Annotated in this window: 35 protein-coding genes (2 of these 35 only partly in view); 19 read left to right on the top strand and 16 right to left on the bottom strand. The window is 39.7% G+C overall.

Translation table 11 applies throughout. The annotated features are described in order from the left end of the window. The 3 genes from DFQ12_RS25890 to DFQ12_RS25880 form a co-directional block, all read left to right on the top strand. A protein-coding gene (locus tag DFQ12_RS25890; protein ID WP_120261911.1) for a beta-N-acetylhexosaminidase crosses the window boundary here: on the top strand, positions 1-946 show its end. The gene continues 1,067 nt to the left of window position 1, outside the view; 946 of the gene's 2,013 nt are visible here — the last part of the coding sequence; its start codon lies off the left edge, out of view; the stop codon is at positions 944-946. Between the two features lie 356 nt (positions 947-1,302). Next, the gene (locus tag DFQ12_RS25885; protein ID WP_120261910.1) at positions 1,303-4,608 is read left to right on the top strand and encodes a SusC/RagA family TonB-linked outer membrane protein; all 3,306 of its coding nucleotides are present in this window, start codon (positions 1,303-1,305) and stop codon (positions 4,606-4,608) included. A 10-nt stretch (positions 4,609-4,618) separates the two neighbouring features. After that, positions 4,619-6,391, top strand: coding sequence for a RagB/SusD family nutrient uptake outer membrane protein (locus DFQ12_RS25880; RefSeq protein ID WP_244211853.1), 1,773 nt, complete (start codon positions 4,619-4,621; stop codon positions 6,389-6,391). Between the two features lie 227 nt (positions 6,392-6,618). Here DFQ12_RS25880 and DFQ12_RS25875 read toward each other — a convergent pair whose 3' ends face one another. The 3 genes from DFQ12_RS25875 to DFQ12_RS25865 form a co-directional block, all read right to left on the bottom strand. Then, a complete protein-coding gene (locus DFQ12_RS25875; RefSeq protein WP_147420479.1) occupies positions 6,619-8,958 on the bottom strand; it encodes a hypothetical protein in 2,340 nt (779 codons plus the stop codon). Between the two features lie 421 nt (positions 8,959-9,379). Next, entirely contained in the window at positions 9,380-9,658 is a 279-nt protein-coding gene (locus tag DFQ12_RS25870; protein ID WP_120261908.1) for a DUF4342 domain-containing protein, read from the bottom strand. Between the two features lie 273 nt (positions 9,659-9,931). Then, a complete protein-coding gene (locus DFQ12_RS25865) occupies positions 9,932-12,166 on the bottom strand; it encodes a glycoside hydrolase family 2 protein (RefSeq protein WP_120261907.1) in 2,235 nt (744 codons plus the stop codon). A 424-nt stretch (positions 12,167-12,590) separates the two neighbouring features. Between DFQ12_RS25865 and DFQ12_RS25860 the strand changes: the two genes are divergently transcribed. After that, positions 12,591-14,189, top strand: coding sequence for a beta-N-acetylhexosaminidase (locus tag DFQ12_RS25860; RefSeq protein WP_120261906.1), 1,599 nt, complete (start codon positions 12,591-12,593; stop codon positions 14,187-14,189). A gap of 86 nt (positions 14,190-14,275) precedes the next feature. Beyond that, positions 14,276-15,781 (top strand): alpha-L-fucosidase, encoded by a 1,506-nt coding sequence (locus DFQ12_RS25855; RefSeq protein ID WP_120261905.1) that lies wholly within the window; start codon positions 14,276-14,278, stop codon positions 15,779-15,781. A gap of 70 nt (positions 15,782-15,851) precedes the next feature. Here DFQ12_RS25855 and DFQ12_RS25850 read toward each other — a convergent pair whose 3' ends face one another. Beyond that, a complete protein-coding gene (locus DFQ12_RS25850; RefSeq protein ID WP_120261904.1) occupies positions 15,852-16,496 on the bottom strand; it encodes an HAD family hydrolase in 645 nt (214 codons plus the stop codon). Between the two features lie 239 nt (positions 16,497-16,735). Further along, a complete protein-coding gene (locus DFQ12_RS25845) occupies positions 16,736-18,235 on the bottom strand; it encodes a fimbrillin family protein (RefSeq protein WP_167457355.1) in 1,500 nt (499 codons plus the stop codon). A 485-nt stretch (positions 18,236-18,720) separates the two neighbouring features. Between DFQ12_RS25845 and DFQ12_RS25840 the strand changes: the two genes are divergently transcribed. From DFQ12_RS25840 to DFQ12_RS25800, 9 genes are all read left to right on the top strand, one after another. Then, on the top strand, positions 18,721-19,425 hold the full coding sequence (locus DFQ12_RS25840; protein WP_147420478.1) for a hypothetical protein: 705 nt from the start codon (positions 18,721-18,723) through the stop codon (positions 19,423-19,425). A 5-nt stretch (positions 19,426-19,430) separates the two neighbouring features. Next, positions 19,431-21,404 (top strand): DUF4836 family protein, encoded by a 1,974-nt coding sequence (locus DFQ12_RS25835; RefSeq protein WP_120261901.1) that lies wholly within the window; start codon positions 19,431-19,433, stop codon positions 21,402-21,404. Positions 21,405-21,588: 184 nt separating this feature from the next. Next, a complete protein-coding gene (locus DFQ12_RS25830; RefSeq protein ID WP_120261900.1) occupies positions 21,589-22,389 on the top strand; it encodes a tyrosine-protein phosphatase in 801 nt (266 codons plus the stop codon). A 213-nt stretch (positions 22,390-22,602) separates the two neighbouring features. Next, the gene (locus tag DFQ12_RS25825) at positions 22,603-24,195 is read left to right on the top strand and encodes a DUF3843 family protein (protein ID WP_167457354.1); all 1,593 of its coding nucleotides are present in this window, start codon (positions 22,603-22,605) and stop codon (positions 24,193-24,195) included. A gap of 290 nt (positions 24,196-24,485) precedes the next feature. Then, positions 24,486-25,040: an RNA polymerase sigma factor gene (locus DFQ12_RS25820; RefSeq protein WP_120261898.1), complete on the top strand. Its 555-nt coding sequence runs from the start codon at positions 24,486-24,488 to the stop codon at positions 25,038-25,040. Between the two features lie 47 nt (positions 25,041-25,087). Next, complete coding sequence (locus tag DFQ12_RS25815; RefSeq protein ID WP_120261897.1) at positions 25,088-26,053, top strand: FecR family protein; 966 nt, start codon at positions 25,088-25,090, stop codon at positions 26,051-26,053. Positions 26,054-26,056: 3 nt separating this feature from the next. Then, positions 26,057-29,410, top strand: a complete 3,354-nt coding sequence (locus tag DFQ12_RS25810; protein ID WP_120261896.1) for a SusC/RagA family TonB-linked outer membrane protein — start codon at positions 26,057-26,059, stop codon at positions 29,408-29,410. A gap of 26 nt (positions 29,411-29,436) precedes the next feature. Next, complete coding sequence (locus DFQ12_RS25805; RefSeq protein ID WP_120261895.1) at positions 29,437-30,954, top strand: SusD/RagB family nutrient-binding outer membrane lipoprotein; 1,518 nt, start codon at positions 29,437-29,439, stop codon at positions 30,952-30,954. Between the two features lie 162 nt (positions 30,955-31,116). After that, positions 31,117-33,588: a phosphocholine-specific phospholipase C gene (locus DFQ12_RS25800; RefSeq protein WP_120261894.1), complete on the top strand. Its 2,472-nt coding sequence runs from the start codon at positions 31,117-31,119 to the stop codon at positions 33,586-33,588. A gap of 119 nt (positions 33,589-33,707) precedes the next feature. Here the strand turns inward: DFQ12_RS25800 and DFQ12_RS25795 are convergent, their stop codons facing one another. From DFQ12_RS25795 to DFQ12_RS25745, 11 genes are all read right to left on the bottom strand, one after another. Further along, positions 33,708-35,051 (bottom strand): TlpA family protein disulfide reductase, encoded by a 1,344-nt coding sequence (locus DFQ12_RS25795; RefSeq protein ID WP_120261893.1) that lies wholly within the window; start codon positions 35,049-35,051, stop codon positions 33,708-33,710. A gap of 11 nt (positions 35,052-35,062) precedes the next feature. Continuing rightward, positions 35,063-36,289, bottom strand: coding sequence for a thioredoxin family protein (locus DFQ12_RS25790; protein WP_120261892.1), 1,227 nt, complete (start codon positions 36,287-36,289; stop codon positions 35,063-35,065). Positions 36,290-36,334: 45 nt separating this feature from the next. Then, positions 36,335-37,828 (bottom strand): retropepsin-like aspartic protease, encoded by a 1,494-nt coding sequence (locus DFQ12_RS25785; RefSeq protein ID WP_120261891.1) that lies wholly within the window; start codon positions 37,826-37,828, stop codon positions 36,335-36,337. Between the two features lie 39 nt (positions 37,829-37,867). After that, a complete protein-coding gene (locus tag DFQ12_RS25780; protein WP_120261890.1) occupies positions 37,868-39,040 on the bottom strand; it encodes a TlpA family protein disulfide reductase in 1,173 nt (390 codons plus the stop codon). A gap of 2 nt (positions 39,041-39,042) precedes the next feature. Then, positions 39,043-40,422: a TlpA family protein disulfide reductase gene (locus DFQ12_RS25775; RefSeq protein ID WP_120261889.1), complete on the bottom strand. Its 1,380-nt coding sequence runs from the start codon at positions 40,420-40,422 to the stop codon at positions 39,043-39,045. A gap of 20 nt (positions 40,423-40,442) precedes the next feature. Further along, positions 40,443-41,996: a PKD-like family lipoprotein gene (locus DFQ12_RS25770; protein WP_120261888.1), complete on the bottom strand. Its 1,554-nt coding sequence runs from the start codon at positions 41,994-41,996 to the stop codon at positions 40,443-40,445. A 9-nt stretch (positions 41,997-42,005) separates the two neighbouring features. Further along, complete coding sequence (locus DFQ12_RS25765; RefSeq protein ID WP_167457353.1) at positions 42,006-42,773, bottom strand: DUF4843 domain-containing protein; 768 nt, start codon at positions 42,771-42,773, stop codon at positions 42,006-42,008. A gap of 7 nt (positions 42,774-42,780) precedes the next feature. Continuing rightward, positions 42,781-44,235 carry a RagB/SusD family nutrient uptake outer membrane protein gene (locus DFQ12_RS25760; RefSeq protein WP_120261886.1) on the bottom strand — a complete coding sequence of 485 codons (1,455 nt, stop codon included), beginning with the start codon at positions 44,233-44,235 and terminating at the stop codon, positions 42,781-42,783. Between the two features lie 4 nt (positions 44,236-44,239). Then, positions 44,240-47,590 (bottom strand): SusC/RagA family TonB-linked outer membrane protein, encoded by a 3,351-nt coding sequence (locus tag DFQ12_RS25755; protein ID WP_167457352.1) that lies wholly within the window; start codon positions 47,588-47,590, stop codon positions 44,240-44,242. A gap of 304 nt (positions 47,591-47,894) precedes the next feature. Continuing rightward, a complete protein-coding gene (locus tag DFQ12_RS25750; RefSeq protein ID WP_120261884.1) occupies positions 47,895-49,022 on the bottom strand; it encodes a FecR family protein in 1,128 nt (375 codons plus the stop codon). 112 nt (positions 49,023-49,134) lie between these two features. Continuing rightward, positions 49,135-49,707, bottom strand: coding sequence for an RNA polymerase sigma factor (locus DFQ12_RS25745; RefSeq protein WP_120261883.1), 573 nt, complete (start codon positions 49,705-49,707; stop codon positions 49,135-49,137). Between the two features lie 551 nt (positions 49,708-50,258). Between DFQ12_RS25745 and DFQ12_RS25740 the strand changes: the two genes are divergently transcribed. The 5 genes from DFQ12_RS25740 to DFQ12_RS25720 all read left to right on the top strand — a co-directional run. After that, entirely contained in the window at positions 50,259-51,245 is a 987-nt protein-coding gene (locus DFQ12_RS25740) for a LacI family DNA-binding transcriptional regulator (protein WP_120261882.1), read from the top strand. A 171-nt stretch (positions 51,246-51,416) separates the two neighbouring features. Beyond that, positions 51,417-53,768, top strand: coding sequence for a GH92 family glycosyl hydrolase (locus tag DFQ12_RS25735; RefSeq protein ID WP_120261881.1), 2,352 nt, complete (start codon positions 51,417-51,419; stop codon positions 53,766-53,768). Between the two features lie 21 nt (positions 53,769-53,789). Next, a complete protein-coding gene (locus DFQ12_RS25730; protein ID WP_120261880.1) occupies positions 53,790-54,509 on the top strand; it encodes a basic secretory protein-like protein in 720 nt (239 codons plus the stop codon). 10 nt (positions 54,510-54,519) lie between these two features. Then, complete coding sequence (locus DFQ12_RS25725) at positions 54,520-56,814, top strand: GH92 family glycosyl hydrolase (protein ID WP_120261879.1); 2,295 nt, start codon at positions 54,520-54,522, stop codon at positions 56,812-56,814. 254 nt (positions 56,815-57,068) lie between these two features. Further along, positions 57,069-57,671 carry the 5' portion of a GH92 family glycosyl hydrolase gene (locus DFQ12_RS25720; protein WP_120261927.1) on the top strand. Its footprint extends 1,686 nt past the window's final position, so only the first 603 of its 2,289 coding nucleotides appear in the window; the start codon lies at positions 57,069-57,071; the stop codon falls past the right edge of the window.

Raw genomic sequence — 57,671 nt, 5'->3', positions numbered from 1 at the left:
GATTGCAGATGTCAAAGCATTGCAAAGTTATTTTGTACAACGTGTATCGGCTATCATTGTTCAGAAAGGGAAAAAACCTATTGGTTGGAATGATATTTTGGCCGATGCTAAGAATCTGCCCAAAAGTACAGCTATTATGAGCTGGCTTGGAGAGGAGGCGATTAAGGAGGCGACTAAAGATGGATTTAAAGCTGTGGCGACACCGGCCTCGCATCTGTATTTCGATATTACGCAGGCGGATCGCAATGATGGCACAATGACTGATCTGGCCTATCCACAGATTAATTCCCTAAAAAGGGTTTATGACTTCGATCCATCAAATGGATTGACCGCGGTAGAGGATCAATTGGTACTGGGGGTGCAGGGTAATATGTGGTCGGCGATTGCCCAGGATATCAAAGATATGAATGTGCAGAATTTTCCACGCTTACTTGCTGTTGCTGAAATAGGTTGGGCTTCTAAGTCAAAGAAAGATTATGCGGAGTTTTGTCGTAGACTGGATGCTAATCTTCCACGTCTGGATTCCATGCGGATTGATTACTATCATACCGGCGGTTATATCGCAGGTAGCTGGAAAAGTGATGACATCAAAGAGGAGTATAGTACACTAACCTTTGATGTCACAAAAAGGATCTACGACAATGGACGGGCACAAGCTGGTTTTTTCTTTTTAGAAGGTAAGAATTTTCTGGAGATAGATGCTGTCCAATTGCTGCAAGATGGTCGTATTATTGATGAGGACGGACATCATGCGCTTGCGGACAAATTTAGAGGAACGAATAAAATTAAACCTTTTTATTACAATTTCACCGTGAGAGATTATAATCCGAATGCGAAGTACGAAATCAAGGCCCGTGTTAGGGGTGCTGGTGGAGTAGATTCAAAAGGTAATTTTACATTTAATCTGTCACCAACTCTTCCTTTCAACAAAACGGAGAAAAGATAGTATATCCAATATACTTTTCGATTGGACAAAAGCAGCAGCCTCGGTAGCTGCTTTTGTTGTTAGAAATATCCATCTGTTGTCTAAATATCTGCTCTTTTTAGCGTGAATAGCCCCTGCTATACCCGTTGTTTTATAAAAACAATGGGTTAATTATTCTAATAACCTATATGCGAAACGTAAAAAAACAATCTGTTTTTCAGTTTCTTTTGTTCAATTTCATTTTTATTTTCAGATTCTTTTATTTAATTTCCTATTAAAATCAACTGTCTTTTGTTATTTTTTTACAAAAGACAAAATACCAATAAACCTTTTAGTAATTGTTTGTAAACTATTATCTAAACACCTCCATCTTAATTATGAAAAAGAATCATCTTTTTTACAGCAAAGCCAGACCTTTAAGTCTTTTAGGTCTAGGTCTTTTATGCTCGTCCCCTAATTTAATTGCGAGCAATTTGAAATCGAAATTGAGCTATTTTCATGTCGAACAACAGCAAATTTCGGGTAGTGTAAAGAATGAAAAAGGCGACCCACTCGCTGGCGCTACGATTACCGTGAAAGGTAGTACGATTCAAGCAGCGACTGATGCCAATGGTAGCTTTTCCATTCGCGCCAAACAGGGAGATTTTCTGGTTATCAATTATCAGGGTTATGCGCGGCAAGAGGTCGAGGTAGGTAGTGGAACGATTGCCGTGACGATGATTAGCAATACCGAGTCGTTAGAAGAGGTTGTTATCGTGGGCTATGGTAAGCAGAAAAAGGGAAATCTAACCGGGGCTGTTGCAGCAGTAAACTCTGAACAACTGAAAAATATCTCGCCATCCAATCTGTCCAATACCTTGGCGGGAAGGGCGGCCGGGGTGAATGTGACGAATACCTCAGGGATGGCCGGAGCTTCCTCTTCCTTACGTATCCGTGGAGCTGCTGTCGAACCGTTGTATGTGATTGATGGTGTGGTGCGCGACAAAGCGGCTTTTGATGCGCTGGAGGCGAATGAAGTAGATCAGATGAGTTTCTTGAAAGATGCCGGAACCGCCGCTGTGTATGGTACAAGAGCAGGTAATGGCGTTGTACTGGTGACGACAAAAAAAGGGACTGCCCAGGCACCAGTATTCAATGTGCAGAGTAATTATTCCTTCAGTGCACCTACACAGACTCTATTGGCCAATCTGACTACCGCTACGGATGAACTAATCTATCAGAATCGAGTTTCCCAATTCCGTTGGGAACAGGGCAAGAAAAGTGAACCGTGGGTAGCTCCAAATGGACAGCGGGAATTTGACTATTTTAAAGACAAAAATTATAACACCAATGATGTTATCTGGCGAAATCCTTTCAGCCATAGGCAGTCTATTGCTGTTAACGGTGGTGGCGACAAGATTACCTACTATGCCTTATTGAGCTATCGGAAAGAAAACGGATCTTATAAATCGCTGGATCACGAAAAATTTAATCTCCGCAGCAATATTTCGGCGAAGATCAGTGACGCATTTAGCATGGATTTTAATATCTCGGCCAATCAGACGAATTCCAATAGGTTCTTCTGGCCATTTAGTACATCTGCCAGTGATGATGATTTTGATGTTTCGGATTTTTACCGCGTTACTTTCAACTGGCCCAAGATGTATCCCTTTTATCTAACCGCGGACGGAACACCGAGCAATACCCCAACGGCTTATCCGGTACAGACACCGATGGGAAGCTGGCAGGCCTGGAATGTGATTGACCAGGTCATCGGCGATCGCTACATTGATCGCAAAGTACGTCAGGTAAATCCGATTATGACCCTTAATTTAAAGTTGGATAAACTGTTAGAGGGACTTTCTACAAAACTGGTGGGAAGTTACGTAGCAGAAGACTATATGCGCAAACGCTATATGAGTTTCCAAAAGAACTATACATTTACTTCGCTGAATCCAGATGGGAACCGTTTCATACCAGCCCCACCCTCAGAGGATAGGACAAATGTATTTACCTTTAGCCAGGCTCAACCTTTTATGGACTACAACCCACAGCGAAAATGGCAATACCAGGTGGATTGGTTCCTAAACTATAACCGCAAGTTTGGCAAACATACGGTGGATGGTCTGGTTGTTTATGAGCAGTTTAAATCGGGTAATACGAACATTACATCGCGGGCAGAAAATCCAATTATCCCATTGGATCAGATGTATATCTATCCGACAGATAGGAGCATGCGATCAACAGATGCCTTTGAATTAATGGACGCACGACGAGGGGTGATCGGTCGGGCGAACTATAACTATGCGGATAAGTATATAGCCGAGTTTTCTTTCCGTTACGATGGCTCACCTTTATTCCCAAATGATAAGCGCTGGGGATTTTTCCCTTCGATGTCCCTTGGTTGGCGGATGTCGGATGAGAATTTCTTTTCGTCCATCAAAAATACGGTCAGTGATCTAAAACTACGGGCATCATATGGAAGTTCGGGCAACTTTGTGGATGTGGAGGGCTATTCGATATTGCCCTATTCGTATATGGAGAAATATAGCTCGATCATCACTTCGCGAACAGGAAGCAGAACACCGGTGCCGGGATATATTTTTGGAGATAGCTATTACACTGGGGTAACGTACCTTGATAACCCGACCACGAACCTTACCTGGACAAAATCAAAGAGTTATAACGTTGGGATAGACTTTGGGTTTGTTCACAATAAACTGACGGGTAGTTTAGATGGCTTTATCCGTAAAGAGAGCGATATCCTCGGAACGAGAGGGATTAAGGTTCCGGATAATTATGGCAGAGGGTTGGCACCGGAAAACTATGCGGCGCGAAGCTTTAGAGGGGGCGAACTCTCACTCAACTGGAATGACAGGGTTGGTGAAGTTTCTTACGGTTTGAATGCGAATATGGGGTATGCAAAAGACCGATGGGATATTTTTGACGAGGAACCTTCCTACGCCGCAGGAGGAAGGGAAAATTTCCGTTCAAAAGTAGGACGTCCTGAAAATCGTATTATTGGTCTGGAAGCTTCGGGACTGGTTCGCACGCAGGCCGAAGCTGATGCGCTGAAAGGAAAAGGCTTTAAAACCTATGGACGTGACCCTTATCCGGGCATGATTCTGTATAAAGATATCCGTGGGCAGAATTATTCTGACCAGCCAGACGGCATTATCGATGACAATGATATGCAGTTGCTTTCGGAGAATAATACACCGCGTATTAACTATGGATTTGGATTTAACGCCAGCTGGAAAGGTTTCTATGTCTCTGCTTTATTTCAAGGCGTATTGGCTTATGATCGGGTGATCAGCAACCAGGAAGGGGCAGGAATGCGGCAACATGGGGATACCTTTAGACCTTATTATCCGATCTGGACTTCGGATGTCTGGACTCCAGATAATACGGATGCGAAATACCCGCGACCTGTAGGTTATAACTGGCAGGAATCTGGGGCTGCCTCCTCGACATTCTGGATTCGAAATGGAGCTTATATGCGACTGCGGGATTTAAATATTTCCTACACACTGCCGCAGGCCATGATGGAAAAAATCAAAATGAAGAGTGTCAACGTATTCTTAAATGGTACCAATCTATTTGTTTTTTCGCCGATGAAGGAATTCCATGATCCGGAGCAAAAAATGTACGATTCCTATCCGGTGATGAAAACCTTCACATTGGGTCTTGATGTTAAATTTTAATCGATTTTTAATGATGAAAAAGATATTTTATCCGCTAGTTGCCTTGTTGTTGACAACGGCTTCTTGCAAAAATGTATTGGATATTGAGGATCTCAACTCGGTAAATGAAGATAAAGTGTGGAATGATCCCAATCTTGTCAACGCTTATCTGGCTAATTTATATACCTTATTCGGCAACTGGAACAGTGGCGCAGACAATAATTCGCAACAGCTTGCTGGAATTAATTTCCCTCTGAATGCGGTGACGGTCAATAATACTGTCTACAAAGCTTGGGATTATACAACCATGCGTAAGATCAATACTGCTATCCAAAAGGTGTCCGGAAGTACAGGATTAAATGATGCGACAAAGAAATCCATCTTAGGTCAGGCACTTTTTATGCGTGCTTATATGTATTTCAATATGGTCAAGCATCATGGTGGGGTACCCTACATCACAAAACCACAGGATCTGGAAGATGATGAATTGAAAGTTCCGCGGAACAGTACCAAGGAATGTTTTGATTTAATGATAAAAGATTTGGATGAGGCGCTGACTTATTTGCCAATGACCATAGCGAAAGGTGCTGCGGATTATGGACGTATTGATGGTAATTTTGCCCTGGCTTTTAAAGCTAAAGTATTGTTGTATAAAGCGTCGCCACAATTTAATCCTTCCAATCCTTATGGGAATGCCTATTGGGTAGAGGCAAATGCGGTGAATAAAAAAGCTTATGAGCAGCTAAAGACACAGGGCTATAACTTGACCGCTGATTATTATAATATTGCATTGGTGGAGAAAGGTCCGGAGGTGGTCTTTGCTGTCATAAACTCCTACCCCAATAAGGTTGCTAACTGGGATAATGGGGTGCGGCCGGGCTCCGAAAGCCGGGGGACTGCCAGTGCTGTACCAACCTGGGATTTTGTAAAAGAATTTCCAATGAAAGATGGTAAACTATATACGGATCCAACAAGCAAATACCATAAAACAGATGAACAGTTCCTACAAAGCTATTGGGAGAACCGTGATCCCCGTTTTGACAAATCCATTGTTTGGAACGGGAAGGTCTATGAGGTTTCGGGTAAAACAGGGAAAAGACAATATACCTCGCTGGGCATCGCGGATGCACTGGACAATTTTGGAGAAAATCCAAAAGCTGGAACAACCTCCTCGAATAGAGACCGGTATACAGGATTTTTTATTTTGAAGAATTCAAAACTTTCCTTACGACAAACGCAGGTGGAGACCCAATATGATGTGGATTTCGTACTGATGCGTTATGCGGAGGTGATGTTAAATTATGCTGAAACAGCAAATGAAACAGGGGATCTCGCTACGGCAACGTCCCTTTTAAAACAGATCCGGATGCGCGCGGGTATCGAACCGGGGGGAGATAATAGCTATGGTATCGTTGCGGGTAATAAATCCGATATGCGGGAGGCTCTATTGGCGGAAAGAAATATCGAGTTCTGTTTCGAAGGCCACCGCTTTTGGGATTTACGTCGCCTGCGTAAGCTTGCTGTCCTGAACAATAAAACCAAGCAGGGAGTGGAAGCGATTGCGATCAATGCAAACGGAACCGATATGGATCTAAAGGCGGCAGCAGACTTGGCCAAAAATTATCAACTAAAAGAAAATCAGTTTAAGTACAATGTATTGCAGGTGCCTAGTACCGGAAATAAAATCAATCTGGTGCCAGATACATATTATTTCTTCCCGATTGCTCAATCTGTGATAGACAAGAACCCGAACATCAAACAAAATAAAGACTGGGGTGGAGAATTCAATCCAACGTTGGAGTAGATATTCCTGTCAAAGAGATAGGGTCTATAGGACAGAAATTGTCATTTCTGTGAGATTGAAATTAGATAGAATTCTATGGCTCTATTGAAGTCCTTATAAGGAATGTAACAAAGGCTTGGCTTATTAAGTAAGTTTAATACCTTTCGGTTGTTTTTCATGGACTTTAAACTTTTTGTCACATACAGCATTTATCCGATTATTTTTATAAGGGCTGTATGTGACATCTTTTACTTAAAGATCTCTCTATAGTAAACCAGCTTACCAGATTCCGTGATACCTTGGATGGTTATACAAAAGCCCTTTGCTCGACTATTATTAAAAAAGGTGAAAAGTCCTGATGTATTTCCGGCTTCCATAGTTGCAAAGGCATTCCAATATAATGTTGATCGATAATCTTTGGGACTATTAAACTTCTTGGCTGTAGTTTCGTAGGTCACATTGGTATATTGTGTAATCGGCATGTACCCAATAAGGGTCTGCTTATCCACTGCCTTGCCAATCTCACGGTCGACTTCACCTACTGAGGACTGAAAAAGAAGAATGGCCGGCTGATTATCTGCCTGCGGTAAACTCGCATAATATTTTACCATTGGAAAGTTAGCCGCGTCTTCAAAGAGCCCATTACCATCAATATTGGATTCAAAATTAGTAAAGATCTGTTCTATTCCATTGATATAGATTTTGTAGTTTCTTTGCGGGTTATAACTTTTGAGTTGTTTCCGTATATAATCGCTAATATCATAGGACCGTTTAATCACATTGCTGTCAAGTGCTGGATATATTATTGCATCGGGCTTTATGTTGGTCGGAACATCTGCCATATAAAACCTTTTTTGAACGCGCTCTTGCTCTCTTTGCAATCGACTTCTGTGGACGACAACAGTTGCTAGCCTGCGCTGTCCCTTTGCGTCAACAGTGAAATTTGGAGCAAAGCTTTCGAGTTGGATTAAATCTGTCGTTTTATAATCTCTTTGTGGTAGGCTGTCAGCGATATAAACCGGACGTCGGAACTGCTGCGGATTCGCAAAAGTATAATGGACAGAAAACGGCTCAAATTTTAACCGACGGTAGATTTGGCTAAATTTGGTTTCTACGGAATCAAAAATGATTAAGTTGGGAATACTAAATCTGCCCAGAGAATCAAAACCAATTTCTTGGTATTTCATGCGTGATGAGCCAAAATCCTGATAACCGAAAGAAGCTCCTCGGTCAACGCCCTTGGATTTTTCCTCCTTCTTCAATAGGTTTCGGTAGCTTTCATAAAACTTAGCCCACCTGTCTTTTGGCATTATTATCTGGCCTTTTAAAACAAGTAATGTATCTTTATAGAATTGCTTATCGCTATAGCAGATTTCTCGGAGCCAGTTCACACTCTGAATATAACCGTCTCTATTCTTGCTTTTGTTCCAGTAAACTTGAGGTGCGATTAAATTGTCTGAAGCTAATGGTTTAAGGTATAGATCAGTCAACATACTTTCATTACTATCTATCGGAACATCAATATCCGTGACTGAAATTGATAATTTTGCAGACTCTTTTAATGGAAGCTGTAATTGGAGCCTATTCCCAGATTTTTCACCTTCACCGCGTTGTAAAGAAACCTCTGGCTTGAGCAAGATTTGTTCTTGTCCAATGATGGCTGTTCGCGAAGAAAGTAATTGACCTGAAGTATCGTTGACTTTAACTTGTAAAAGCCCATATTCCAAACTGTTATTCTGAAGCGGAATATTAATTTTTTTCCCCTTAATCAGGTGCACTTGTTCTTTGAAAAGAAAACGTTGTTGTAAGCTGGCTTCAATACGTACAGATTGTGAATCGATATTGGTCTGTAATTGGATGACGGTTTGATCATTCTCCGTTATCAGGCTAGCTTTACTGCCCAATTTCGCCGCTGGTAAGCTGTTTTTTCGAATGTTTCCATCCACAGCGGTCCATTCGATGAAATAGTTTGTAGCCAAATTCGGGGTAAAATAAATCATGGCAAGCCCTGCCCCGTCAGTCTGGAAATCACCTAAAAACTTACCCTGATCATCTGTCAGGCTACCTTTGGCCATGGACGGGATTCCATTGTTGTCCGTACATTTGATTGTAAGCTGATTCGAAATGTCACTTAATAATAAACCTCCTTCAGGATAAAGAAATAGGTTGTAGTGCTTTTCTTTTTTGGGAAAATCAGATCGTTGGTCTGAAATAGGTTTTCCCAGTTGCAGTATGCCGATTTTCTTAAAGTACGGGCGGCCTTGTGGACAATTCGGATCATTTGTATAGGCATTGATAAATAACTCGTCTCCCTGATAAGTTGTTGGGATAACAAAATGACTTGCTGTAATACCTTGCGAAACCATTGCTACGGCCTGCTGGAATTCTTTACCCTGTCCATCTGCCCATTTTAGGTAGAGGTTAAATACATTTTTCGAAAGAAGACCTTCTTCCAAAATGTAACCTTTAAACCATACCGTATCGCCAGGAAAATAATAATCTCTGTCTGTATGCAGGTAAATACTGTTGCTTTGTGCGTAGCTGAAGTTTATTTGTATAAATAGAAGGAACAAGATAATATATCTCATGATCATAATTTATAAATGGTTTTCGCTTAGGGGTATTTTATAGCATTTACAATACTAAAAAGTATTGTTCAGTTTAAGGTACGGAAATTAATTTTCTATTAAAAAAGAAATATAAATCAATCGATTGCATTGTTTTTTGGTGAAAAATGGGGCAGAGAAAATGAGTGACGACTTAACAACAGGATGTGTGACGTGAAACTGAGAAAAAATGTTAAATATATTGTATAGAATGACTCTAGGACATCGTCATCGCGTATATAAAAAAAATCAAGACTCAGACAAAATAGGGACTGTGGCAGATAATTTAATCCAAGGTTGGAATAATGTATTTTCCGATCTTTAAGTAAGATATTGATGAAAATAGAATGGGCTGCCCATTGATGGGCAGCCCATTTATGTTAAATTATGTCAAGGACAGCGTTTATTTTAGTTCAATCATTTTTTGTTTTTCTTCCTCCTGTTTATCCTCTTGTAAGATGGCCAACTGCAGGCTGCAAATCAAGGTAAGGATAATAAGGACTACAAAAGCTACCGGAAAGATAATTCCAATGATCACCGCCAGTAGTAATGATATGTTGAGGTATTCCTGTCCATTTTTGGAAGAAACCTTTAAGCGTGAGCTTTTAAATGAATCAAAAAGGTCTTGAAAAGCTTTTGTGATTGTTTTGCTGTTAATGCTGAATGTTGTTTTAGTTGCCATGATGTTTATTTTTTAATGTTTTTATTTCTTATTTGATATCTCAAAGGTAGGGGAGATTTGCTGAAGGGGGGAGAGTCATTAGGCTAATCAGGAGTGAATCTCGGTAAACGGTTGGCTTATGTCGGTTAATGACCATCTGGTAATTTTTTTCTTAAAAGTCGGTTAGATGTGGATTCAGAATGATGATAGGGTAAGTCCGAAATCACTTTTACATAAAAAAGCCACACTAATGCAAGGACTAGTGCGGCTTTTTCATTCTATTTAATTTTGGTATTAGAGACCTACGTGTTCAGTTTTTGATTTGGTTGGTCCTGATGCATTTTGCTTATAAGATGGATCGTAATTCCAATGAATACTATCTGTCAATATCTTTCCGTCTTTTTGTATGATCTTAGCTTCGATCGTGTTCGCCCCCTTCGTAAGTTTGACGTTATCAAAAATGTAATGCACATCTGTTTGCCCTTTTCTAACGCCTTTGATAACAGTTCCGTTAACAGTTAAGGTTGGTTCGCCTCTATTGGAATAAATAGTTACCGGGGTAATTTCATTTCCACGATTGATCATACGGCGTTGGGTGACATACAATACCGGTTCTTTGCTCCAATTTGCTTTATACCAGTAGAAGCCATCTTTTTTCAATTTTCTATCAAAAGAAACCAATCCTTTATAATTTCTCGGATTAACGTTCAGTGCGGTAATCGGTGTGGCGAAATCAAAAGTATTCCACACGTATGACCCTAGGAAAATAGGGCTTTTGGAGATTACGCCCCAATGGACTTCATGGAATTTTGTCGCATATTCTTCTGGGAAAAATGATGGATTGCTCCATTGGTTGCCGAAATTGCCTACCTCTTCGGCCTGATCCTCAGGAACTGCTTCGGCACCGTATTCGGAAAAGATAATCTTGTAGTCTTTGAACTCTTTACTTATCCGTTGCGCCCATGTGGCGACATCGTTATCTTTATCGGATTTGTTTTCCAGTTCACCATTATACCAGCCGAAATAGTGGTTGATCCCTTGCACATCGGCGTTGTTGTTAACCGGATGATCAATTACATTGTATCCGCTGACGGAGACGGTGTAACGATCCGGGTCTTCGGATTTAGCGAGATCATTTAGTTTGGTCGTGAGTTCTATGGTGTAGGCGGACGGGGAGTAAACTTCGTTATGCATCCCCCAGATATAGATGGAAGGGTGATTGAAATTTTGTCGAATTAATTCTTTCAACTGCTGTTGGGCGTTATTGTCTTCAAATGTTGTCACGCGATTCACAAATGGGATTTCGGCCCAGATCACAAGCCCAATACTATCGCATTTGGAATAGAAATATGATGACTGTTGATAGTGTGCTAGACGGATGGAAGTGGCTCCCATTTCTTTGATAATGGATAGATCTTCGTCGTGGTCGGCGTTGCTCAAGGCTGAGCCTTTGCCCCAACGATCCTGATGTCGACATACACCATATAGGGGATACTTGATGTCATTTAAAAAGAAACCTTGGCCAGTACGTAATTCAAATTTGCGTATCCCTAAAGGTGTCGTTACCTCGTCAATGACCTGACCATCTTTTTTGATCTGTGTCACAACCTTGTAAAGGTAGGGATCGTCCAGTCCTTGCCATAAATGTGGGCTTTTGATCACAATTTGTTGTGATAAGACTTGACGGCCCTGTGGCGGCAATGTATATGCCGTTTGTTGTTTTGCTTTTATGGTTCCATCTTTTTCAAAAATGGTTGTTAGCAATTCGATCGGTTGTATTTTTCCGGATTTGTTGTCAATTTTTATTTTTAATGCTATATCCGCAGTCTTTTTTGAAACATTTTGTTGTGTGATATAGACACCTTGGGAAGCAAAGTCATTCACAGCAACATGAATGTCATCAGTGACTATAAGTTCAACAGGACGATAAATGCCGCCGTACATCGGGAATAAGGTGTGGTTTACCGGAATAACCTGTGGACTGGCTTCATTATTAACCTTGACCAACAGCTCGTTTTCCACTCCCAATTGAAGCATATTGGTTAATTCAAAGACAAAAGCAGAATAGCCGCCCTGATGTCGGCCAACAAAACTGTAGTTGCCATTTCGTTGCGAGTTATCGTAGGTAATATCATTTTTTCCTGCTTTGGAAGACAGGGGTTTATTATTTAAGTAAACTTCGGTATTGGTATTCACCCCTTCAAATCGGATGAAAATACGCTTACCTTTCCAATCTGATCCTGGGACAAACGTTTTGCGGTAATAAGCATCGCCGGTATAAAAACGTTCGTTTTTTCCAAGGCCACCCGGTTTGATCTCTGCAGTCTGCATGTCTGTTGCATTCCAGGTGTGTGGTAGGGTAACCAATTGCCACTTTCCATCAAATATCTGGTTGTAGTCCAATGCTGAGGTGGAAAACGGACCTTTTTTAAACGACCAGTTTGCATTGAACGGAATAACTGTTCTGGCTTGTAGATGCAGAATAGTTATCCCAATAAAGAAGAGCGTATAAAAAATCCTTTTAATCATATGGTTTTTAACTTAGGGTATTTGTTTCGTTTTCAAATATAACCAACAAAAAGACAATCGCTAATTGTGCGGGTTTTGGTTGATGAAGAATCTTGCAATAACATTAACTTTTTAAATCTTTATTGTTTCCATGTTTAAATATATTTCCCTATTGTTTTGTTTGTATAAAATACACTATAACGTTTTCGAGAGTTGCGCAAACGATTGACTGGATTTGACTTTCAGTAATAACTTAATAATTTCTTTACCATTGTATTACGCAGAGCTACAATTAGAATCGATTAAAGACCGTAACTATTTGGTTTTAGTTTAGGGGGACAGCAAACTCAGAATCGTAGATAAGGATTTTATAAAAATGTAGCAGGATGATGCTTTAATAATTAATTTTAACACCTTCTAACCAAGGTAAAGTCTTAATTATCATATGAAACGTAAATTAGTATTTATTATAACCTACTTGCTCATTCAAAATGTGACAGCTCAAATCGCGATTATTCCGCAGCCTTTAGCATGTAAAATGGGGCAGGGAGAGTTGAAGCTGGGGGGTAATTTTGGAGTCACTGGAGATGCTGTGTTTGAATCGTCTTTGCACTATCTTCGGAAGCTGATGTTGGGCCGTTTTGGAATTTCAACTTACGCCTCCTTGGAAAAGGAAGCAAAAATGATCGTGAAGCTTGATAGCAAATTACAGCATGAAGCATATCGTCTAAAGATTGATCGCAAAGGTATTGCAATATATGCTTCTGATAGATCGGGTATTGTCAATGCCCTTGCTAGTTTGGAACAGGTGTTTACTGGTGCTGAAAGAAAAGGCAATGCATTCTTATTACCTGTATTGAATATTGAGGACAAACCGCAATTTGGTTGGCGAGGGTTTATGTTAGATGAATCGCGTCATTTTTTTGGTAAGGAGAAAGTGAAATCTTTACTGGATTGGATGGCATTTTACAAGTTGAATAAATTCCATTGGCATTTGACAGACGAACCGGCTTGGCGCTTAAGTATACAAAAATACCCTTGGTTAACTCAAGTTGGGGGAATAGGCAATTATCTCGATCCTTATGCGCCCGTACAGTATTATAGTCAAGCTGATATCAGTGAGATCATCACCTATGCTGCTGAGCGAAATATTGAGGTCATTCCTGAAATTGATATGCCGGGACATGCTACAGCCGCAAATCGGGCTTATCCTTTTCTCTCTGGTGGGGGCAACGAAAAACATCCTGATTTCACTTTCCATCCTGCTAAAAATACAACATATACATTTTTGACTGATGTTTTGCGTGAAGTGAAAACACTGTTTCCTTCGGTCTATATTCATTTGGGAGGAGATGAGGTCGCCTTTGGCAGCGATGCCTGGGATAATGATATCAAAGTTCAGGAATTGAAAAAGACAGTAGGCTTAAAGTCCAACAAAGAAGTGGAAGAGTATTTTATCCGTCGTATGGCTGATTCTGTGGCTGGGATAAACGGAAAGATTATTGTTTGGGATGAAATGGTGGATGCCAAGTTGGCCAAAGATCAGACGGTCATGATGTGGTGGCGTCATGATAAACCAGAACAGCTAAACAAGATTTTGGATAAAGGCTATCAAGTTATACTAACGCCTAGGTTGCCAATGTATTTTGACTTTGTACAACAGGAGAATCATAAGTATGGCCGTAAATGGGGAAGGGGTTTCAATCCTTTGCAGGATGTGTTTGATTTTGCTGGAAGTCAATTGGATAGTTTGGGAAAAAGAAAAAAACAGGTCTTGGGCATTCAGGCTAATCTTTGGACAGAAACAGTGACGAATGTCAGTCGTTTGGATTACCTTGTGTTTCCGAGAATAGCGGCATTGGCGGAGGCGGCATGGGTGCCGGGAACAGGTCGAAATTTTGATGAATTTGCAAAAAAATTAAAAAAGCATTTACCCTTATACCGCGATCAGGGGCTTTATTACTTTGATCCATTTAAGGATAGTAATCCAGAGCCTGCAGTTATTAAAAAATCACAAAAACAATATATAGATAATCCAAAGTGATAATCGGATGGGCAACATATATCTGGTCAATAAACACGGATTTATTTGTCGTTGGGAGTAATCATTTTTAAAGAAATAAGGATAAGATGAAATATAATAAATTAATCACAGCATTGATTCTCGGCAGCATATTGCTGGGAGTAAAAACTACTTCGGCACAATGGACAGGTCCTCGCAAGAAAGTAGAAAACAAAGTAGACGTAAAATACGGGCCTTTGACGCCTGGACATCGGACGGATGAAGCGATGGAACGATTCCGAAACTATGGATTAGGACAATTTATCCATTGGGGCTTGTATGCAATTCCTGGTAACGAATGGGAAGGGGTCAGTGCACGAAAAGGAGCAGCGGCATCCGAATGGATACGTACCTGGAGTGGGCCAACAGCACCGAAAGACTGGAAGAATACTTATGATAACCTCTACAAAAAATTCAATCCTACAGGTTTTGACGCAAAAAGCTGGGCTAAACAGGCAAAAGAAATGGGGGCAAAGTATCTTATTTTTACCACAAAGCATCATGATGGATTTGCCCTGTGGCCTTCTAAGTATACAGACTATACCGTGGAGAAGAGCCCTTATAAAAAAGATATCGTCAAGCAAGTCGTAGATGCTTATACAGCGGAAGGAATAGATGTATTTTTGTATTTTTCAATTCTTGAATGGAATAATTCAAACTATATGGGGAAAGCTCCCTCTACTCCTGAAGAAAAGGCTAAATTCGATAAGTTTTTGGAATACACACGCAATCAGTTGCTAGAACTTCTAGAGAACTACCCGCAAATAAAAGGTTTTTGGTTTGATGGTACCTGGGATCAATCCTGGATTCAAGCGTATGATTTTACGTATAAATTAGAGAAAGAGTTACGTGAAAAACACCCGGGATTGATTATTGGGAGCAGATTTAGAAATGACGAATTTGGAAAGCGGCATTTCGACTCCAATGGTGATATGCTAGGGGACTATGAACAAGGTTGGGAACGAAAAATGCCGAAGGAGTTTGAATGGTTGGAAGGACGTGACTGGGATTGTGTCATGACGATTCCACCGAATGGTTGGGGCTATATGAAAGACTGGTCTGGGATTTATACCAAGACCTCAGATGATCTCATCGATATGTTAATGAATTGTGTTTCCATGAATGGCAATTTCGTGCTAAACTTTGGCCCTGATGGGAATGGTCATATGCATCCGGGGGAGGATAAGCTCTCCCAGGAGATTGGCGACTGGATCAAGGTAAATGGTGAAGCGGTATATGGTGTCAGACATGCTGGTCTTGCGCCATCCAAATTGGGTTACTTTACAAAAAAAGAAGATAATCTTTACCTTACGGTCTTTAATCGTCCAGTCAACAATATTGTGCGTATCGCTGTTCCTAAGAGTGCCGCTGAAGTTCCGGTTGCTGCCACTATACTCCAAAATGGACAATCCTTAGAATTACGCCATACGGATATTGGTCTAGACTTGGATAAAAATACGTATTACGATATTCTGCTTCCTAATTCGTTTATAGCAAATAAAGCCTTTGTCGTCAAAATGAAATTGGGAAAACCAAAGTCGCAAAGTGAAAAGCTGATGGATGCTAAAATGTAGCTAACTACAATATTTTAATTTAAAAAAGCTGAACTCAAACCATTGTTGGAATAAAGTTCAGCTTTTTCTTTTATATAATGTTCAGTAGTTCCTGTGGAACGTGAATAATATGCTGTGCACCGTGTTGCCTCAATTCGTTTTCATCGCGAAAACCCCAGGTCACACCAATAGCAGTCACCCCCGCGTTATTGGCTGTGTCCATATCAACAGAGGAATCACCAACATAATAGCAGTTTTCTTTTGCTATTCCTAATGTCTGGAGCGTATCCCAGACAATCTCTGGATCGGGTTTGGCCGGATGTCCTGTACGGTGACCAAGGATCAGATCAAAAGAGATCGTAGGAAAATATTTTTCCATTAACGGGATAACCGCCTCATGATATTTATTGGATGCTACAGAGATGAGATATCCCGAAGATTTAAGCGTCTGTAATAAGGAGATAATTCCAGCATAGGGTCGTGTATGAGATATTGTCTGCTCTTCGTAGTAGGTCTTAAATGCCGTTAGCAGTGTTGTTATTATTTCTGTGGTTCGTGCATGTTCGGGAAGGGCCCGTTCGATTAGTTTCTGCACACCATTACCTACAAATTTCTTGTAGGCCGGTAACTGATGTATAGGATAACCAAATTGCTGAAGGATCGCGTTGCAACTGTCTCCAAGATCTTGTAATGTATCCAACAATGTTCCATCCAGATCGAATATGATAAGCTTCATGGGTTAAAACTAATAAAAAACTATGATGGATTGATTGTGCATTTTAGGGATAAAATGGTGTTTTTACAGGAATGTCAAGTTTTTTGACGCACCGTGGCTATACCATTAAATAAAAAGACAATGCACAATTCATCGTGCATTGCCTTTTTATGGTGGAGATCTTGATATTTTTAAGGCTTATCAAGCTTTAAGCTACTGTCTTAATCGGAATAAAATAATTCGATTAAGCCAACCATGAATTATTTCCAGATACTGGTGTTGATACTTTCTTTTTTCGTGTTGTCTAAATCGGGAAAAAATGTAAATCCTGTTGCTTTTTCCAATTCACTCACTGTTAGTTTATAATTGTCAAAAGTACTTTTGGCAGGTGGAGTAACATTGTCGATCTTATAGGCTATTGTGTAATATTCGCTTCCTTTCTTCATAGCTAACGCTTTGAAATAGTATTTTGGTTTTGCGATATCTTTTTTGTCGTTGTCTTGTGCAAAGTCAAGCAGATTATCGGTATCTGTTGTTGGCATTGCTCCCGTTACAACATACATGGTATCACATTGCGCTGTCCAGGTCCGTACCTTAGTTTCCAGGTTTGCCCACAACCCCTGATTGAGGCGGGATGCCTGCGCTGTCATATTGGTAAAATAAAATGTAGTTTTATTGTGCGTGATGTTTAGGTTGCGGTCTGCGCTAGGCAACTGATGCCCCCTGTCGTAACCCGTTGGCTGGAAGCCCTTAAATAAAACCGGCTGGAATGCCGTTGATATGGAAGGATCATATCCCCAGGCATCTGTGCGATTACCAGAGCCTAAAATGCTATTATATAATGGATAAGCTACCCAGTAAGCCATTTTTAGCTTCTTATCATACAACATTGCATAGTTTCTTTGCGTGTTTGCATCAGGAAGAAAGTGCTGTATGAACACTTCATCATTGTTCAAATTGCTCATTTTGGGGATTTCCAGATAGGCTTGCGAATCGCCGATCCCGCCATTTGGTTTACCATTGTCAATTTTGATATCAAAACTGTAACGATTTCCCGCAATTAGGTTTTTCAGATTTTGATGTTGTGGTGTTGTCCATGTATAACTATCGCCATTAGGAGCTATAAATTTAATCGCCTTTCTGGTAATATCCTCTCCGGGAAGGAGGATGAATTCCACGATAGCTGTTTGGTTGGTATTCGCCGAAACTTTTCCTTGTATATCTTTCTTTTCAGTAAGGTTAACATTTAGTTTTCCAGTTGAGAGATCAAATCCCCCTTGTGTGTGTACCGAAGGTATACTGACAGCAATCTGATTGGCTTCTAAACCTGCTGTATTGGTAATGGAAAGATGAATCGCAATCTTGCTCAATTGTCTTACAAAATTGAGTGGGACGGTATTATTGGTTTTGTTGATGTTTTTTGCATTGCTGGCATACATGAAATCCAATACTGACTGGTTTGACTGATCACTCAGATTGATGGGATATTGAAAATCGGTAATGGATTTATAAGGATAATATGCAATGAAATCTACCTGTTCATTTGGTAAAATGATAGGTGATTTGCTTTGAAATAATGAACCATTAATCGTAAATACGTGATTGTTGACAGCATTCACAATTGAGGTTGATGTTAATCGCTGGCCTGATTTGATCATATAAACGCCAATTTGGTCGCCTTTGTCCCAGCTGGTCTCAGTAGCTTTGGTATTAATTTGGCCAACAATTGTAGGTGTAAATTGTAATGCAGCTTGCTCCATTCTGGACTCATTTTTTGTACATGAATTAAGAGCAAGCAACGTAATTATAAAATAAACTATTCGCCATATTGCATGCTGCGGAATAGACCTGTACTTGTAAATCATATTGATCGTTAGTGTTTGTTCGCAAAGAGGGGCAAAAGTACCTAAGAAAAGTTGAATTATCCGGGCATACATCTGCCTTTTTGTGCAAGCTAAATGCTTTGATAATGCATCTATTCGATTTTGAGATATATTTATTATGGGTATTGAATAATTTTTAAGGAAGACAACTGTTTTTAAATAGCGATAAGGGTTGGCGCTAAATTGGTTATTGGATAGTGTTAAAGATAAGGGCGGGAGAAAGGAAAGGTTTTCGTTCCAGACGGGCCAAATATCACACTTTTTTTTAAAATTTTCCTAAAGTGACGAAAATAGCACAATGTTTGCTGTTAATGCCCGAACATATATTGATTTGATAATTTATTAATCGGTACTGAAAAGAAATGAAGAGAGTTTTTAAATTAAAAGAACTGTTGACTAGGTTTTATGTGGTTATATGTGCATTGTTGATGACTTTTACATTGTCCAGTTGTTTTGACTTTGTTGAACAGATTGACCTTAAACCCAATGGTTCGGGACATATTGCGGCAACATTGAACCTGAGTAAAAGTAAAACAAAGGTATCTTCTTTGATGAAGATGAAAAGCATAAAAGGGATACAGATACCAACACAGGCCGAGATGGAAAAAGAGATTAAGGCGGCAGTTCAGCTACTCAAGCAGACAAAGGGTATCTCTAATGTTCAGTATCAAACGGATTTTACAAATTTTATTGTAAATATATCCTGTGACTTTAGTCAGATCGAGTCGTTAAATGCCTTTTCGGATATATTGGCTAATCGGTTTAAGACAAAGATATCAAATTCAAATAGATACTATTATAACGCTCAGACCAACGTTTTTGAACGTAAATTTGTAGCCTCGAGCAACTGGAAGGCTAAATTCAATCAGTTGGGAAGCGATAACACAAATCAGTTTGCGGATGCTTTTTATACACAGATTGTGCGTTTTGAGAAAGCGATAGTGGCTCAGGATAATAGTAAAGCGAAAGTTGCGGGCAATAAGAAGGGCGTGCTATTAAAATTACCGTTTACGGACTTGGTTTATGGTAAGTCTACTTTGGCAAATAAAATCACACTAACAAAATAACCTATATGAAATCAAAAATTTTATTGACTGGACTAGCATGTCTCTCTTTGATGGGGACTGTGAAGTCACAAGATTTAGTCAAGCTTATTCCAGAAGATGCTGAAGTTATCGCCGCATTTAATGTGAAGGATATCGTTCAGAAGGCAAATGCAAACAAGTTGAATGAGCTTCTTCAGAAAGCTGGTCTGTTCAAGCAACTTGAAAAATCAGGTGCTTCAGTTGGGAATGATATCAAAAATTTGGGTATCGATTTGTCACAAACGGCCTATTTCTATAACAGAAAGACAGACAGTGTCAGTTTTCTCGAGTTTATATTTCCTTTGTCCAATAAAGTGCAATTTGAAAAACTGCTACATGATGTCGGTGAACCTAAACCCATTGCCAATGGATATTCAAGCATAGGGATGAAGGCGGGGAGCGTGTTGGTTTACAACGACCGTGTGGCACGCTTTATTTCGTCGACAATGAGTACAACTTTTTTCGAGAACGACTCTGTAGCCAACCGGTATGGGATAAAGAAGGTTGCTTACATGGCGCCTGCGGCTGACGCATATTCTCCTGAATTGGATTCCGCAGCTGCAGTATTGGATTCAGCGGCAGTGGCGGTAGGTTGGGAAGAAGGCGAAAAGGAAATAGAGCCACTGAGCCCACCGATTATTGTGGAGAGCACGCCAGATACAGTTTTGGCGAATGTAGAAGCTGCCGTGCCCATGACTGTGGATGTAGCTCCCGCAGAAATGCATGATCCAAGTTATTATGATTCGCTTTATACAGAATACGAGAATCAAAATAGAAAAAATGATTCTATACGCAATGCGCTTCGTGATCAGTGGTTGATGGGGGAAGCGACACGTTTGCTATCTGCTTCCTATAAGCCTCTCTCCGTTTCAGATCAGGAAAAAGTGCTCAAAAACTTAGGATTGATCCGTCTATATGTACCACATGTCGAGGAGCTCTATCGTGGTCTTATGCCTTATAAAACCATTCCTTACCTCTATATGGGGATTAATATGGACAAATTTAAAACAGGATATCAGGACGGAATGCTGGATTTGTTGCAGGATGGAAATGTATTGCGATTAAGAGGCTCTGTGGGATTAGATCGGGATCTTGCTGAAATGTCCAAGCGATTATATGCAAGAAAACCAAATGGAAAATTCAATAAATATCTGACTGATAAAACACTTGGCTTCTTTAACGTTAATATTAATTCAGAAGCCTATTTGCGAGATATACCTAGTTATACAGCAAAATATTATAGCGGATTACTAGGTCCTCAGCAAGATTTGGTTGAATGGGGATTAATGGCACTTGAAATTGCATTGGATGAGAAAGCAATTGCCCAAGTAATGCCAGGTGATCATCTATTTGTGGTGAATGGTTTACGCAAGTTCAGAAAGGAATATATTGATTATAGTTATGACGATGATTATAATGCAACAGAGGTAAAGAAGACAAAGGACGAAACCCTGCCAGTTTTTATCTGGATGTTTACATCAAAAGACCAGCGTTTGTTTAGAAAAGGATTAGATCTTGCAGTAGCAAAAGCCTTTGGTAAAATACAGGATGGCATCTATGCATTCTCGTCCAAAAAAGGGCTAGATTTTCCAATGTATGTTCTTCTGAAAGATGATTTGGTGATGGTAAGTAATGATTCTTTGTCTTTACATGATATCCGTCAAAATAAAACGGCTGGCTCTGCAAATAAAGATTTTATTAAGTTGATGAAGCAAAACAAAATGTCTGCTGCGATTGATTTGCAAAAGTTGCCCGCGATGTTAAAAGAGATGGGTGTAAGTCCAGGAAGACAATGGGAACAAACGATGGCGCAATTGAATCAATATGGTAGCACAGCAATCACTTCGAAGGGAATTGTGGGCAACCGTATGGAAGCCGAAATATCAACAAAACTGCCAGAGACAAAAGAAGGTGCTATCGGCTATATGATTGATCAGATCTTGCGGGAGATCGGTAAATAAGATGGTATTGAACTGAGCATCAAACAAATTTATAACCCGATTGTTTGATGCAAAGTTTGTAATATTATGGTTATATTTTTATAATGTTAATATAATATTACGCTCTTTTGGACTGATAGTGGTATTTTTGTGATTTATTATTTACAAATAATAAGATAACTAAACGATTTATACTTTATATAATATGGGGATATTTTCAAAACTATTTGGAAACAAAACTCAAGAATCAAAGATTAAGGTTGTAGGTACACTCGCTTTTTTAGAGGTAGATATGCACAATCATATCCTTCCCGGAATAGATGACGGAAGTCAGTCCATTGAACAATCTATTGATTTGTTGAAAGGCTTGGGGAGAATGGGATTTGAAAAATTTATTTGTACACCACATATTATGGAAGGTGTGCATCCGAATACAATCCGAACAATTGAGGATGCCAAAGATAAATTGGTGAACGGAATAAAACAACTTCCTAACAGTCCTGCGATCTATCATGCTGCTGAACATATGATAGATGATGGCATTGCTAAACTGATCGATACGAACGAGCTTTGTGTTATGCCCGGCGGGTATGTGCTTATAGAGATGTCCTATCTGCAGGAATCCAAAGCGTTATTTCAAACTATTTTAGATATACAAAGACTGGGTTACCAGCCAATATTAGCTCACCCGGAACGTTATAATTACTACCACTATAATTTCAATATGTACAAACAGATCAAAGACGCTGGCTGTATGCTACAATTGAATCTTCTTTCTATCAGTAGATATTATGGTGTCGAAGTGAAATCTGCAGCCTTGACAATGATTAAATCGGGGATGTATGATTTTGTAGGAACGGATGTACATCACAGTCGCCACCTTGCAGCATTAGAGGAGATCGTTGCAAAATATCCGGTTCGTGACTTACTAAAAACGTGTAATATTTTAAATCCGACGCTTCAGGATCATCTGGAAAGTAATGATAATGTAATCGCCGCAGGATAAAGACAAGACAAAATTTACGCTACAGAGATGCCCATAAGGCATCTCTTTTTGTTTCTGTTAGACGATCTTTTGTCCTCATTGAGCTAATTCATCTACGGCAGTTTTGACTTTTATTGGCCAGAAAGAATATCTAAATTATTTTCGTCTATGCTTGTATTTTGCCATCATGGAAATTTCGAAAATTTGGCTACTTTTGGATTTAGCATTTTTCATATGAGAGGAAACAAAATTTTTATTCAAGATTGGATTGCACACCATACTTACCAGAAAGCAAACGATATAGATAGTTATTATTTAAGAGTTGCCAATCAGATCAACGATAGTCTGTCGACGTTGTGGTTTGAAGAGCCGGAGACAAATGACCTCATTCACACTGATGCATTAAAAACACTAAGTATTTATCTCACCTGTTATCTAGAAGATGTTATTGCCAATACAGGGATATTTGCTGCTTTTAGAACCATCCATAAAGAACTATACGACCAGTTTTTGCCTTTCTATAAGGATAATAATCTGACGGATTACTATCCTGAAGATATCAATAGCGAAGATGTAGCTGTATTGACCTGGTTATTTTTTAGTGAACGGAATCCACATTTGTTTATTGATCCTCAGGGCCGTTTGATACAGTTGATAACGGATCTGGCTTATGCAATTTTGGAGGAACACTATGAAGTGGCCCCTGAAAATCCAAAGTTAAATTCAGAATATTCATTAGATGAAAATGCGAACTATTTTGAGGTACGTAATTTTATCGAAAAACTTGTCGCAACAAACTATCTGACTGCAGGAGAGTATAACACCAACCTTAATCACCTGATGCAGGTGGCGGAATTGGGAAGATATCAGCATGATCAAGCTCAATTGCAACAAATGATTTATCGGGTCCGTGATAATCATTTCAACAATTATAGGCTACATTTATTTGCTCTTAAATCTTCCGAATTTGTTGCTGAGGTAGTGGGTAAGGAGCATGGTCTATATAACTCAGTAAAAACAATGGGTAATCGCATCCATAGTTTTTTTGAATATGTAAAGACAGATGAACAGTTTGTCCATGTAAAACATATTGGCACAAAAACAGCATTTAAGATTTATAAGGATTCAATTCAGGAATTTACGGAACCTTCTGCCGTATTATCTTTTTATATGGAAATCGTTCCTTGGAAAGATGCTTGGAATTTGTCCGGAATTATGACAGTGGTCAATCCGGAAGAAGTGAATTTTGATCTACCAGAACAATATGAAATGACTTACCGTATTGAAGCGATGAATGGTAAGGACAAGAGCCTGAAAAAAACAGAAAAGCAATTGAAGGATATGGCTAAATTATTCCAGTCTGAACAAAAGGCTGCTGTAGCTTTCATGGAGGGACGAGAAGTAAAAGAGTTTGCAAACGAATTCTTTCAAAGATATCAGCAAAAATATCCAAGCAAGGAGGAATCGCCGTTGCCAGAATCGAATTTGGAACTTACAGCGGATGCTAAAGTAACCGTTTTCTTCAATCCAAAAACAGGGTTAGAGGTGTTTGGCGGAATAGAAGAATTTTTCCCGTTGAAACATAATCCTTTTATTGAAAAGGAAGAAAAGGGGACAGAAGCAGATGTGCCCTATGCACGTTATTTCTTGAATCTTTTGGTAGAAGACTTTTTCCCAAGCGAATTGCCAAAATACTATGCTAACTTATTCAAGTCTGAAGTGGATAAACAATTCTTCTTCCCATTGGAAGAACCAATACTGGATTTTTTCCTACGTTTCTATAAAAGGGGGAGTTACTTTCTAGGACCTTTTCCGCTCCTAAAATAATAGCTTTCTATTAAGCATATATAATTTTTTTTAATCCCATTGGAATCTACAATGGGATTTTTTATTGAATTAGACCCTATTGGTATAACAGATCTTTTGCTTTCGCAACATTGTTTTTAGTCATCAATACCTGAACTGCCCGCTCGTAGATTAATTTAATGTAAATTAATCGTAGTTAAAATGTTATAATCATCCTAGGAAGGAACATGCTTTGGATCGTGATCTATTTTCATTCCGATATTTTGAAAAATTCTACCTAAACTTGTAGGGTCAATTGTAAGTGTTGAAGGATGCCTATTGAAAATAACAACATTCCAGATTTTAAAAATTTCTTTTTGTCTTATAAAGATAAGGTATATAAATATGCCTTGTTACATCTGAAAGGAGAAGATACCGCCGCCGATTTGGTTCAGGAAGCATTTTCTCGCATTTGGAAAAAGTGGAGCGAATTAGATGAAAATAAGAATCCTCAGTCTTATTTATATACAATTGCTAAGAATCTTGTATTTGACGAATTGAGGAAGCAGAAAGTACGGATTCAATTTAAACTTGATGGGATAGATACCTCTAGACAGGTGGACAATTCAAATGAAGAATCCATCCGTTTTAAAGACTTGGAACGCGTCTATCGAGAGGCAATTGAAAAGCTTCCTAGAGCTCGCCTGGAGATATTCCTTTTGAGTAAAGAGGAATTCTTGGACAATCAGGAAATTGCCGACCGCTTGGGTATTTCTGTTAATACTGTGCGGGACCAACTTGTCAAGGGGAACAAGTTTGTACGCCAATATATTCTTGATAATTTTGAGATTTCAATAGCCCTATTGATTTTCTTAACTATTTTTTAGTGTAGCGTCGTCTTATCGTCTTTTAGATACGTATATGTATTTAAACGATGGCAAAGATGATGGATCCTAAACTAGCTGCACTATATAAAAAATACCTACTGGGGGAACTAACCCCACAGGAAAACACCATATTTTTAGATTTACTTACTGCTTGCGATGAAGATGATCTGCCCAGTCTAGAGGAGGTAATTGCACTGGATGATAGCGCTAGTGATTTGGATACATCTACTTCAGACCATATTTTTTATACGATTACCGGTACTGAATTAAATGCCAAAGTACAGCCTATATGGAGGAGATGGCGAGTTTTAATTTCGGCAGCAGCGGCATTACTGTTGATTAGTTTTGCATTTCTATTTTGGGAGATTGTGCCATCGATGCAGACTGAGTGTAAGTACAAAGTTGTAAAATATACCAATCCGACGAAATTTGTTAAGCAGCTCACACTTTCTGATGGTACTCAGGTTGCGCTTCGCCAGGGGGCATATATCGAAATTCTATCTGATTTTAATGCAGATAGTTTGCGTCGGGTAAAACTATCGGGAGAAGCTTTCTTTGAAGTTGCTAAGAATCCTGAGAAAGCTTTTGTCATTGTAAATTCTGGAGATTTTGACGTACGCGTATTAGGGACAGCATTTAATTTAATTTGCTCACCGCAACGTAGCTGTCTGGTCTTAAGCCACGGAAAGGTGAAGGTATCACATGGACAACAGTACTCTATCGTCCACCCCGGCCAGCAAGTGGCTTATGATAAACGACAAAAACAATTTGATGTATCTATCGCAGATACGGTCATTTCTTCAAATGGGAAAGATGACCTATTGTCTTTCAATAACGTTCCGCTATCGCAGATTGTCGCGGATCTGAATAGTCTATACCCCGATCAAAACCTACAGTTGATCGATTCATTTCAAGCAGCAAGTTATACAGGATATCTGCCTGCCAGTGATCTTGAAAAATCTTTAAAAATTCTTAATACCGCATTTAATCAAACAATCATCCATAAAAAGTAATTTATGAAAAGAACCAATTACTATTTAAAACTTATGGGCGGTGCTTTGCTATTTCAGTCCTTAGCACTTCAAACCATGGCCACTCAGTTTAAGACTGGGGAGGGAATCGGGAAAATTCTTGCCAAAATGGAACAAAAGTTCAATGTAAAATTTGGCTATGATGCTTCTATCAGCGATCAAAAAATCAATGAATTAGTTAACCTTGAGAAATTAAAAAAGGAAGAGATTGCCCAATTCATCCGGACGATTTCTGACGGGCATCTTGAGGTAAGAAAGATTGATGATAAGCTGTATGTGGTTTCAAAGAAAGAGAAGACTGCATCAGAAAGTAAGAAGCTCCATGCCGCACAAAAGGAATTGCGCGGAAAAATAGTTGATCAGGAGACTAACCTGCCAATTGGGGGGGCCACGATACGTGTCAAGGGGACAGCAATAGCGGCAACGACGGATCAAATGGGGGCATTTAAGCTATCTAATGTTTCAGATCAAGCTATACTGCAAGTTTCTTTTATCGGGTATGAGCTGAGCGAAGTGCCGGCAACAAGTGCGAGTTTGATTCGGCTTTCCAAATCGTCAGAGGCTTTGGAGGAGGTTGTCGTAACAGCTCTGGGTATCAAGCGCGAGCAGAAAGCTCTGGGATATGCCGTTCAGGACATCAAAGGTGACCAACTAGCCAAAGTAAAGGGGGTTGATGTAGGAACGACCTTAACTGGCCGTGTCTCTGGATTGCGCGTCATGAACAGTACTGAATTTAACCGTGCGCCAGATATACAACTTCGTGGAAAAAGCCCTTTATTGGTCATTGACGGTGTTGCTTATGAAAACATGAGTTTGCGTGATATCGCTGTTGACAATATCGAAAATATTTCGGTGCTAAAAGGCTCTACAGCGGCGGCTCTCTACGGTATTGAAGGGGCAGGTGGTGCGATTATGGTTACTACCAAAAAAGGACTTTCGCAAAAAGGAGTAGAAATAACTGTAAACTCCAATAATATGTTCTTTGCAGGTTATTTAGCACTCCCTAATGTACAGTCATCTTATTCTGCTGGATATGGTGGTAAATACAATACCGACGATGAGGTCTGGGGAGATAAGCTGGATATCGGTCGGAAATATAAGCAATGGAATCCATTCACCAAACAAATGGATGATGTAGAGACTGAATTGACTTCAAAGGGTAAAAACAATTTCCAGAATTTTTTGGAGCCTGGATTTATCTCCAATAACTCTGTTAGCTTTACGAATCAAGGAGAAAACGGGAGTATCCGTACCTCCATAAGTCATATCTACAATAAGGGTCAATATCCGAACACCAAGCTGAATATGACCAATATTTCGGTGGCTGGGGAAACCAAAATATCTGATAAGGTTAATCTGGAGACCCGCTTGGGATACAACAGAAGGCATGCTCCCAATGATTTTGGTTCAGGCTACAATAATCAAGGGTATATCTATAATATCCTGGTGTGGACAGGGCCAGAATACGATCTAACACAATATAAAGACTATTGGCAGACTGAAAATGTCAGTCAAAATTGGCTGTATAAAGCCTGGTACGATAACCCTTATCTTTCGGCTTATGAGAAAATAAGTGCAGAACTAGTCAATAAATTGAATGCTGCGGTTACCTTAAATTACAAAATGACTGATTGGGGGAATTTTTTGCTGCGTAGCGGATATGACTACTACGGTAATTCAAGAGAGCAAACCAATCCAATGGGTATCTATGGGACCCGGGGTGGTTTTGATGGCTCAGGAGGTTATGATAACAGGGGAAAATACTGGTCTAGAAAACAGGATGGCTTTAGTACAACCAATGACTTTATCTTTACGGCTAAAAAGAATTTTGGTGATTTTGGTATCGATGCGCTTGTGGGTGGATCTATTTTCTATCGCAGGGATAATACCATGACAGCGTCTACAGTTAATGGTCTTACTATTCCCGGATTTTATTCCCTGCGTAACTCCACAGGACCTGTTTCCGCTGTAGAGGGTAAAACCAAGGAAATGCGTAATGGTATATACAGTCGACTATCGTTATCATGGCGCAATGCGGTATTCATTGAAGGTACTGCCCGTAATGACTGGTATTCGATGTTGCCGGATAAGTCTTATTTTTATCCATCAGTATCAGGAAGTGTGGTGGTGTCGGACCTCATTCAAAAGCCAAATTGGCTGAATTTATTGAAAGTAAGAGGTTCTTGGGCATCTACGGTATATCCGCCTGATCCATATGAAATTAACCAAACGTTTGGCGTGAGTAATAATGTTTGGGATGGTATGACTACAGCTTCGTATCCGAATATTATAAAGGACTATTCCATCAATCCGACCAAGGAAGATATGGCGGAGTTCGGATTGGAATGGGCTGTTTTAAACAGCCGTTTGACGGGAAATTACACCTACTACGCCAGAAGACGCTATAATATCAAAGCTGATATCTCGAACTCCAATTACAGCAATATATCGCACACGACAGGTTTTAGGGCTCGTCTGATCAATTTGAAAGAGGAACGTATGACCCGAGGTCATGAGATCTCTTTAGGCGGGGTTCCGATTCGGAGAGAGAATTTTGAGTGGTCTGTCAATGGGAATCTATCGCAAAATCTGCAATATTATCATAAACTTGACCCAGATTATACAGCGGATGCACTCTATATAAAAGAAGGTATGCGTACAGATCATTATGTGACACGGGACTGGGAACGCTCACCGGATGGAGAGATTATTCACAATGCTGCCGGAATGCCCATCAGTGCTGTACATACAGCGCGATTGTTTGGTTACACAGCACCGAAATGGTTCTGGGGAATTACCAATCAATTTCAATACAAAGATTTTAGCCTCTCTTTTAGTTTTGATGGTCGCATCAAAGGTTTGTCCTATTCCAATATGAATGCGCGTCTATGGCAAACGGGAGCACATCCTGATTCCGATACGAAAGAGCGCTATGAAGAAGTGGTTAATGGCAAGCGTACTTTTGTAGGTAAAGGCGTGAAAATTGTATCTGGAGAGGTAAGCTACGATAAATATGGTCAGATTATCAAGGATACACGTGTTTTTGCGCCGAATGAAACTGTTGTGTCTTATGAAAACTATTGGAAAAGAGCTTATTCGGGCACGCAAAATATTTGGGATGAAACATTTATTAAACTAAGAGAGGTTTCATTAAGTTACAATTTGCCGAGAGAAGTAGCTTCCCGATTTAAAGCCAAAAAGGCAAGCATTGGTGTTACTGGACAGAATTTGTTTTTATGGACAAAAGAGTATCGATTCTCTGATCCGGATGCAGGTTCTGAAGATCTGAACTCTCCATCGATGCGTTACCTTGGTTTTAACATAAGCCTTAGTTTCTAATCTTACACTTTTAACACGGATTACAAATGAAAAAAATAGTCACATATTTATTAATCGGACTCTTTGGGACAACAATATCCTGTTCCAAGTTTGAAGAGATCAATACCAATCCTGAAGCGACGGACAAGGTGACTTCGGGCATGATCGCCACACGGATAATACTACACCTTGCTAACCAGCCCTCACAAAAAGGTTTTCTACAGCCTTATATGCTCAACAAAAATGTTGTTTGGACAGAATTTGTGGAGTCATATCAATATAACGGTTTCGGAGCAGGATCACTGAGCTTTAGCGCAATAAATGATGCGCAGTTCATGCCTCAATTCGCCACTTCAGAGAAATTGGCTAAATCCTATGGGGGTTTAATGTATTTTGCCCGTGCCGTCAAATTCTTTGAAGCGACCATGGATTTAGGGGATATACCTTATAACGATGCTTTAAAAGGAGAAACGGATAAGCAATACTTCCCTAAATACGATACACAAAAGGAGGTATTTATCGGGATTCTAAAAGAATTGGAATTGGCTGATCAGGCCTTTGCAGCTGGTGAAAATTTTGCTGGAGACCCTCTTTATGGAGGAAATACCACAAAATGGCGCAAATTGGTCAATAGTTATACCTTAAATGTTTTAATGCAGCTGAGCAAGAAAGTAGGTGATGCGGATTTAAATATCAAAAATCGTTTTCAGCAGATACTTGCCAATAAGCCAATTTTTACAGCAAATGCTGATAATTACCAGCTGATACGTTCGGATAAAAGTGGACAACAATACCCTTTTTATAAAGTTGGGAATAACTTTACCATCTATCCGACCATGTCTACTGAAATCGTAGATAGATTGAAAACGCGCTCGGATCGTCGTCTATTCTATTATGGAAACCCTTCACCTAAAAAGATTACTGGCGGAATGACAGCGGCTAACTACGATGCCTACGTTGGCATTGATCCATCGTTGAAATATGATAATATTCTGGATATTAAAAATTCCAACGACTATTCAAAACTGAATGATCGTTATACTGAGGTCGTAACAGGAGAGCCTACACAACAGCTTTCGTATGCACAGCTTTGTTTTATCATCGCTGAAGCAGCTGTTCGTGGCTGGATAAATGAACCTGCATTGGCGTGGCACAAAAAGGGAGTGGAAGCATCTATGCAATTTATCTTTGATAATACACCTAATACAGCCCAGTTTCATCATGGGATGCCCTTGGATGCAGCTTATATCAGTACCTATGTCGGTGGTTTGACATTGCCTACTGGAACAGAGTCGCAAATTGAGGAAATCATTACCCAAAAATATCTTGCCAGTTTTCTGCAGTCGGAGTTTAATACCTATTATGATTATAGAAGAACAGGATATCCAAAATGGAAAATCAATCCCGAGACAAGCTTGAATTCGGAGGCAACGGGCAAAATACCGGTTCGCTGGAGATATCCTGCTGTTGAGTATGATTACAACACGGAGAATGTGGATGCTGCGGTGTCCAGACAATTTGAGGGTGTAGATAATGTCAATCAATTGATGTGGATCTTAAAATAGGTAATACTTTGATCTGTTGAATTATTATTGTAAAACTATCCCTGCGCATGAGATCAATCGTGTGCGGGGATTTTTGTTAAAAACGTTATATGAAAAGCGCCAGCGAATGAATATATTCGCTGATAGACCATTGAATTTATAAGAGATATAATAGCTGTTTTTATGGATAGTAGAAGAGACTTTATAAAGAAGGCCTCCTTGTTGGCTGGGGTTTTTGGCTTACAGAGTGCTGTACCGGATGCGATACAGCGTGCTTTAGCGATTGAACCTGTTGTGGGGAGTTCTGTTTTAGATGCCGAGCATATTGTTTTGTTAATGCAGGAAAATCGCTCCTTTGACCATAGTTTTGGTACACTGAGCGGGGTTCGGGGATTTAATGATCCAAGAGCGATCGAGTTGCCTAGTGGAAATCCGGTTTGGTTGCAGGCTTCAGCTTCAGGGAAGACCTACTCACCCTTTCGATTGGATATCAAGAATTCCAATGCAGCCTGGACAGGAAATCTTCCACATTCATGGGAAAATCAAATGGCAGCACGTAACCAGGGTAAGCATGATAATTGGATTGAAGCAAAGCGTCCCGGTGGAAAAGTGCTGAGTGAGATCCCGTTGACCATGGGCTATTATACCCGTGAAGATATACCCTTCTATTATGCATTAGCCGATGCGTTTACCATCTGTGACCAGCATTTTTGTTCTTCCATTACAGGTACGACAACCAATCGTCATTTTTTCTGGACAGGCACTTGTGTGCCCAATAAAGGAGCAAAACCGTTGATCCGTAATTCGGATATTTATTTCAACCGTTGGGCGCATTGGAAAACTTTTCCTGAACGTCTGGAAGCTGCGGGTATCCCTTGGAAGGTATATCAGAATGAAGTCAGTATGGAGAGTGGTCTTAATGGAGAAGAATGGTTAGGTAATTTTACAGACAATAACTTAGAGTGGTTTTCACAATACCATATTGAATTCAAAAAAAGCCACTTGGAATTTATGCGTAAGCGTGTCGTTGAACTGCCTACTGAGATCCAGGAGCTTGAAAAAGCATTGGCGAATAATGGAACCGAAAGTGTACAGAAAACCCAAAATAAGCTTAAACAAAAACAAGAGCAGCTGAGCAGCTATAAGAAACAACTGGAACGACTCACTGAACAGGCATTCCAACAACTTCCTAAGGAGCAAATCGCTTTGCATGAGCGCGCTTTTCAGACAAATGAGGATGACGCGTTCTATCGTGAGACGACTTCAGTATTACATGAAGGAGAACAGATTACTGTACCAAAAGGGGATGTATTACATCAGTTTCGGAAAGATGTGAAGTCTGGGAATTTACCTACTGTATCTTGGCTGGTTGCGCCACAATGTTTTTCTGATCACCCTAGTGCACCGATGTATGGGGCTTGGTATGTGTCCGAAATCTTGAATATACTGACCGAAAATCCGGAGATTTGGAAGAAGACTGTTTTTATACTGAACTACGACGAAAATGATGGTTACTTTGATCATATTCCGCCGTTTGTAGCTCCTAATCCGGCAGATGTCCGATCGGGAAAAACTTCCGCCGGATTGGATTATCGTGATGAATATGTGAGTTTGGAGCAGGAGCTGGCCAGTGGTGAGAAGAAGGAGCATGCCACGGAGGGACCGGTTGGTTTGGGCTATCGGGTGCCTTTGATCATTGCGTCTCCTTGGAGCAAAGGCGGCTGGGTAAATTCGGAGGTCTGCGATATCACTTCGACCATTCAATTTATGGAGTATTTCTTCGATAAGAAGCTTGGTAAGGATGTGAAAGAACAGAATATCAGTTCTTGGCGACGTGCTATAACCGGAGATCTGACTTCGGTATTTCGTAAGGCAGAAGGCGGAACTGCTGTAGAACTGCCATTCTTGGATCGCAATCAACAGATCTATGCAATTGATCAAGCCAAATCGAAACCGCTACCGAATAATTTCCATGTATGGACTGCAGATGAGATGCAAGCTTTGAAGGCTACTGGAAAAGCTGCACAATTGGCAAGACAGGAAAAAGGTCAAAAAAATTCTAATGCGCTGGCATATGAATTGTATTCGAGTGAATCTATTGATAAGGACAAGGTAAAACTGACGATGTCCGCGGGTAATAAGATTTTCGGAGCTAAATCCCTGAGCAGCCCTTTTAATGTGTATAGTGGACCAAGTTATAAAGATGGTGTAAGTTTTTGGCCATTTGCGGTTATTGCTGGCCAGGAGTTGAGTTTTGACTGGAACAGAGCTGACTTTAAAGACGGTTATTATGATTTGACAGTATACGGGCCAAATGGATTTATGCGTAGCTTTAAAGGTGATGGGGAGTCTTTGTCTGTTGTCGCCACCTATGAGATCGGGAAGAAAGGAGTTCCTACAGGAAACCTCATCTTGGAAGTGAGCAATAGAGGAGACAAAGCACTTCATGTACAGGTGAAAGATAACGCCTACAGTTCTTGGAAGAAAAATACCATCCTGGGGGCTGGTAAATCCATCAAGTGGGTTGTAGAAGCTCAGAAAGTGAGTGGTTGGTATGATGTTACTTTGCAGATTGTTGGAAGTAAATTTGTTCGCCAATTTGCCGGTCGTGTAGAAACGGGGAGCCATTCGAAGACTGATCCACAATTGGGATAAAAATCAACAGATGTCGGCTGTTGAAAAGGATATGATTAGCATATTTGTTAAAAAATAAAAGCCCCCAGTTTTAGTTGAACTGGGGGCTTTCGTGTTTTAGCTTCGTTGATATTCGGCTTTTATTTTTTAATCCATTCTTCAATCAAAGCTTTTAATTTGGGATCGCTTGGTCTTGGGCTATCTGGAGTGATGAGTTTTCCGGCTTTGTCAATTAATATATAACGTGGTATAGAATTGACTTTGTAAGCATTGGAAAGTTCGTTATCTGAACCAGCGTGTAGCTGAATACCTTTTAGTTTTTTCTCTTTCACATAGGTATCCCATTTGGGCTTATCCTGATCTACAGATACACCTACAAATGCGACAGGCTTTCCTCTAAATTCTTCGTTTAATTTTTCCCAATGAGGTTCTTCTGCCCGGCATGGACCACACCAGGTCGCCCACATGTCAATCAAGACAACTTTGCCTTTAAGGTCTGCAAGACTCGTATTTTTACCATTTATATCTGGATAGTTAAACTGGAAAGCAGGTACACCTGTTTTTGTTTCGACTAATCGAGCTTCTACCACTTTTGCCCGTTCGATTTGCTCAGGTAGCGTAAAATACTTTTTGTATTTTTCATTCATTTCCTGAAAGTCGCCATAGGAGCGTGCCCCCTCAAGTCGCTGCAATACATATTGTCCTTTCAGTACATCTGGTCCGATTGCCGCAACTTGTTGATCAAATGTTGGTTTTGTTGACAGATCCAGCTTGCGATAAATCATATTGCTCATAAAGCGGTCGCCGTAGGGAAATTTTAATAATTCAGTTGTCAGGTATCGATCAGCGTTGAATTGTGTATAAAAATCGCTCATTTCCTCTTTGCTTGGGTGGGCTGTACGCGGCATGTAAAGATAAGAGATCGCATAATAAGCAAAATCATAATCAACTAGTTCGGGAAAGAATTTGTCAAAATTCGGATTCCCTGTTTTTGCACTCTTTTTGATGGCATCCAGTTTTCCTTTGAATTGCTCAACTTCAGGGAAGAAATCAACATAAGTGCTCATTCCGCCCGGAGTTGTGCCCTTGTCATGAAAAGTTTTTGACTGTTTGTCCCAAGCGTATAGCATCTCATTCTCTGGACTGTTTTTCCCCGTTAATTCATAGTCACTTTGACTCAGTTTTAGATTTAGCTCTTCATTTCCTTTGAAGTAAAAACGGAAAAGTCCTTGTTGGTTCTGGGCATTCCCGCTACCAACGGAGTACAAGCCTTCATATTCAGGAGTAAAGCGAAATGCAAATCGTCCCGATGCATCGGGAATAGATGTGGCAATTTCCTTTAAACGACCATTGAATACTTTAAATAGTCCGACACGTTTTACTTTTGCTGGATCTGTTGTTCCGGTAATGTTGCTCGGCTGCTGGGCGAGCGCCACAAGAGAGGAAATGATAGTTGTGAATAATAGAATGGTTTTTCTAATCATGATATAGATTGTTAGCTTAATTTAAATGGAATTATTTTCTTAATATCTTTTGCTTTAAATAAACTGGCATCTTTTTTTGAAATCGCTTCATTTAAGTCTTGCAAGTCTTTTTTGTCTATGGTAAGGAACGGAGATGTTGAATCTGATTTTAATAATCTTTTCATACAGCTGGAAGCCTTATCAAAATCTTTTAGGTAGTAATGTAATAGCGTCAGCCGATAGTTATCCACTTGATCCAGTTTTTTCCGTTGTTCTGCTGCTAGATATTCCGCTCGTATAGATTTCAGGATTGTCGGATTTTTTGACTGATCAATAATGACCGGTCCGAAGGCATTGCTCCGTTCATCCCAAGTAGGATAGAGTTTATATTGGTCGATCAGCATAAAATAGCTGGCAGCATTTTGGGAGCCAGCATAATAACTAGCAACGAATCCGGGTAAAAATACCGCCCATAATTTTTTATTGAACGTGGGACGTATATAAGCTAGCATCGTCGTTAAACTATCCAATTGCTGTGCTACCCCGTATTGTTTACTTTTTGTTTTGGCAATTGTTGAAATTTTGTTGCGGAGTAGATTTCCGCCGTATAGTTTAATCAATTTTGGAAGATTGTCGTAAGCCCAATTATTGTATTTCGCAAAGTAAGTGACACTATTGGCCAAGAAAGCTGTCTCATTGAACAAGTCCTTTTGTTGCTCGAGATATGCTTCTAATTCCGCAAAATCATGTTTTTCTCCGGTTTTAATAAAACGCTCGCTATAAGCTGCAGGATAACTGTTGTCCAAAGTATTGTTAAATGCGAGGTATTGGTTAGATTTATTTCGTTGGACAGCTTCCTTTAACAAAGGGACAAATCGGTCTACGCCAAAGAAACCTGATTCTGTCAGTATTGTTTTGCCTTCGGGGCTTACAATAACGTAGGTCGGAAATCCTGGGGCAGCGTACTTACGGGCTAATTTCTTCCCATCTGTCTCTTTCATTACATCTGTTTTGTACAGAATATAATTGTCGTTGAGTTCCTTCATAACAACTGGATCCGGGAATACTTGTTTGTCCATTTCTGCACAAGGCATACAACCAACAAAGTACAGATCGATCAGAATGAGTTTGTTTTCCTTTTTTGCCAGGGCTTGACATTCCGCATAACTGCCTTGGAAGATTTTTTCCTGGGCAATTGCAGTGTTTGAAAAGAATATGCCAAAATAGGCTATGATAATATAAAAAATAAGCTTTTTCATATAATTTGTTTTGAGAATTAAGGGTAGTATATCTTTTTAACTTGATTAGATGTTTACGATATTATCGTCAGTTGTGGTAATCGAAATAGATTCTCCTCCTGCCTTTAATCGAATCTCATCTATCAGGGTTGGATTCTTTTTCAATTGATCGACCGTATACTTGTCTATGCGTTGAATCAAATCTCCTGTTTTCAGACCGGTTGGATTTTCGGCGGCTCCTACGACTCCAAGTGCTTTCAACTTCCCGGTATTATCCCAGCCAAACTGATAACTCTTAACTAAAAAATCCTGTGGATGGGCATGTAATCTATTGGGGGAGAAATATACCTCACTTTCCGCCAAATTTATGGTGATATTATAGCGGCTTAATAGGCGAACGCCAATTGAACCATCGAAACCAGGTTGCCATTGTTCATTTCCAGCACTACCGCCCATTAGTGTGACAGGCAAGCCTTGCATTGGGGGCAGCGGAGAAATGGCAAATTGGTAGCTTTTGCCCGCAAAGGTGGGAGAGGAAACTCCCATGCTTACGGTTGCAGCCTGTGCTTCCGGTTTAAATCCGCTGACTAACAGTTTGTTTTGGCGTACAAAAGGACGGAAGCAGATCAAGTCATAGGAAGCACCTGTGTCGAAAACAAAATGCCCCGAGTAGCTCTTGTCCTTGACGATCTCAAGCTGTCCAGGCAAAATCATTACACCAGCAGGCATTGTAATCGGTACCGCAGTTCCCTTACCTTTGTATTGAAAATCTCCGAAATCGTACAATGAAATCGTGTTTTTATCGTAGTCGATATGCGTGATAAATTGGCGTATCAAAGTATTGCCGATAATCCCATCTCCTTCTTTGCCCATTTCGGGAAAGATAGCGATACCCTGTCCCGCTAGCTTAAGCGTGTCCAATAGAATACTGTTGTTGTCAGATACCTGAATCTTTGTATTGCCACCGACGACTGAAGCGTTGTTCTCACGGGTTACCTTTAGGCCAATAGCCTCAGCAAGTTGCTGGTTGACGGCCATGCCATCTGCTCCAGTGTCAAACAGGAGTCTTAATGGCTTTTCGTATCCATTGATTTTTACCTGCAGGTAAATGGATCCATTCTTGTTTTCAAACGGAATGACCGCCCGTAATTTGGGCTTACTTTCTCTTTTTAGTCCATAAAGTTGATCAAAAAGGCTGAAGTAGATCAGCTTCCCCTTGTTATCGACTAGCGCCTGATTGCTTGTTGTCTTACCCTTGGCATCTGTGACCTCTATTTGAAGTAATGTCCCTCTTTTTGTTTTTTTCTCAGAGACAATATGTACAGCTTTTAGGGGGTAGTTTTTGATAATTTGGTTTATACGAAAATTGGCTCCTGCACCAGTATGCCCCGCTACGGAGAAATTGGGTGCGAGTTCACCTGTTATCATAGAGGTGTCTTTCTGTTCAAAACAGGTCAGTAGTTTAGCTGGTAGTTGTGCCGCTAGCTGAGCTTTTGACCATGATGCCCAGGCTGTTAACAGTAAGATGCTTCCGGCTTTGATTATTGGTTTATAAGGCATGGTTTTAAGTTATTGTCTTTAGTAATTGATCTCATTAGGTTAGTAGCCGTAGATCTTTTTCAGTGCAATGTCAATATCATCTGTTGCTGAGGCAACAACTCGTAAAATGATTTTTCCATTTTCATCCACTAGAATTTTTGTTGGAAAACCGCTGATCTGATATTCTTTTACAATATCCATTTGCTCCTTGTTCTCGTTATTTAGCACATTTGTCCAAGGTAAACGGAGTTCTTCTATAGCTTTGTACCAGCTGTTTTTTGACTCATCAATTGTTTTACCTCGTTCTTGGGCAATACCGATAATTTCAAAGCCTTTGTTTTTGTAACGACTGTAAAGCTGTTGGAGGTGTGGCATACTTGCACGGCATGGACCACACCAACTGCCCCAAAAGTCCAGCAGAATAACGCGGCCTTGCATCTTTTCCAAATTAAAAGGCGTTCCGTGGGCAGTTGTCCGTGTAAATAGTGGTGCTGCTTTCCCTTTCGCAGTCACGGTTTCTTTTGCAATTGTCGACGCTATTGCTTTACCCATGTCTGTTGATTTGTAATTCGAAGCAAGACGATTAAATGCTAATTTATAGTCTTCGGAAGTATAGCTAGACTTCATTCTGTAAAGCAAAAATAAACTGACATAGGATTCAGTGTAATTTTCTATGAATTTTTTCTGAAGGTCATTTTCTTTTTTACCCAATTGACTAAGCTGTTCGAGTATCGTTTTACCTTCTGGAGATTCAGTACTTATTTTTCCCTCGAGAATTGGACTGTATAATCTATTTTTTTGCTTTACAAATCCCGCTGTAGACTGACGCAGATTATTATATTCATTGTTTTCCTCTCCACCTTTGACCTGCGCTAAATCAAGTTCCTCGGCATTGCCATCTATAAGAATGTCATCTTTAAAAATAAACACATTGAGTGGATGACGCATGACCTGTTGTAACGCGCTGGCGTTTGGATCTTTGCCAATAGTCCTTAAGGTAGCATCAACTACCCGTGCTTGTTTTGGGATCTCGATTTCAAATGATCCATCATTTATTGGAGCTGAAAAGCCTTGCCTTTTACCTTGATAATCTATAAAAGAAACGCTTAACTTCGTGGCAGGATCTGCTGCAGACGATGTAATTTTTCCTTTGATTGTAACGTTATCTCCCTGCGCAGATAGAAGCGAGGGGGATAACGTTAAAAATAGAAAGTAAATCCAAAGTTTGTTCATACCTATTTCGTTGCTAATACTTTTTCGAGGAGCTGTTTTAATTCTGGGCTCGATGGACGTGGTGAATCTATGGTGACAACTTTACCTTGTTTGTCGAAAACCATAAAGCGTGGAATGCCTGTGATTTTGTAATATTTGGCAAAATCACCCCATCCGGAAGCAAAAAGCTGAAGACCACCGAGTTGCTCGTCTTTAATCATTTTTAGCCATTTGGCTTTATCTTTTTCCTCATCAACGGAGATGCTCACTACTTGAACATCGGTTCCGTGTAATTCTTGTTCAAGCTTTTTGAGATGTGGTATCTCTGCTTTGCAGGGACCGCACCAGGTTGCCCATACGTCGATCAAAACTACTTTTCCCTTTAAATCGGCGAATTTTATGGTTTTTCCGTTATTGTCAGGAAAAGAAAAGTTAAGCCCTTGGTCTCCGCTTTTTAATTGTGCCATGTTGTTCATGATCGCAGTGGCGCGTTTCTTTTGACTTGCTGTCAGAAAATACGACTGATATTTATCTGCAGCTTCCTTGTAACTGGCATAATCTTTTTGTCTGGCTAGATAACTCAGTATAGCATCACCTTTTAACGTGTCATTGGGGAGGAAATCCATATCTTGCTGGAGGCCAGTGATACCTTTTCCGGGAGGAATATTAGCCGCACGACGAGATACAAATGAGATTGCATTTAAAGTACGGTTTGCCCAAGGGGTTTGATATACTAAAGATGCATTTTTTGCGAACTTGGCCAATGTTAGATTCTTGTAGTAATCCGCATATTCTTCTACTGCAGGGTGTGCCGAACGTGGGGTATTGAGAAAGTTTGTGGCATTGGCAGCAAGATCCCATTGGATATAATCTTGTAATCTGCTGTCAAATTTGGAGTTTCCGCTTTTATTATTTTTCGTGAAAGTATTTGCTTTCGCAACTACGGTCTCTAAATCTGGGAAGAAATCGACAAAAGTACTTTGGACTTTCATCCAATTGAAGGCTTTCTGTTCTATTGGGGTAACTTCGTTGTGCCAACGGTTAAGAATTTGATTTTCTTTACTGTTATTTGAGCCAGTCAACTGGTAGTTGTTTTCGGAAATGATGAACTCGAGTTGATCGCCAGGTTTGAAATAAAAAATATTATTTTCTGTCTGACTACCTGTTGTCCCTGAACCAATGGCATAAAACCCTTCGTATTCAGGGTAGAAAGTGAAGCCGAACTTTTTATTCAATTGTGGCTGTGCCGAAGCGATCTCTTCCATGTCACCTTCGACAACCTTGAAGAGTTTGACCGGTTTGATAAATTCTTTGTCAAATGTTCCTTTGATCTGAACGGGTGATTGAGCAAAAGCCGTACTTGCGGCAAGTATTGTTAATGAAGTTATGATGTGTTTTTTCATTTCTTTTTTTATGAATGGAACTAATAGGTCGATGGATAGGTATAGTCAGAGACGGCGGGAGCAATATAGATTATCGCCCGTGCAGTACCGGCTCCCTCAAGTGTTTGGACTGGATTCGAATCTAGATTCCCAGAATTTTTTGTAAACATTCTAATCTTGTAGTTCGATCCAACTTTTGTACCAACGACGACGAAGTTGAAAGCATATCCTGATTCTGAATATTTCAGATGTTTGATAAAAGTAACCTGTTCGCCTCCTGGTGCACTAAATTGTAATTGTTCAAATCCGTTACTTAAATTTCTACTGTATAATTGATTATTATTGACAAAGTACATTAAGTTCTCGTCGTCCAAGAGCAATGTATACAGACTTGCATTATATAGTTTGGATGAAGGATCAATTACCTCTTTTTTTATAGACAACACGTACTGCTTTTTCTCCAAAGCGCAGAGCGATTTTTGGGTAGGATCAGTTTTGTCCTGTAATATTGCATATCCAACAGTTTTGTAGTAGTAATCAGGTGCAGCTAAGTAAACATTGGACTTCATTCCTAGAAACAGCGCTTTCTGGTTGTTATTTGCTGTATTGAAATCATTGGCAGCATCATTTGAAAATATAGTCATGGTAGATCCATAACCATTACCAAGTGTTGTGAAATTTCCCCCTAGATTGTCAAATAAAATGGGGTCATTGCTACCACTCGAGATCATATATTTAGACAATTCATAGTTGCTATTATTTCCATCTATCATGGCTTTATTGCCAAATTGTCCTGTATTGGAACTCATTGCATAGATATTGTATAATTGCCCATTATTGAGGACATAATTAGCCGTACTCCCCAAGAAAGCTCCCGTGTTACCAGTTATCTGTTGTCCACCGCCCAAGAATAGATTCTGCTTGTCTCTGATTTTTTTTAGATTATTGACATTCACTGTTTGGATATCTTTTTCTGTGGTGAGGAATAATGCTCGTGTATTTGAATAAGAGGAAGGATTTAGGATGTTACTTTTATAACTGGATGAAAAGCTAATAAAATTGCCTTTGCCTTCTATTTTTTGATTATTTGCTGTACTGTAAACATTTTCGATTTTTCCATTTACCAAATTATTTTGTGGGGTAAGGTAAAGATCCAAATCTGAATTGGTACCATCATCTTTAAGGATATACCAGCCCCTTGTAAACTGTGTACTTACAGTTACTGTGGCGGTTTTGTACTGGCTATAGCCTGTTTTTTTGTTTTTAACGATACAGACTGCTACCCAGTCCTTGGCATCCTCAGTGATAAAATAGCGTAGGTTTTGGCTACGGGCGATTGTGTCCATAGGTTCAGCTCTTCCTTGAACATTGGTTTCGTAAAATCCCCATTTATATTCTAATTCACCATCTTTATTTGATTTTGCTGTGGGGGAAATTTTTAACGTGTCTTTTAGAGAGATGACCGCATATTTTGATTCAATACCTTCGATATCAATATGCTCGGTTTCGCTATAATCATAGTTGCTTTTATCTTTTGAACAGGATAAAATAGCTAAGCAACCAAGGATTAATATGTAAATATTTATCTTTTTCATGGATAGAGTTTAATTAGGGAAGGTAATGAGATCTCCGTTCTCAGCCCGCAAAGGAGTGTTCGGATGTTGCTTATTGTAATCTATCACAGCCATCCCGAGTACAGATTTATAATAGTTCATTTGATCTAATGGTAGGGAAGCTATAAAGTTTTGATCCCAACGCTGACCTGTGACCTCAATCATGAATTCATGTTTCCGAACACTGTATGCTCCGAAATAATACGTGGAGTAAGAGGTTGTCCAGGCGTTAGGTTGGCTGAGACGATCGGTAAATTGTAGTTTTCGCCAAGATTTAGTGGGCTCACCAATAGCAAAATTGGCGTTAGCGACAATGGAAATGCCAAGATTGACTGTTTTGCTTTTTAACTCGCCATCTCTTAAAATAACGATCGGTACTCTTGCGTGTACAGAGTCGGATTTGATAACATAGAGATCAGCAACAGCAGGATCATCAAATGGGATAAAGTGTTTTCCTGGGACAGCATTTTCCACGCCTTTTAGTTCCATTTGCTGGAGCTGGTATTTCCGGTCTTTTTTCGATGTTTCTCCGACGGTATAAATATCAAAATACACGGTATCCTGATGTATATGCTCTGCTTCGTAAAAGAACGTTTCAGATTTTAACGAATCTGTATATTCATTAAGTTTAAGATTCGAAATTGGAGGACCGAACTGTGCTCTTGGGATATCATCAAATATGTAATATTGGTCCTTTTTGCAGCTATTGAACGAGATGCATACAATACCAACTATAATTAGTAAAAAATATGGTTTCATAGTGCTATTAATTAATTGATTCAACTGTTGGCATGGGCAAGAGGTAATTGACCACGGCATTTGAGGGCGCAAACAATATTTGCGGTTTTGGGATATTCAGTCTTTTGTAAGCATAAAAAGCCTGTCCTTCTCCATAGAATTCCTTTCGGTACTCCTTTATAATCTCGTTTTGTAGTGTTGGTAAATCCCCAGGTATTGCCAGTCCAGATATATTCCGATTTGTTCTAAAGGTTTTAAGATATTCCACGCCTTCAGTGAAAGGTGCTGTCTCTGCCAGTATGAGATAAAGCTCACTGGTGCGTATCATTGGAAGTTGTTTGTAATCTGCTAAAACGGTTACATTATCTGCGGTGACCCAGAATTTTCTAATCACATTGTATTTGGAGCCATTTGCCAGCGTAATCATATTCCAAAGCGATGATTCTCTAAAATCAGTTCCAGTATTACCATATAATTGATTTGTAATAGTTGTTGCAGACGTTCCCTTGCGATATGTCGCATTGCCAAAGTTATCAGTATAGGTTTTCGCTAAATCAAAAGCGTAGAGCCCAAATATCTGTTCAGATGTAAGAATGTAATTGGTTGCCGTAAATTCTTTTCCGGTTGCTAATTTAAATTTCAGATCTCCATTCGTGTCTTTTGCATCGACAACTTCTTTTGCTGCGTTGTATGCATTTTGTTTCTCACCATACCATAAACTTGCACGAGCTTCTAGAGCCTTCATCGCATAGTAATTGAAGCGCATATTTCTATACGACATAAAATCATCCAGTGGCTTATAATTGCTTCCGGCGCCATTTGGATTTCTAACATCATTCATCGAATAGGAAAGCATCGGATCAAACTCCCTGATGAGTTCTTCCGCTTGTTTCAGATCAGTGAAAATTTTGCTTTTATATTCTTCATAAGAAATATGCTGATGGATTTCTCTGTTGAATTCGGTTACATAGGCGAGCTGATTTCCAATCCCAGATTCAGTGGGTATGGGGCCATAAAGGCGCATAAGATCAAAGTGGATATAAGCGCGTAAACCCAGGCATTCTGCTTTGATTACCTGATATACACCATCGGTTTTAAAAATAGCTTTATTGGATTCAAGATTTTGGAGTATAGCGTTTATTGCCGCAATTGTTGCATATTGCTTGGCAAATATGGCATTAAATTGATCAATTACGCGATTGTCGGAGTAATTGAAAAGGCCCAACTGCTGTTCTAGGGTATTTGTGGTCACATCCCAGCTCGAGATTAAACTTTCTATTGTACCAAAAGTTAAGGCCTTCCCATAGGTTGTATTACTTTTTGCAGAAATGTAAACACCTGCTAATGCATCTTTAAAACCTTGCTCGGAATTGAATAATTTATCGGCGGGTATTTGTGTCCGTGGCAGGACGTCCAAAAATTTATTGCATGAGCTCAAAAATATGGATCCAATCAGACCTACTATTATGATGTGTTTTTTCATTTTATTAAAATGTTGCGTTAAGACTAAAAGTTACCTGCCTTGAAAAAGGATAATTTGTTCCTCGTTCTTGACGGATACTAGAAATGATAAATGGATCAGATACATCCAGTCCTATGTTGATGTTTTCGAAGCCAATTTTCTTTACCCAGTTCATATAACGAAAATCATATTGGAAGTTGAAACTTCTCGCATATATGGTGTTTTCATCTTGGACAAACCGGGACGTTTTATAGGTTGGGTTTGTATTTAAAAGGCCTTTGAATGGCGCATAATCGCCAGGATTTTGCCATCGGCCAGTATAGACACGTTCATCAACATTATATTTGTAACTGCTGGTTTCGACTCGTTCAGCTAGGGTTCTATTGTAAGCCTGACCTCCAAAACGGTAACCCAATGAAGCGGTAAACGTAAATCCTTTGTAGCGTAACATCGTATTGAAATTACCCCAAACTTTAGGGTCGGTGTTTCCGACAGCAGTAACATCTTTTGAGGCCCAGGTGTAAGTTGGTGTGCCGTCAGCAGCGAGATAAAGCTCTTTACCTGTGCTCGGGTCTATTCCGAGGGATGGGACTACCCAAATAGCGTTGCTGGAATATCCCTCGATGTACATTTTGTTGGCATTATAGAGATCCCCCTGAAGTGTTTTCTGCGCGTCTTTTAATGCTTGTGAAGTTTCAAGTACCTTATTTTTGTTATGTAATACTGATCCCGAAACTGACCAGGTTAGACCTGTTGGTTTTTTCATCAGATAAACTGTCGCATATAACTCGAATCCTTTATTTCGTAATTTTCCGATGTTGGCGGTGTAGTAATCGACACCTGTTGATGCGGGGGTATTAACCGACGAAACGAGGTCATTGGTATTTTCAATATAGTAGTTGGCCTGTAGTGTTACATAACGGTCGAAAAGGTCGATGTCGGTTCCGATATTGTATTTAAGCACCTGCTGCCATTTTAGATCCGGATTGCCCAGACCCAAGACATAAGCTCCCAGCCAATTATAATATCTATCGGAAGTGTAGTAGCCATAAGTAGTCAACGCCTGGTAAGTATTGAATTTTGTAGACCCGGATGTCCCTACTGACCCACGCAATTTAAGTCGGTTGACTACCTCATTCTTTTTAAAGAATTTTTCTTCATGTAAATTCCAGCCGAGACCTGCTGACCAAAACGGCGCAAAACGCTTGTTGGCACCGAATTGTGATGAGCCATCCATGCGGAATGTTCCGTCAATAAAATAGCGGTTGTCATAATTATAGTTTGCATTTCCAACAAAACCTACAGTACGATAGTAGTATTCTTTTCCTGAAGGTTTTCCATCCTTCATATATTGCAATGCCATCGATGGAAAATCAAGATCACTGTTTGGAAAACCTTCTGCGGCGTTTGTAAGTTGGGAGGTGTTATCCTGAAAAATATTCGCCTCCGTTCCGACAAAAATCTGATGTTTTTCTTTTATTTTTTTGCTATAGGATAGATTTAAAGCTCCTTCGTATTTCATTCCACGATTGAGACCAATCCAATAAGCTCCTTTTCTAAAGACATCAACTCCAGTATAATTGGCAAAGTCAGTATGTTCTGCCGGTTTAAACGTATCGGACTGTTTATCAGATTTCGTAAAGCTGAATTTACCAATTAATCTTAATCCTTCTTGAATCGACCATTCGACAGCAGTCTGATTGGTTATATCTGTTTGATCTCCTTTGTCAAATGTTTTTAGAGTCGCATTATATAATGGGTTCGTTGGGAGGGTAGTCCATATATTTGAATAATCACTTGTACCCGGATCACCTAATACTTTATTTACATTTCCATCTTTATCATAAGGACGCCAATACGGATTGAGGTCGAAATAATCGCTGAATGATCCATATGGTGACTGCTGATTCTTAATATTATTGATGTTTAAATAATTTCTAAATATCAAATTTTTGTAGGTATAAGATAGGGTGATAGATCCATTCAGTGTATTTCTGGAAGAACCTTTCATTACACCGGCTGTATTGTTATTTTGAATACCGGCTGAATATCGGAACTGATTATCACCGCCTTCTAATCTTAAATTACTTCTTAATGCGTAGGATGTGCGCAGTGGAATAGCCATCCAGTCCGTTTCTACGCCGCTATTAACTTCATCTAACAGAAAATTATAATAACGTTTATTCGGAATGTCGGTACTTGCGTTTGGAGAGTCATAAAGTCCGGTAATACGTTCCAACTCGAGTTTGTTTCTTGCATTAAGGAGGTGGTAAGCCGATAAGTCAGCATTTTCAACCTTTAGCTCTGATCCAAAACTTAAACGTAATTTACCCGGTCTCGGAAGTTTTGTTGTAATGACGATGACACCATTAGCACCTCGGGAACCGTAGAGTGCAGTCGCTGCAGCGTCTTTCAAGAGGGTAATAGAAGCGACATCGTTTTCATTAATATCGATAAGTGCCTGAAGCGATGTCTGGAAACCATCTAAAACAATCAGTGGTGTGTTAAGCTGACTTGCAGATTCGCTTTGAATTTCATTCACATTTGGGATACTGGAATTTCCCCGCATCTGAATTTCTGGAAGTCGATTAGGATCGTTACCGAAAAGATTATTCTCGATTATATTAAACGATGGATCAATATTACGTAAAGAGGTCACAAGGTTTCTGGCACCATATTGTCGCAATTCTTTTGTCGTAATCGTACGTGATGCTCCTGTGAAACTTTTGTCTTCCTTCTTAAAAATACCTGTCGAAACAACAGCTTCCTCAAGGGCATTTTCTTGTTTTTTTAAGCGGATAATCATTTTATCCTGGTTTAAGCTCGCTTTAATTTCCTGCCTTTCGTAGCCTAAGGAAGTTATGACCAGGATTTCGTTTAGTGAAGATATGGGTAATGCAAAGCTGCCATCAGGTAGGCTCATTACCCCTTTTCGTGCATCTTCTTTAAGACGAATTGATGCCCCTGAAATTGGTTTTCCTTCGCTGTCGATGATTCTTCCTTTGACGTATTGCTGTATAGTCAAGACAAACCTTCCAGCCTCAGATGTCACCATGGTAAGCTGTTTGGGGGGCATTATACTTTTTTTGATCACTACCGTTTTATCAAAAAAGTCATAAGACAGATTTGCTTTGTTAAGAATAACATTTAACGCTTGTTTAAAGGGGGCATCCTTAATTTCAGCAGTTAAGTCGATAATCTGGTTGATCTCATTTTTCTTGTAAAAAAATGAATAACCACTTTGTTTTTCGAGGTTTTTCAAGATCGATTCCAGACTCGATTTTTGCTTTTTTAAGCTAATCTGTTGGGCATAGGTGTTTGCATCTACTTGAGACAGACCTAGGCCTAGTAGTAGGGTGATTAAGTTGATCCTCATGAGAGATCTGGATAAAGGGCGCGCACAAAGAGGCTTTTGTTTTTCATAAATTCGCCATATATAGGACGCTAGGTTAGCATCCAAATTGGTCGAATGAAAATCTTTCTCCTTCTTAATGAACGGAGTTAAGGTAAATTTCATTAAATTCGTTTGGTTTTAACGTGTTAATAATTTAGAAGTTAGACGATACTTTAATACCAATAAGTTGGACGGGTTCTGCGCCAACAGGATCCGTCTTTATTGATATCAATAGCTAGGTATTAGGGTGGTAGTTTTTCGCTTTTCATTTCGGTAATAATTTTGGTTATGTGATGATTAAGTTGATTCTATTATTCTTCCCTACAATCGCTTTTGTTTGGATATTTGCATAATTTAAAAGCTGAATAAGCTTATCTAGACTTAGGTTCCGTGGAATTTTTCCACTATATTGACCGGCATTGCTCGTCCCATTATACGTGACATCTATATCATACCACCTTGCGATTTCTTTAAATACTTCCGATGTATTTGTCCCATCAAAGCAGAATTGACCGCTTTTCCAACTAAGCACTTGGTCTATATTAATGGTCTTCGAACGGAGCTTCCCGTTCTCAGAAAATGCTTGCTCGTTGGGTCTTAATTTTACTGCACTGTGTTGTTTGGAGACAATCACTGAACCTTCTTCTAAACTGGTACGGACATCTTCTTCATCTGAATAAGCATTGATATTAAATTTTGTACCGAGTACCCTCGTTTGTTGGTTTTTTGTCTTAACAATGAAACCTTTGTGGTCTTTTGTTTTTGTTACCCGAAAATAAGCTTCACCTTCCAACTCGACGATACGGTCTCCCGATTCAAATGAAGAAGGATAAGTTAGCTTAGAATCAGTATTGAGACTAACCAATGTGCCATCTGCTAAAACGAGTTCATAGGTTGCTCCTTTAGGTGTTTTTAATGTATTTTGTTGGGGAGTAATTTTTCCGGTAGAGGCATTTCGATAGCTGATTTTCCCATGAGCATCTTTTGTTAGAATGGTCTCTCCGACTTGGATTCTCTGATTTGGCGACAATTCATCCAGATTGATCTGTTTGCCATCTGCTAGGATGATAATAGCCTTTTCGCTTCCTGGGGGAATCGATGCTAGTAGCTTGTTGGAAGCAATGTGCTCCGCTGCAGGCCAGTATCTATAGGTGAAAAAAGCGATTATCAATACGGCTGCTGCGGTACTGATAATCCTTAAGTACTTTATATTATTGGATTTTTTTTCTATTACGCCAATTTCAACTAACAAGCGATTTTTTACATTCTTTTGGATGGTAGAAAACTGCTCTGCGGGTATTTGACCGGTTGATTGCTGATCAAACCACTTAAAAAGCTGTTTACGTTCCTCAATATTTTCGGATCGGCTCAGAAAACTGCTAATCAGTCTATATAATTCTTTCACTTGCTTCATAAATCGCAACGTTATACTGGTTGGTTATAATACAAGTGATGTAAAAAGGAAGGAGCCTCCACTCAAAATGAAAAAAAATATTTTTTTTTCATTAATAGAAGATTGCGGATAACTAAAAGAATAAGATAAAGTGAAATAGATGACCTGTAGCGGTGCGTAAATGGCGAATAGCCTTGTTGATATGTTTTTCTACAGTGGATTCACTGATTCCTAATTTTATAGCAATCTCTTTGTTACTCATATAATATTCGCGGCTCAACTTGAATACTTCCTGACATTTTTGAGGAAGATTTTCTACTTCTTTGGCAACAATGTCGATGATGTAGCGGTAATAAAGTCGATCCTCGATCGGTATGGATTGGTCTTCAAACTCAAGATGTTCAATGCCCTGGGTAATCTGTATTTTCATCTCCTTGCGGTAATGGGCAAGCACCAAATAGCGGCAAGAACTAAATAGATAAGCTGGAAGAGACTCTATTTCTGTAATGAAAGCCCTATTTTTCCATACTGAAATAAAAAGGTCATGTAGGATATCCTCAGCGATTTCGCGACTGCTGATTTTTTTTGCTATAAAAGAAGTCAAATCGGGGGCAAATAAATCATATAATACCGAAAAAGCTCGCTGATCCCCTTCCTGTATAAGGGGGAGAAGTTCTTGGTATTGGTATGATTTGGTGTCTTTCATAAGGAGCTAGCAGCGAGTAAATTTAAAAAAAAATTAACATTTTCATTAAAAAATGGTAAAGTAGCTCAGATTTTTGTGTTTACTTTTGAATATTTATTAATATTCGACAAAAGTCAATATTTTTTGATATAGATCAGGAAATGATAGTCCGTCGACAAGATAAGCCCCCACCAGTACGCATGAAGTATTGACTGCGTATTGCTTAAGTATTGACTAAGTAGTGTTATAGTATCATCATGAGGATACTTTAGCTACGCTCAAATGTTATTGTGTTAGGAAGATAAGGCGCTAGTAAACATCACTACTGCAACCAAGCACGCAGAGTTGTTACGAGTAAGCTGTTTGGTATTACATAGAAATGCAGGAATAACGAAATGTTACCAGTATAAAGGGTTTCAATTGTTGATATAAACAAGTTAATAATAGCGTAATGTCTAAAAAAAGCATTCAGCTAATTTTGCGCAAACGATTGTGTTAGTGTTCCCTTGCCTCAATAAGAGCATATTCTTCATTTTATTTTCTAATTTCACTTAATTTTATGAAATGCTCTTATGGCCAAATCTATTAAAGAAATTGCGCAGGAACTTAATGTTTCCAAATCTACTGTTTCATTGGTGATCAATCATAAAGCCGAACAGGCTCGTATCAGCAAGGAGCTTGAGAGGCGTGTGCTTGATTATGTCGAGAAAGTCGGGTACAAACCCAATTCGCTGGCAAAAAGTTTGGCAACAGGACGTTCGAATACCATTGGCTTGATTGTTGAAAATATAGGCGATTCCTTTTTCGGGCCTTTTGCGCTACATGTCGAAGAGCTTTTGCGTAAGAAAAACTACCATGTACTCTACAGCAGTACTTTAGGAGATCCCCAAAATGCACAGGACATTATTGATTTTATGCTCGAAAAGAAAGTTGAAGGTATACTGTTGGCACCTACTGTAAATTTGGAGGAGCATCAACGAAAAATCCTGGAAAATAAAGTTCCTTTGGTCGTTTTTGATCGAAATTCACCAGAAGTAGCGACACATTATGTTCATATTGACAACGGTGATAGCAGCCGGAAGGCATGTTTGCATTTACAGTCAATCGGATGTAAGAACTTTGGGTTGATTACCATTGATTCGGATCAGCCTCAGATGCTGGCACGTAAAAATGCCTACTTGCAATTTTGTGAAGAAACGGGTATGCAAGCGAGGATATTGCAATTGCCATACAATCGTTTGCGACAGAAAGGTATAGCTGCTTTGCGGAGCTGGGTATCAAAAAATGTGGACTTAGATGGTTTATTTTTTACGACCAATTATCTCTGCATCCTCGGTTTGAAATCGCTTCGTTCTGAAGGAGGGGAACATTTTAATTTTCCGTTGTTTTCTTTTGATGATCATGAATTGTTCGATATATTAAATCCTAAGATCTCCTGCATCCAACAACCATTGGAGCCATTGGCAAAAACCTGTGTGAAGGTGTTGTTGAAAGAAATAGATAGCGGGATTACCAGTCCGAAGGAATATGTGATTTCGACAAATTTGATCAAAAGATAGTATCAAATACCTGAAGCGGGGATAAGTCCGAAATTTGTTCTAAAAAATAAAGCCTTATTGTAAAAATCATAAGACCTAATATGCGAAAGCTCCGAGTTTTTTTGATTTAATATTCTTTTTTATATCTTTACTAATACGTTTTAGTAGAAATATTTATATATATCCTAAATAATGAAGAAATCATTAAGTGTTTTTCTGGGGTCATTATTGTCCTTGGGTTTGTTTTGCGCAAAACCGGTTTTGGCTCAGAAGTTTAGAGGACAGCAAATGGAGGCTGTCGATCTGGTGAATCCTTTGATGGGTACAGAATCCAAATTTGAGCTATCCAACGGGAATACTTATCCTTCCATAGCAAGACCATGGGGGATGAATATGTGGACCCCACAGACCGGGAAAAATGGCGATGGATGGCAGTATCAATATACAGCTGATAAAATCCGTGGTTTGAAGCAGACACATCAGCCTTCTCCTTGGATGAATGATTATGGTGTTTTCTCTATTATGCCTGTTACTGGAAAGCCTGTTTTTGATCAGGATGAACGTGCAAGCTGGTTTTCGCATAAAGCGGAAATTGTAAAACCATATTATTACTCAGTGTACTTGGCTGATCACGATGTGACAGCAGAGATGACACCGACTGAACGTGCCGCGATGTTTCGTATCTCCTTCAATAAGACGGATGATGCTTATATCGTTTTGGACGCTTATGAAAAAGGTTCGGAAGTGCAGATCATCCCCGAAAAAAATATGATCATTGGCTATTCGTCGAAATATGCACGCGGCCCATTGCCTGAAAATTTCAAGAACTATTTTGTCCTTGTTTTCGATCAACCTTTTGCTAGTGTTGCTACCTGGGAGGGAAAAGAAAAGAAAGACGGCCAGCTGCAAATCAAAGGTGACCATACAGGTGCCATCGTTGGTTTCAAAGTGAAGGATAAATCAAAACCTGTTCAGGTAAAGGTTGCGTCCTCTTTTATCAGTGCTGACCAAGCTTTGTTAAACTTAAATGAGCTTGGTAATAAGTCATTTGACCAAATTAAAGAAGATGGACGCCAGATATGGAATACGACCTTAGGTAAAATTAAGGTAGAAGGTGATGATATTGATCAATTGCGCACATTTTATTCGACAATGTATCGCACATTATTTTTTCCGAATAAACTATATGAAATCGATGCGCAAGGAAAGGCCGTCCATTACAGCCCATATAATGGTAAAACGCTACCAGGATATTTGTTTGGTGGTACAGGCTTTTGGGACACCTTTAGAGCCTTGTATCCTTTCCTAAACTTTATGTATCCTTCTATCAATAAAGAAATGCAGGAGGGATTGCTTAATGCTTATCTGGAGGGTGGGTTTCTCCCTGAATGGAGCAGCCCTGGATATGCGGATATCATGGTTGGTAACAACTCTGCTTCGGTAGTATCGGATGCCTATATGAAAGGCTTGCGTGGTTATGATATCAACAAACTATATGAGGCCTTGCAACATGGTGCAAACAATGAGGGGCCAATGACAGCTGTTGGACGCAAAGGTGTTGAATATTACAATAGCTTAGGCTACGTTCCTTATGATGTTAAAATCAATGAAAATGCTGCCCGGACATTAGAATATGCTTATGATGACTTTACAATATACCAATTGGCAAAAGCATTGAACCGTCCTAAGGCTGAAATTGATCTCTATGCTAAACGTGCTCAAAATTATAAGAACTTATTTGATCCTTCCACCAATTTAATGCGTGGTAAAAATAAAGATGGTAAATTCCAAGCTCCTTTCAATCCACTGAAATGGGGGGATGCATTCACTGAAGGCAATAGTTGGCATTACTCCTGGAGTGTGTTCCATGATGTGCAGGGACTGATTGATTTAATGGGTGGAGAGAAAACTTTTGTCAATATGTTGGACTCTGTATTTGTTCAGGCTCCAAATTATGATGATAGCTATTATGGTGGTATTATCCATGAAATTCGGGAGATGCAGGTTGCTAATATGGGGCAATATGCACATGGCAACCAGCCGATTCAGCATATGCCATACCTGTATAATTATGCTGGCCAACCATGGAAAACGCAGTATTGGGTGCGTCAGGTTATGGACAGAATGTATAAGCCAACTCCTGACGGTTATTGTGGCGATGAAGATAATGGTCAAACATCGGCGTGGTATGTATTTTCTGCTTTAGGTTTTTATCCGGTTTGTCCAGCGACAGACGAATATGTGCTTGGGGCTCCTTTATTTAAAAAAGCTACATTAACGTTCGAAAATGGTAAGACTCTGACAATAGATGCACCTAAAAATTCGGATGAAAATGTTTATGTCAATGCGCTGCAGTTGAATGGAACAAATTATGGTAAAAACTGGTTAAGTCATAAAGCACTCCATGAAGGTGGGAATCTTAATTTTGATATGACAGCTAAACCAAATTATAATAGGGGAACAACCTTGAGTGCAGCTCCATATTCGATGACAAGTGAATTGAAGGATAGGCTGAGTTCAAAAAAAGCAAAAAAGAAGAAATAAGAAAATAACAATAACCTAATTATGAACTTTAAATATTTGAAAAGAACGCTTGCTGTTGTCGCTTTAATGTATTCTTGCTCGCTTTCCGCACAGGATAATTGGCAGCATACACAAAATGATCGAAAGGTGGCTGTAGATGTCGACAGTATCACTAAAGGCGGATATACCTTAATCTGGATCAATAAAGACAAGGATTTTAGTCCTGCACTAAAGGAAAGATTGGTAGCAGCTTATTTCACTAATTATCCCAAGCTGGCAAAAAAATATAATAACAAGACCATAAAAAAGGTGTCTTTTGTTATTGATCCAGATTATAAAGGGGTGGCCGCAACAGCTGGAGGTATTGTACGATATAGCCCGGAGTGGTTTGCCAAAAATCCAGGTGATATCGATGTTGTTACCCATGAAGTAATGCACATTGTTCAGGCTTATCCTGATGGGGCTGGGCCGTGGTGGGTAACCGAGGGGGTAGCGGATTTTGTTCGTTTTGATGACGGAATAGATAATGCCGGAGCAAATTGGAAATTACCTGAGTATACAGCGAAACAAAAGTATACAGATTCTTACCGTACTACGGCACGATTCCTCTATTGGATTAACAAAAATGTGAAAAAGGATTTTGTTAAAAAATTAGATGGAGCAATGCGGAGTAAAACGTATACAGATGATTTCTGGAAAGCGCAGACCGGAAAGACGATTGACGAGTTGTGGAGTGCTTATAGTCAAAATCCAAAGATCTAATCCTTAAGCGATGAACATAAGAAGTTTAGTTTGTTTCGGTTTGCTATGTGCCCCTTATTTATTAAGAGCACAGGAAACCAAATTGATTCAGTATGTCAAACCACTGATCGGAACCGCTCGGATGGGGCATACTTTCCCCGGGGCGACAGTTCCTTTCGGAGCGGTACAACTAAGTCCAGATACGGATACCTTATCCTATGCTGTAAACGGACAGTACAATGGTGATGTGTATAAATACTGTGCTGGCTACCAGTATGGTGACCCAACGATTGTGGGCTTTAGCCATACACACTTTAGTGGTACCGGTCACTCTGATCTTGGAGATATATTAGTTATGCCGACCCAGGGGAAGGTGCAGCTCAATCCAGGAACTGTAGATAAACCTCAGGAGGGATATAGATCTCCTTATTCGCATGCAAATGAACGTGCCGAGCCCAATTATTATAGTGTTTTGCTTGATAAACATCAGATTAAAGCAGAATTAACAACCACCACACGCGTAGGGATTCATCGTTATACCTTCCCAAAATCAGATGCTTCACATCTTGTGGTGGATTTAACTGCTGGAATTTATAATTATGACGGTAAAAATGTTTGGACGGTTGTCAAGGTATTGAATGACTCGACTTTGGTAGGATATCGCCAAACGAATGGATGGTCCCGTACACGTACCGTTTATTTTGCGATAAAGACATCCAAACCATTCAAAAACTATGGCGCTAAATATGAAGATGGGAAATCAGTGTATAACGGTTTTTGGCGTAAGTTTGATCAACAGCATAATTTTCCCGATCTAGCCGCTCACAACATCAAGCTGCATTTGGACTTCGACACGAAAGCCGACGAATCTATTCTGATGAAAGTTGCGCTAAGCCCGGTGAGTATGAAGAATGCACTCAACAATATGGAAGTTGAAGCTCCGAACTGGAATTTTGATGGATATGTGCGTGCAGGACAAACGGCATGGGAAAAGGAACTTCAGAAAATTGAAGTGGATATGTTGAATAAAGAGGATCTGATCAATTTCTATACAGCCATGTATCATGCCAGTATGATGCCGACCATTTATATGGATCAAAATGGTGAATATAAGGGATTAGATCAGGAGATTCATCAGGCTAAGGGTTTTACGAATTATACGTCGTTTTCGCTTTGGGATACGTTTAGAGCATTCCATCCGCTTCTGAATCTGATTAACCCTTCGCGCAATGCAGATATCGTAGCGTCGATGATGGCGCATTACGATCAGAGCGTATTGAAAATGTTGCCGATCTGGTCGCATTATGCCAATGACAATTGGTGTATGAGTGGTTATCACTCGGTATCTGTCATCGTTGATGCCATATTGAAAGGCGTGTATAAAGGTGATCCCGAAGCGGCATTACAGGCTTGTGTGCAAACTGCAAATACACGTAATTATGAAGGAATAGGTGCCTATATGGATAAAGGCTATGTTCCGGATGATGTGTCTGGTACTTCAGTTTCCAATACACTGGAATATGCTTACGATGACTGGTGTATCGCGCAATTGGCAAAGAAGCTGGGTAAAGAAGATATCTACCGTACTTTTTCGAAACGTGCTGAGAGTTGGAAATCGCTTTATGACCCGGCAATAGGCTTTATGCGACCAAAGAATTCTCAAGGGAAATTTAAGGAGAAATTTGATGTATTAGATACCCATGGCCAAGGCTTCATTGAAGGGAATTCATGGAATTATAGCTTGTACGTTCCACATCAACCCCGAGAGATGATGGAGCTTATGGGTGGTCAAAAGAAACTGGAGACCTATCTGGATTCTTTATTTACAATGGAATTACCCGATAAATATTTTGAGCATACCGAGGATATCACCCGGGATGGAATTATTGGGAATTATGTACATGGAAATGAGCCTTCGCATCATGTTGCCTATTTGTATAACATGACTCAGAGCCCTTGGAAGGCGCAGGCACGTTTACGTCAGATTATCCGAAATCAATATCATAATGGACATGCTGGGTTGGGTGGAAATGATGACTGTGGACAGATGTCTGCCTGGTATCTGTTTACAGCGCTTGGATTTTATCCTGTAGCACCGGGCGAAGATGCCTATTGGATTGGAAGCCCATTAGTGAAATCTGCAAAGATCAATCTAGAAAACGGAAAGAGTATTGCTATTACTGTGCGTAACCAATCTGAGAAGAATGTATATGTTAAATCGGTAACCTTGAATGGTAAACTCCTGGACAATTTGAAACTATCGTATAGTAGCCTAACGAATGGTGGTGAATTGATCTATACAATGAGTAGTAAACCGCGTAAATAGCATATTTGTCCATACGCATGATAAAATTCAAACAGATGCCAAACGATATCAGATAGAATGGGTAAAACCGCGTTTGGTCATGTTTTACAAGATACAATCCCCTATTCAAATAACCACTTGAATAGGGGATTTTTTTGTAACCATCTTGTGAAAATAGGCTTGTTATCCCCTATATTTAAATTTCTTATTTATATTTACTAATACGTTTTAGCTTTTTGATGAATTTTAGGACGGCTTCAACCAAAACAAGAATTATGTTTAACATTAAAAAAATAACAGGCGGTGTCCTTTTTCTTTTTGCGTCTCATATAAGTTTGGCGCAACAATCTTCTCCGGTAGACTATGTAAACCCTTTGATCGGGACAGAATCTAAATACGAGCTGTCTAATGGAAATACTTATCCGGCAATAGCACGTCCCTGGGGAATGAACTTCTGGACACCACAGACAGGTAATATGGGTGATGGTTGGGTATATACCTATACTGCGGATAAGATCAAGGGATTTAAGCAGACACATCAGCCTAGTCCCTGGAATAATGATTATGGACAATTCTCGTTGATGCCTATGACAGGTAAACCGCAGTTTGATCAGGAAAAACGCGCGAGTTGGTTCTCGCATAAAGCCGAGGTTGTGAAACCCTATTATTATAGTGTTTACCTGGCAGATCATGATGTCACTACTGAGCTTACACCTTCCCAACGGGCTGCGGTATTTCAATTTACTTTTCCCAAAACAGAACAGGCTTATGTGATTATTGATGCCTTTGATAAGGGATCGTATATCAAGGTTATTCCTCAGGAAAATAAAATTATCGGTTATTCGACCAAAAATAGCGGTGGTGTTCCAGATAATTTT

It is taken from the genome of Sphingobacterium detergens (assembly GCF_003610355.1).
GTDB lineage: Bacteria > Bacteroidota > Bacteroidia > Sphingobacteriales > Sphingobacteriaceae > Sphingobacterium > Sphingobacterium detergens.
The sequence above is the reverse complement of the archived record's forward strand: the minus strand, read 5'-3'. Positions and strand labels throughout refer to the sequence as shown.

Excerpts from the sequence above, each read along its gene's own strand:
- DFQ12_RS25725 (WP_120261879.1), top strand. The coding sequence starts at position 54,520 with ATGAACATAAGAAGTTTAGTTTGTTTCGGTTTGCTATGTGCCCCTTAT.
- DFQ12_RS25825 (WP_167457354.1), top strand. The coding sequence starts at position 22,603 with ATGAGAGGAAACAAAATTTTTATTCAAGATTGGATTGCACACCATACT.
- DFQ12_RS25790 (WP_120261892.1), bottom strand. The coding sequence starts at position 36,289 with ATGAAAAAGCTTATTTTTTATATTATCATAGCCTATTTTGGCATATTC.
- DFQ12_RS25785 (WP_120261891.1), bottom strand. The coding sequence starts at position 37,828 with ATGCCTTATAAACCAATAATCAAAGCCGGAAGCATCTTACTGTTAACA.
- DFQ12_RS25765 (WP_167457353.1), bottom strand. The coding sequence starts at position 42,773 with ATGAAACCATATTTTTTACTAATTATAGTTGGTATTGTATGCATCTCG.
- DFQ12_RS25860 (WP_120261906.1), top strand. The coding sequence starts at position 12,591 with ATGAAACGTAAATTAGTATTTATTATAACCTACTTGCTCATTCAAAAT.
- DFQ12_RS25735 (WP_120261881.1), top strand. The coding sequence starts at position 51,417 with ATGAAGAAATCATTAAGTGTTTTTCTGGGGTCATTATTGTCCTTGGGT.
- DFQ12_RS25875 (WP_147420479.1), bottom strand. The coding sequence starts at position 8,958 with ATGAGATATATTATCTTGTTCCTTCTATTTATACAAATAAACTTCAGC.
- DFQ12_RS25770 (WP_120261888.1), bottom strand. The coding sequence starts at position 41,996 with ATGAAAAAGATAAATATTTACATATTAATCCTTGGTTGCTTAGCTATT.
- DFQ12_RS25745 (WP_120261883.1), bottom strand. The coding sequence starts at position 49,707 with ATGAAAGACACCAAATCATACCAATACCAAGAACTTCTCCCCCTTATA.
- DFQ12_RS25840 (WP_147420478.1), top strand. The coding sequence starts at position 18,721 with ATGAAGAGAGTTTTTAAATTAAAAGAACTGTTGACTAGGTTTTATGTG.
- DFQ12_RS25755 (WP_167457352.1), bottom strand. The coding sequence starts at position 47,590 with ATGAGGATCAACTTAATCACCCTACTACTAGGCCTAGGTCTGTCTCAA.
- DFQ12_RS25780 (WP_120261890.1), bottom strand. The coding sequence starts at position 39,040 with ATGAACAAACTTTGGATTTACTTTCTATTTTTAACGTTATCCCCCTCG.
- DFQ12_RS25830 (WP_120261900.1), top strand. The coding sequence starts at position 21,589 with ATGGGGATATTTTCAAAACTATTTGGAAACAAAACTCAAGAATCAAAG.
- DFQ12_RS25850 (WP_120261904.1), bottom strand. The coding sequence starts at position 16,496 with ATGAAGCTTATCATATTCGATCTGGATGGAACATTGTTGGATACATTA.
- DFQ12_RS25805 (WP_120261895.1), top strand. The coding sequence starts at position 29,437 with ATGAAAAAAATAGTCACATATTTATTAATCGGACTCTTTGGGACAACA.
- DFQ12_RS25820 (WP_120261898.1), top strand. The coding sequence starts at position 24,486 with ATGCCTATTGAAAATAACAACATTCCAGATTTTAAAAATTTCTTTTTG.
- DFQ12_RS25730 (WP_120261880.1), top strand. The coding sequence starts at position 53,790 with ATGAACTTTAAATATTTGAAAAGAACGCTTGCTGTTGTCGCTTTAATG.
- DFQ12_RS25775 (WP_120261889.1), bottom strand. The coding sequence starts at position 40,422 with ATGAAAAAACACATCATAACTTCATTAACAATACTTGCCGCAAGTACG.
- DFQ12_RS25880 (WP_244211853.1), top strand. The coding sequence starts at position 4,619 with ATGATGAAAAAGATATTTTATCCGCTAGTTGCCTTGTTGTTGACAACG.
- DFQ12_RS25795 (WP_120261893.1), bottom strand. The coding sequence starts at position 35,051 with ATGATTAGAAAAACCATTCTATTATTCACAACTATCATTTCCTCTCTT.
- DFQ12_RS25760 (WP_120261886.1), bottom strand. The coding sequence starts at position 44,235 with ATGAAAAAACACATCATAATAGTAGGTCTGATTGGATCCATATTTTTG.
- DFQ12_RS25870 (WP_120261908.1), bottom strand. The coding sequence starts at position 9,658 with ATGGCAACTAAAACAACATTCAGCATTAACAGCAAAACAATCACAAAA.
- DFQ12_RS25835 (WP_120261901.1), top strand. The coding sequence starts at position 19,431 with ATGAAATCAAAAATTTTATTGACTGGACTAGCATGTCTCTCTTTGATG.
- DFQ12_RS25845 (WP_167457355.1), bottom strand. The coding sequence starts at position 18,235 with ATGGAGCAAGCTGCATTACAATTTACACCTACAATTGTTGGCCAAATT.
- DFQ12_RS25810 (WP_120261896.1), top strand. The coding sequence starts at position 26,057 with ATGAAAAGAACCAATTACTATTTAAAACTTATGGGCGGTGCTTTGCTA.
- DFQ12_RS25740 (WP_120261882.1), top strand. The coding sequence starts at position 50,259 with ATGGCCAAATCTATTAAAGAAATTGCGCAGGAACTTAATGTTTCCAAA.
- DFQ12_RS25800 (WP_120261894.1), top strand. The coding sequence starts at position 31,117 with ATGGATAGTAGAAGAGACTTTATAAAGAAGGCCTCCTTGTTGGCTGGG.
- DFQ12_RS25865 (WP_120261907.1), bottom strand. The coding sequence starts at position 12,166 with ATGATTAAAAGGATTTTTTATACGCTCTTCTTTATTGGGATAACTATT.
- DFQ12_RS25815 (WP_120261897.1), top strand. The coding sequence starts at position 25,088 with ATGGCAAAGATGATGGATCCTAAACTAGCTGCACTATATAAAAAATAC.
- DFQ12_RS25885 (WP_120261910.1), top strand. The coding sequence starts at position 1,303 with ATGAAAAAGAATCATCTTTTTTACAGCAAAGCCAGACCTTTAAGTCTT.
- DFQ12_RS25855 (WP_120261905.1), top strand. The coding sequence starts at position 14,276 with ATGAAATATAATAAATTAATCACAGCATTGATTCTCGGCAGCATATTG.
- DFQ12_RS25750 (WP_120261884.1), bottom strand. The coding sequence starts at position 49,022 with ATGAAGCAAGTGAAAGAATTATATAGACTGATTAGCAGTTTTCTGAGC.